Here is a 46347-nt window from a genome sequence, read left to right as displayed (position 1 = left end):
GGCCGTGGCGGCGGGTATAGCGATCGCGGGCGAAGGCGCCGCCGACGTAGTGCTCCCACAGGCCGGTCTCATGCCCGCCGAAGGGGCCCAGCCACACGGTGTAGCTGAGCACAACCAATCCGCCGGGCTTGGTCACGCGCAGCATTTCTTCTCCCATATCCCATGGATGCGGGATATGTTCGGCGACGTTCGAGGAGTAGGTGATGTCGAAGGTATCTGCAGCGAAGGGTAGCTGCGTGCCATCACCGCGCACGGCGCTCGCCAGGGCGATTCCCGCCGCGGACATTTCCCCGGCGTCCGGTTCCACGCCGAAATACTGTGCCCCGCGGCGGGCGAAGGCCTCTGCGAAATAGCCCGGACCGCCGCCGACGTCGAGAACGCGCGCGCCGGTGAGTTGGGTGCCGGCGTCGTGGCAAAGGGCGTCGATAAGCAGTGCAGTGTCTTCGGCTAGACCGCCGTAGAAAATCTCCGGCGCAGTCTGCTCAAAGCGGAAAGAGCGGAGCAGGCGCCACGAACGCGCGAGCGTGGCCAAGGCACGGGTTTGTTTCATAACCCACTAGGCTAGTAGTTCGACATGAAGATTCTTTTACTGTGCTGGCGTGATTCCACCCACCCGCAGGGCGGTGGCTCGGAACGCTATCTGGAGCGCGTCGGGGAGTATCTGGCGGCGCAAGGCCACGAGGTGGTCTTCCGCACCGCGCGGCACATGAATGCTGCAAAGCGTGAGCATCGCGAGGGCGTTTTATATTCTCGTGGCGGTGCCAAGTTCAGCGTGTATCCGCGCGCGTGGCTAGCCATTTTGGCCGGGCGCTTGGGGCTTGGCGACGCCAAGAACATCGATGTCATCGTCGATACCCAGAACGGCATTCCTTTCTTCGCCAAACTGGTTTCGAAGGCGCCAACTGTTTTGCTCACCCATCATTGTCATCGCGAACAATGGCCGGTTGCGGGCCCTCTCTTGGCACGTTTGGGGTGGTTCTTGGAGTCGAAGGTTGCGCCAAGGGTTTATCGGAGCAGCCCTTATGTGACGGTCTCGCAGGCTTCCAAGCAGGATTTGGAAGAGCTGGGAATTAAAGGCGCGCACATCATCGAAAATGGTGTCGACCTACTGCCAGAACATGTGCCGACCCTGCAACGCGAGACGGCCATCCATCTGGTGACGCTCTCGCGGTTGGTTCCGCACAAGCAGATTGAACATGCGATGGACACGGTGGCAAAGATGCCTGGCGCGGTCCTCGACGTCATCGGTTCCGGCTGGTGGGAAGCGCAGCTGCGTGAGTACGCCGAGCGCATTGGAGTGGCCTCGCGGGTTCGCTTCCGCGGGCAGGTTACCGAGGACTATAAGCACGCTTTGCTTGCGCTTGCCGACGTCCACCTCATGCCCTCGCGCAAAGAAGGCTGGGGGCTGGCAGTGATGGAGGCCGCGCAGCACGGTGTGCCGACGGTGGGCTATTCCTTCGGGCTGCGCGATAGCGTCATCCCGGGCCAGACTGGCGTGCTGGTCGATACCGAGGAAGAGTTTGTGCGGGCAGTCCGCGAGCTTGTTGCGGATGCGAGTTTACGCCGTCAGTTGGGCGAGAATGCCCGTGAGCTGGCAGCACATTACTCCTGGGAGAAGACGGGGCGCGCTTTTGAGAAGTTGCTAACGCAGACCGCTCGTGCGACGGCGGGTAGCTAGAAGGCCTGGACGGACCAGCAGCCAGAGCACTAAGCAGGCCAGCGGGCTGGCCACCCAGGCGGCGGTAAGAGCCCACGGAACCTTGGGCGCGGGGGCGGGCGGCTCGGCGACGATGCGGCCGTCAACAACCACCGCGCCCACGCCGAGTTGGGCGAGCTTATCTAAGTCCTGGTCCTGCCAAGCTTGCAGCGCTGCGCGGTAGGCGGGCTGGGCTTGGTCGACTACAACGCCGTCGACGCGCAGTTCGCCGGATTCCAGTTTGTTCACGGCCTTCGAATACGGGTCGACTGCGGTGGTGCCGTCGGACAAAGTGACGAGGGAGGGGCGTTGCGGGAAGAGTGCTAGCCGGCCGTCTAGCTCTTCGACGAGCTGGTGATCAATGCCGCTGGGGCGTGGCGTGAGGACAGCTAGCTCGCGTGGAGTGTCGGGAGCCTGAAGCAGGCAGGCGAGGAGCGCCAAGGCTGCGGGGAGGTTAGGCAGGGCGCCGATACCGGCGACGTAGAGGGGTAGGGCAAGTAGCGTTAGCTTGGAGGCGTCGCGAAGCAGGCCCGCGCCGGGGACCGTTTCAATCAGCCACGCCAGTGCGCCGGGGCAAGCCCAGGAAATAAGCGCGCTGCCGAGGCCTACGGCGGCGAGGAGGAGCAGGGGGCGTCGGCAAGCGGGGGCGAGGCGGCGGGCGCCGAGCAGCGCAACAGCTGCAACCACAAGGCCTGCGAGCGCAAAGCCGTGGTGGCGGGAGTCGGGAACGGCGTCGGCGCTCCAGATTCCGCCGAGACCAAGGAGAGCGCCGACGGTGCCCACGCCAGCTTCCGCGCGAGGCGCGAATGCAGCCACCTGCGCGGCAGCCGGACCGGGAACTGCGTTGTTGGTAATCGCCGGCACCAGCCACGGCAGGCACAGCGCCACGCCACCCGCGGCGAGCTTGAAACGGCCAGTAACAAGGGCGATTAGCACGCCGAATACGCCGCCGGTGGGAGTAAGGGAACTTGCCCACAGACTCAGCCACGCGGGAATCGCGCGCTTGTGCAGGCACGCCCATGCCAGAACTGGCGCGAGCCATCCCGCAATTGCAAGGGACCAGTGCCCCAGGAGCAGGCGCTCGACGATGAAAGGATTGGCCACCGCACAAGCCATCGCAGCGGCGGCGGAAAGCGAAGTGCGGGCCCACTTCGCGGCAACGTATGCGCTAGCACTTGCGGAAGCGGTGACGAGCACGCGTGCGAACCAATCGCCGCCCAGCAAAGCTAGCGCGCCGTCCTGGGGCGCATTACGGGCGGGCAGCGAGCCCAGCCCAAAGTTGGAGGCGGTAAAACCGGGGTTGTGGAGTAGAACCATATCGCGCCACACCATCTCGCCGGGCAGGAAAAACGGCCAGCACACTGCCACCACGAGCAGGGCGCCCCACAGCCCTAGGCCCCAGCGCGCGGACCTGCGGCGCGCGGACCTGCATCGCGCGGACCTGTGGCGCGCGGGTTTAGGCGCCGGCACGGTGGCGGCGCATGTACATAAAGGCGGCATAGGCCAGCAAGATAACGCCGATGACCTTGCCTAACCAGCCGACGATGCTGAGAATCTTCACGTTGTTGATGGTCGTGCGCACCGTGTCCAAACGTTCCTTCTTGGTGGCATCGGACCAGTTCAAGCTGGCCTGGAAGAGGGAGCGGTCGGCAGTGTCGTCCTCGGCAACCATCTTCTTCGCCTGGTCCTGGTCGGTGGCGAGGAAAATCTTTATGTCCTCATGAGCATCGACGATGGTGCCGGTGGTTGGTTCTACCCAGACGTCACGCGTGACCGTGTAGAAAGGCTCGAGGCTGACGTGCTCGGTGGGGTCCAGCCCGAAGCGGTGTAGCGACTCCTCGTCGAACATCGCCTGTGCCGGGCCGGAGCGCTGCAGCTTCTCTGGGCTCGTGCGCGTGGCTTTCTCATCGGGGGTTTGCTGCTGCAAGATGCCCAGCGAATAGGCCAAGGCAACCGGCTCAATTTCCTGGTGGAAGATGTAGGTCGGAATTGTCTCGCGCTTTTCGGTACCGGTGAAGTCGATGGGCGCTGTGGTCTGCGTCATCGGATCGAAATACGGGTAGCTGCGCTGTTCCGCCTTAGCCGGGAAGAAGTAGCTGATGCCATCGCGCGAAAAGTCGCGGCCAGCCGCAGAGATATTCAGCGGGGCGATATCAACCTGCTGTGAGCTATTGGGCCCTGCTACCGGATAAGCGGATTCGCGGTTGAGCAGCGAGTTTTCCTTGATCTCCGCGATTGCTTGGCCATCCGAGGTGACCTGGAGGAGGGAATCGGCGGAAGCCACGGCGTCGTCGGCAGTAGGCGAGGTGCGGGTGGTGCGTTTGAGCGAAACGTCTCGTTCCTCTGCATAGCAATAGAGTGGAGCATCCTTGGCATCGCAGTCAGGGTTGCCGTGGGTATCCGCTGGCTTCTTGTGTTGCACAGCGCGGCTGACGTTAAGAGCCGTGCCCTGGGTAGGGGCGGTGTCGATGGTGAAGTTTAGATCATCAGGCAGCGGCCGGGCCTGATTGTTGTACAACGGCGGCAGCACAGAACCGAGGAGCAAAAAGACGATTGCGGCGACGATCACCTTCGTCATCCGCGAGCTCCAGTTAATCAGCCGCTTCATTACAGTAGAGTTCCAATCAGTTTACGTGCGCCGTGCATCATGAGGAGGAAGGAAAAATTAGTGTGGCTTCCCATTCTTCCTTAAAGAGCCTACCCCGCCATATTTCTGAGTTGGATGGTATGCGAGGCTGCGCCGCTTTGGGAATTGTGGTCACGCATGTCTCCTTTCAAACGGGCACCGGTTGGGGGATTGCGGAGCGTTTCGATTACTTCGTTTCGGTGTTCTTTGCGCTGAGCGCTTTCCTGCTGTGGCGCCGGCGCGGCCTGCACAGCCCGCGGGATTATGCGTGGTCCCGCGTGGGACGCCTGGCGCCTGCGTATCTGGTGTGTGTGGTGCTGGTCTTCGCACTGCTTCCCGACGCCCATTCCGCCACCGCTACCCAGCTATTCAGCAACCTAACGGGCACGCAGATTTATGTAGTCGACGGTCTGGCGCCGGGACTTACGCAACTGTGGTCGCTGTGTGTGGAGTTCGCGTTTTATCTGGTGCTGCCGCTGCTGGCGGCGGTGATGCGCGGATGGTCGCGGCGGCGCAGGGCGTGGGCCATTGCCGTGGCGGCGGTACTGAGCTGGGGCTGGGGCTTTGTTCCCTTCGTGGCTGATTACGCCAAGGGGGACGTGAATTCGCAGATTTGGCCGCCGGCGTATGCCTCGTGGTTTGCAGTCGGGATGCTGCTAGCTGAAGCAGAAACTGTGCGCGGGCAGTTTCCAGGGTGGCTAAAACGTGCGCTGCGGATGCGGTGGGCGTGGTGGCTGGTGGCGTGTGGTTGCCTGTGGCTGGCTAGCCGCGAGTGGTTTGGCCCGCGGGGTTTGGCGCATCCGGAGCCAGGGGAGTTCGCGCGACGCATCATGGTGGGCGCGGTCTTTGCGGTGTGCGTGATGGCGCCTGTGGCTTTGGCCCCACGGGAGTCTTCGCTGCTGAGCAGCCAGTGGGGGCAGGCTTTGGGGCGTTGGTCCTACTCGCTGTTTTTGTGGCACGTTGCGGTGTTGTCGGTGGTCTTTCCCTTGCTGGGAGTGCCGTTGTTTTCGGGCAAGGTCGTGGACTTCTGCGTGGTCTTCGCGGTGACGGTGGCGGGCAGCCTGCTGGTCTCGGCCGTTAGCTACGCCGTGGTGGAAGAACCCGGAAGGCGGTTGGTTGGTCAGTTCGCGCGGCGGCTGGGCCACAGGACGCAGGCTAGCGAGGCAGCGCACAAGCAGGTCACGAGGACCGAATCGCCGGCATAGCTGCCGCTGGCCCACGGCGCGCGGGCAAGCATGGTCCCAGCCGCCGCCGTCAGGGCGGCGGCTAAAGGAGCAGCGCTTAGCGACGTCCATCTCAACACCACCCACGCAGCTACACCCGCGAGTACGGCGGGCAGGCCGAGCAGGCTGAGCGTACCCAGGCCGCATACTGCAGCGAGAATGTGGGCGCCGCGGCCATCGTCTGGCTGCCACGGCGCGGTGGGGCGGCGGCGAAGAGAAAGCAGGCAGCCGGCCACGGTCAGCAGGGCCAGCGCGCCGCCTAAGCCAAGCGCGGCCTTATAGGTACGCGCCGCGGCAAAGCTCATGCGGAAGCTACCGCTTCTGCCTGCGGGAATAACAAAAGCCTGGAGGGAAGCGTTGATCTCTCGCGGCGCGAGGTCGATGCTGCCGGCCTCCGAATCGAGGTGGCCCTGCAGGCCGGGGTTAAACGCATTGCCGGTGATAAGCAGCCGGTCCTGCCCCGTGGCTTCGATGGTGCCGGAGGTTCGTTTGCTGGCGGCGGCCGGTGACCAGCCCACCTCGCGCAGGCTGATCCATCCGCCGGTGCTGCGCACGCGGTGGGTGCCGGAGCGGAGGGTGAGGTGCGCACCGGGGTTATAACGCACACCGTCGATAAGCACGGGCTTGCGGGCGTCCAGCTCCAACCGCATGGTGCGGGGCACCGTGAAGTCACGGATGAGGATATGGGTGTCCTGGGCTAGCTGCTGGAAGAAGAACTGGTGGACGTCCGGGGAAGTCGCCGGAACGGTGACCACGCGCTCGATGGGGGAGCCCACGACCTGCGCGTTGGCGATGCCCACGCGCTCGGAAAGATCGATGCGGATGCTGCGGGTATCCCCACCTGGCACGCGCACTTCTCGGGAGCGGTAGGGCTTGAGCTTAACCTTGACCTTCGCGCTTCCCGAGCGCACGGTGACCTCGGTGTGGGCAGTGGCCATGAGCTTGACCACCGGCGCGGGCCACGCCGGCGTATTCGGGTCCTTGTTTAGCTCCAGCCAGCCGGTATCGCCTGGGGCGGGCCACCAGGCGGTGGAATTTTCGCCGTCAACAGCAGCGGTGCGCGAGCGCGCGGGATTGGCACCACCGAAGGCATCGGCGTCGGCAGCTGAGGAAGAAGCGCGGACTGTGCCGCCGTACGAAACCACCTTTGTCAGCGGCCCGGCGGAGGGGTAGTCGCGCAGGCGGTTATTCACCGTCGAGGGATCTCCCTCGGCCAAAGGCGCGGAGATGGGCCCGTCGAGGGTGCCGTAGTTGCGGTCGGTCAGCGTGGGCGTATCGGTGACGATGTCGGCGCCACGATCGACGAGCTCGTAGGCAGGAGCCGAACCGTCACCATGGGCATCCAGGAAGGCCAGGGACTCCCCGCCGCCGGCCACGCGGACGGGATTGGCGGAGGTCAGCGTGCTTACGGCATCGTCGGCATGCGGGAGGATGATGACCTCCACCTCGTCATCAGGGCCGAAAGAGTGGACCTGCCCGCCGTAGGAGGAAGCATCGCGCCAGGCCGCCAGCTGGGAGTCATCGCGGCCGTTCGCGCCCTCTGTAGAGACTAAGTCGTGGCGCAGCAGCACCGCACCGATGCCGAGGCGGCGCAGCGCGGCGCTACCGGTGGCGGGATCTTCGTGGAGGGCTGCCACCACGCCGTCGAGTCCGCGGATGGCCTCGGGCGGGACGAGGGGGATGGCGTCGCGGACGGCCCACGGGACGTCGAGAAGCGGCTGTGCCGGCTCATCGCGTGTCCAACCCCAGTCCTGGCGTGCGAAAGAAGCCTCGGGGAACAGCAGCGTGCGCGTGCCCTGGGCATGGGTGTTGAGGAAGTCCACGGCCTCGTGCCAGTATTCCGGGACCTTTTCGTAGGCGCCCTTGGGAAGTAGACGCCCAGTCCACGCGGGCGAGAAGGACGCGCAGGCAATGGCGGCCACCAGCACCGCCACCGCTTGGCGACGCCCCGGCCGCAACCACTCGTCCCGTACCCGCGGCAGGGGCAGGGCGGAGGTTGCCGCGGCGAAACCGAGCAGCAGTGGGATGCGCACGAGCGGATCGAACTTGTGGAGGTTTCTTAGCGCGGCAAGCGGGCCGTCGAGCGCGTTGAGATACCAGGCGGCGTGGGTGCCGAGGATAGCGATGCCCACGCAGGCCATGACCGGCCAGACTCGCGGCAGTCGTGCTAGGCCGTAGAGGCCAATTGCTGCCACCGTCATGGTGACCAGTACGAAGAAAGGCTGGGTGGCCAGTGCATATCCGGCCGCGCGCTCCGTGTCGACGAAGGGTGCCCAGCTGGTGGTGCCGCGGAGAATTTCCGGCAGGTTTAGCCAGCGGGTGGTGACATAGGAAGACTCGATGAACTCAGTAAATGGCGGGGCGTAGCGCCCCAGCACCAAAAGCGGCACTATCCACCACAGAGAAACCGCCGCGCAGCCGGCCAGCCACACTAGGCCGGGACGCCAGGCTCGGCGGTACAAAAGCACCACCGCTGCCGGAACACAGGCAGCGAGGGTAGCGGTGGCATTGACCGCGCCCATCGCTGCCACCGGCAAAACTGCTGCCGTGGCGCAGCGCCACGTTAGCTCCCGGCGCAAGAAGGGCAGGATGACCCACGGCGCCAGCATGACCGGCCAGGTCTCCGAGGAAATCGCGCCTATCGTAGTCAGCGCACGGGGAGAAAGAGCGTAAAGCAGGGCCGCAAGAAAAGGCCAGACAGGCGAAACCTCCCGCCTAAGGCCCTCCCGCCTAAGGTCTCTGAACTGCGGAGGAAGAGACGCATAAATCAGCCGGTGGAAGCCCCAAAAGCCCACGCCTAGGACGAGTAACCACCACAAGCGCTGAGCTACCCAATCCGGCAGCGGCGAGGTAAGAAGAAAAAACGGGCCCTGCGGGAAAAGATAACCATAAGCCTGGTTCTGTAACTGGCCGAGCGTAAAGACCTCGGTATAGGCGCTGGTCGCCCCGCGTAGAAAGCCCAGGGGGTTAGCGGTGAGATCGTGCTTGGTATCCGCCGCAACCAAGCCAAAGGGCTGGGTAAATACAAAAACAGCGAGAGCTAAAAGCCCGCCTATGCGCCAGCGGGACTGCGCATTCATTAGTTCCTAGAGCCGTACTCCGGGCCGCCCATTACGGCATCAGAAGCGGAAACTGCACCGTCCGACGGAACTGCATCAGCATTAGAAAACTGCGCGATGCCAATGATGGTGATGACGCCGAGGGCGATGCCCACGACGGTGCTGCCCACGGCGGGGCCGAGGGTGCGCTTGTTGAGGGAGTCCGTCTCGAGTGCCATAAACCCACATCCTAGCAGCTACCTGCTAGAAATTTAGCTATCTTCTTCCTCCGCGTCGTCGTCCAGCTCGGGCGGAACAATAAAGACCGGAAGGCCAGCGTTACGCACGATGTGCTCGGCCGTGGAGTTGGTCCACCAGCCGCGGAAGCCGCTGAGCGCGCGGGTGCCGGTGACGATGATATCGACGTCGAGTTCTTGCGCGGCGTCGACAATAGCGGAGGCAATCGTGGTCACCGACTCCACCAAGTGGGCGCGGCCGGAAAGGCCCAGGTTTTCTGCAACCTCGACTCCTTGCCTACAAATCCGCAGCGCTTCCTCATAGGCCGGATCATCTTCCACCGCTTCCGGCGCCACCGTGGACTGGTGCATGCCAGTACGGCTGACCGCACGCGCTGCCTGACGGGCCATCGGCTCCCACGCCGTCAAAATCTCGACGTGGCGCGGGCGCAGCAGGCGGGCTGCGTGCTCCATCGCGCGGGCTGCCCGAGTGGAGCCGTCGTAAGCAATCAACATCGTCTCACCGTTACTCATGGATGCCATACTAATCCCCTCCGCGGGCATATCGCTGGGAATCGTGCACACTGGAAGGCATGGAGCTTTCCCCGTCCCCGATGTTCTCGGCCCGCACTGCGGCTGCTGCTGTCCTCACGCTTGGGCTTGGTTTTGGCCTGGCTTCCTGCGATAGCGAGCAGCCGGAAAGCACGCAGGAACCCGCAGCGTCGAGCTCGGCGCCTGGTGCGGCGTCGGCAAGCGCGGCACCGAGTACAACCCCCAGCGAAGAAGCGCCTGTGCCCGTGGACCGCCGCCAGCTGGCCGCATCGGTGCTCATGCCGCCCGCGGTGAACTACGACGACGCGCTGGCCAAACTGCAGGCCGGCGCCGGCGGAATCTTCATCCCCAGCTGGGCAGACCCGGCGCTGCTCAGCGAGCCAGGACGCGACATTAACGCCCTGCGTGCGGCAGTGGGCCGCGATTTCCAAGTCTCCATTGATTTCGAAGGCGGGCGTGTACAGCGCTTTTCCGAAATCCTCGGCGAGCATCCTGCACCTGCGCAGATGGCCGCCGAGCATAGCCCAGAAGAAGTCGAGCAGATGGGTGCCGAGATCGGGCGCGTGCTGAAAGAACACGGCATCAACGTGGACTTCGCGCCGGTTCTCGACGTCGATGGTGGCGAACTCGAAGTAGTAGGCGACCGTTCCTTTTCCACCGACCCCAAGCAGGCCGGCGAGTACGGCGCGGCTTTTGCTCGCGGCCTGGAATCGGCGGGAGTAAAGGCTGTGTTCAAGCACTTCCCAGGTCACGGCCGCGCTTCCGGCGACACCCATCTCGGCGAGGCTGTGACTCCGCCGCTGGAGGAGCTTTACGGCCACGAGTTTGTGCCTTTCCAGGAGGCGATCCCGGCGGCTCCTGCGGCGGGACTCATGATGGGGCACCTCGTTGTGCCGGGGCTGGGCGACGGGCAAACCCCCGCCTCCATCAATCCCGCGGCATACCAGCTTGCGCGCGAGCAGCTGCACTATGGCGGGCCTATCTACACCGATGACATCGGCGGCATGGCCTCTATCGCAGACACCATGAACGTCCCGCAGGCGGTGGTGGCTGCGCTGGCTAGCGGCGCGGATATGCCACTGTGGTCCACGGATGCTGAATTCCCCGCGGCTGTCGATGCGGTGGCCGCAGCACTCGATGACGGCACGCTCACCGATGTGCAGCTGCAAGCCTCCGCCCAACGGCTTACGGGTGGAAAATTGCCCGAATAGTAAGAGCTGATCAGGACCTTACTAGGAAAGTTTCAGCTTGAACGATAGTCTTTAAGGCGTGAAAAAGGCAGTAGGAAAGCAAACTGGCAAAGGCTGGCACATCACACTCGGTGTGATTGTCGGCCTTCTCCTCATCGCAGGCATCGCCTATGGGTGGGATGTAGTTGCGAATCAGGGCAAGGTCCCGCGCGCGACGTCGGTTGGCGGCGTCAACATTTCCGGCATGGAGCGCACCGCAGCGGTGGAAAAGCTGGAGCGGGAGCTTGGCGACGTCGAGACTAAACCTGTCTCGGTCGCCTCTGGAGAGAAGTCATCCCAGTTGGTGCCGAATGAATCCGGCTTGATTTTGAACTATCAAAAGGCCGTGGACGGTATCCCTGATGCTTCCTATAATCCGTTTAGCCGCCTTTATAGCTTCGTGAAATCCACCAAGGAAATCCCGGTGGCCGTGGACGTTGATGCCGCGGCTTTGGACAGTACTTTGGAGCGGGTAAAGAAGGAACTTTCCTTCGAGCCGAAGGACGGCATGCTGGAGCTAAACAACGGCGGCCTGAAGGTAACCAAGCCGGTCCTTGGCCAGACCGTGGATGATGCGGATCTGCAGAAGTCGGTGAAGGATAACTGGCTGGACCCAGCCGGCGTTGAGGTGGCGCCTGTTGTTGTGGAGCCGGCGATTAACGACGACGCCATTGAGGCAATGCGCACCGGTGACGTCGCGAAGGCTTTGGATAACCCGCTGACCTTGAACGGTGAGAACAATGTCTCCGGCACGCTGCGCAAGAATGAGATCGCGCAGTTTGTTTCCATCGAGGCAAAGGATGGCAAGCTGGAACTGAAGGTGGATACCCCGAAGGCTCAGCAGTTGTTTGAAGAGCGCATGGATGGCTCGCAGGTACCAGGTCAGAACGCAAAGATTTCCTTCAGCGGCAGCAAGATGAACGTGACTCCTTCGGTCGATGGCTCGATTATCGACTGGGAGAAGACCATGAAGGACTTCGATAAGCGCGTTAAGGGCGACGAGCGCACCTGGGATGCGGACTACAAGCCGGATCCGGCGGAGTACACCACGGAAATGGCGGAGAAGGCCACCTTCAACGACACTGTTTCTGAGTTCTCAACCGGTGGATTCTCGGGCGCTTCGGGCGAGAATATCCGCCGTGTGGCGGAGCAAGTAAACGGCGCTGTTGTCAGCCCGGGCGAGACTTTCTCCCTCAACGGCTACACCGGCCCGCGCGGTACTGCGCAGGGCTATGTGGAATCCGGCATCATTATTGATGGCCACTCCGGTACTGCGGTCGGCGGCGGCATCTCGCAGTTCGCCACTACCTTGTACAACGCTGCTTACTTCGCCGGTATGGAAGACGTAGCACACACGCCCCACTCCTATTACATCTCCCGCTACCCGGCGGGCCGTGAGGCAACCGTCTACGAGGGTGCTATCGACCTGCAGTTTAAGAACACGACCAATACGCCAATCCGCATCGAGACCGGCTTCGGCGGCGGCAAGATTACGGTCCGTTTCAAGGGTACGAAGACTTACGACGTCGAGTCCGTCAACAACGGCCGTTGGGCCACCACCCAGCCAACCCGTATGTCGGTGGGTGAGGATTGCTCGCCGTCGTCTGGCGCGCCAGGATTTACCACCTCTGATACCCGCATCATCAAGGACCTCTCCGGCCGCGAGGTTTCGCGCGAAACCACCACCACGGTCTACGACCCGCAGCCGATCGTCTCGTGCTAATCACGAAGGGCGCCGCAAGCAAAAGCCTGCGGCGCCCTTAAAATTTGGAGCCGACGACGGGAATCGAACCCGCGCCGTAAGCTTGGGAAGCTCAAGTTCTACCATTAAACTACGTCGGCGCAATGCTATAGATGCATTGCCGAAAAGCATAGCACCGCGCATAGTTTCTAAAGCAAATGCCTTGGCAGATGTATCGGCAGAAACACAAGACGCGTAAACTCTAGGCCGTGCTTCTTTCAGATCGTGATATTCGTGCAGCCATTGACTCCGAGAACCTAGCCATCGAGCCATACGACGCCGAGATGGTCCAGCCCTCGTCTATCGACGTGCGCCTAGACAAGTTTTTCCGCGTCTTTAACAACTCGCGCTACACGCACATCGACCCAAAGGAAGAAATGCCGGACCTCACCAGTCTGGTAGAGGTCGAAGAAGGCGATGCCTTCGTGCTGCACCCAGGCGAGTTTGTATTGGGCGCGACCTTCGAGAAGTTCACCCTGCCAGCAGACCTGGCAGGCCGTCTGGAGGGCAAGTCCTCCCTGGGACGCCTGGGCCTTCTGACACACTCGACTGCGGGCTTTATCGACCCAGGCTTTTCCGGCCACATCACGCTGGAGCTTTCCAACACCGCTAACCTGCCGATTACCCTGTGGCCGGGCATGAAGGTGGGCCAGCTGGCGATTTTCAAGATGTCCTCGCCTGCGGAAAGCCCGTACGGTACGGGCGTGCTGGGTTCGAAGTATCAGGGCCAGCGTGGCCCGACGCCGTCGAAGTCTTACCTGAATTTCCGATAGTCTTCACGCTTCGTTTACATAACCGGCCTAACATTCGCGTTTATGCGTATGACGGTTATCGGCACTGGTTATCTCGGTGCAACCCACGCCGCCTGCATGGCTGAGCTCGGCCATGAGGTTATGGGCGTGGATGTGGATGAATCCAAGATTGAATCCCTTAAGTCCGGCAAGGTTCCCTTCTATGAACCCGGTTTGCCGGAGGTTCTGGAACGCAATATTGAGGCCGGCCGCCTTGCTTTCACCACCGACTATGCGCAGGCGGCGCAGTTTGCGAACGTCCACTTCCTAGGCGTTGGAACGCCACAGCGGCATGGCTCTTATGCCGCAGATATGACTTATGTAAAGGCCGTCATTCGAGACCTCGTGCCGCTTCTGGAAGGCGAGCACGTCATCTTTGGTAAGTCCACCGTTCCCGTGGGAACTGCGGCGGAGCTGCAGGAGATGGCGAATGAGTTGGCCCAGGAGGGCAGCCATGTGGAAATCGCGTGGAACCCAGAGTTTCTGCGCGAGGGCTATGCAGTAAAGGACACCATCGCTCCAGACCGCATCGTTTTGGGCGTGCGGGGCGGGCAGTCCCGCGGCGAGGCTGTAGCCCGTGAAGTCTATGCCAAGCCGTTGGCGCAGGATACGCCGTTTATTGTGACTGACCTGCAGACTGCCGAGCTGGTCAAGGTCTCTGCGAATGCGTTTCTGGCCACCAAGATTTCCTTCATCAACGCCGTGTCTGAGATCTGCGAGATTGCGGGCGCGGACGTCGTAAAGCTTGCCGATGCTATCGGTTACGACGAGCGCATCGGCCGTAAGTTCTTGGGCGCAGGTCTGGGCTTCGGCGGTGGCTGCCTGCCGAAGGATATTCGTGCATTCATGGCACGTGCCGGCGAGTTGGGTGCGGACCAAGCGCTGACCTTCCTGCGTGAGGTCGATGCCATCAATATGCGTCGCCGTGACCGCACCGTGGACATGGCTAAAGAGGCCTTCCAGGGTTCGCTGTTAGGCCACCGCGTGACAGTTCTGGGATGCGCTTTCAAACCGAACTCTGACGACGTTCGCGATTCGCCAGCGCTGTCCGTGGCGGGTTCTTTGTCCTTGGCTGGCGCTGCGGTTACCGTCTATGACCCAGAGGGCATGGAAAACGCCCGCAAGGTGTTTCCTACGTTGAACTACGCCGCTGACTGTGAGGAAGCTCTGCGCGAGAGCGAGCTGGTTATTCTCGCCACCGAATGGCAAGAATTCCGCCAGCTGGACCCCGCCGAAGTGGCGGAGCTGGTCACCAACAAACACATCATCGACGGCCGCAACGTCCTCGACGTTGAGGCGTGGAAGCAGGCCGGCTGGACCATCGAGGCGCTGGGCCGCAGCCTCTAGCGAACGGACAGGGCGCTATTAGTAGCGTCAGGTTCGGGACCCGCCTCACGCTGCGGGATGGTCAGCGCTGCGATGAGAGTGGTGATGGGCACTGCTAGGGTCAGTGCCATTGCACCCACGGCGGAGCGCAGGAGCTCGGTGGCTACGAGGTCGCTGGAAAGAATCTGGCCCGCCGGGCGCTGAGCTGCTGTAATCAGCATGAGCAGCGGCACTGACGCGCCGGTATATGTGAGGACGATGGTGTAGACCATGGAAGCGATATGGTCGCGGCCGACCTTCATGGCGGACTTGAACAGATCCGCAGGGCCTGCTTCGGGGTTGAGCTCATTGAGCTCGCGGACGGTGGAGGCCTGCGCGATGGAGATATCGTTGAGGCTGCCCAGCGCGCCGATGATGAATCCGCAGAGCAGGACACCCACGATGGAAACTCCGGGCATGTAGAGCAGGAGCTTGAGGTTGTCTTCGGAGCTAAGTCCCTGCAGGCTCGTTGAGTTGATAGTGGAGCTGGCCAGGAAAGCCGCCAGCAGCAGGGCGATGAGTGCACCGCCCAAAGCAGAGGCGGACTTCCAGTTGAACCCGTGCACGAGTGGTACAACGATGAAGATGATGGCGGCGCTGGTTACCAATGCCAAGCCCAAGGGGTTTGTGCCCTCGACGAGAGCGGGAAGCAAGTAGAAGAATACGATTGCGAGCGAAATTGCCAGGCCAATGAGCGAGCGCAATCCGTGCCATGCCGCGAAAGCAATGATGACGATAGCGGCGATGATGGCCCAGAGGACGAGGTTGCCGCTGCGTTGATAATCGGCGAAGGCATAGTCTACGTCCCCGTTGGGGCCGGTGGCCTCGGAGAGCAGGATCTTGTCACCCTCCTGCAAGTCTGGGTCACCCGCGACGCCAAAGTGCACCAGCTGGGTCATCTTGCCTGCGTTGTCCCCGGAGGTGATATCGATGAGGGAGCGGGTGCAATCGCCACCTGGCTCCGCCGGAATGAGTGGTGGCTTGTCGAAGGCCTTGCCGGTCTGATCCGACTGGCAGATGGCGTGGTCGACAGTCTTGACCGTGCCCTCGGCCTGCGGGTGGTTCAGAGCGTAAGTCTGCGAGAACTCTGCGCTCGTGTGATCTACCGGAGAAGTGGTAGGGCGCAGGAAAATAGCGCCGATGATGGTTACAAGGACGGCCAGCGCAAGCCCGATAAGCAGCGCGAGACGCCACGGGTTTTGGTTCGTCGCTAAATAAAGGCGGCCTCCACTAGGAAAGGAGACCACCGGCTTGGAAGCCGTCGTGTGTTTGCCCATGCAGCTTATTGTGAACGATTGTCAGTTCAAATGGCAACTGCGCACAAAAATTGCAAACAAATACGAGGCCTTTCACTTAGAAAGGCGGCTTGAGCTACTGGCGGTAGCTGGCCAGGAAGTTGCCGAGGCGCTCGATAGCGTTTTCCAGCTGGGAAGCCCACGGCAGGGTAACCACGCGGAAGTGGTCCGGGTTTGGCCAGTTAAAACCAGTGCCCTGGACCATCAGGATCTTCTCCGAGCGCAGGATATCCAGCATCAGCTTGGAATCGTCGTGAATCTCGTAGACATTCGGATCCAAGCGTGGGAAGCAGTACAAAGCACCCATCGGCTTGGTGACGGAAACGCCCGGGATCTCGTTGAGCTTCTCGTAGGCCACGTTGCGCTGCTTGAGCAGGCGACCGCCCTCGCCCGTGAGCCCGTAGATGGACTGTCGTCCGCCGAGAGCTACCTGGATTGCGTGCTGTGCCGGAACGTTCGGGCACAGGCGGGTGCCCGCCAGTAGGTCGAGACCCTCGATGAAGCCGCGTGCATGGCTCTTCGGGCCGGTCAGAACCATCCAACCAGCGCGGTAACCAGCCACGCGATAAGCCTTGGAAAGACCGTTGAAGGTAATCGTCAGCAGATCCGGAGCGAGGGACGCGATCGAGATGTGCTTCGCGCCGTCGTAAAGAATGCGATCGTAAATCTCATCCGCCAAAATTAGCAGGTTGTACTCACGCGCTACGTCTACAATGCGCTGCAGAACCTCGCGGGAGTAGACGGCGCCCGTTGGGTTATTCGGGTTGATGACCACGATGGCTTTAGTCTTTTCCGTGACCTTCGCACGGATATCCTCGATCGAAGGATTCCAGTCATCCTCCTCATCACACAGGTAGTGCACCGGCGTACCGCCCGCTAGGGAGGTGGCGGCAGTCCACAAAGGGTAATCGGGGGCTGGGATGAGTACCTCGTCGCCATCGTTAAGCAGCGCCTGCGTGGTCATGGTGATGAGCTCAGAAACACCATTGCCCAGGTAGACATCGTTGACGTCGAAGTGCGGGAAGTCCTCCAGCTCGTAGCGGGTGACAATCGCGCGGCGTGCCGGAATGATTCCCTTCGACGTGGAATAGCCCTGGGAAGTCGGCAGCGCTGCGATCATGTCGCGCATGATGACGTCCGGGGCATCGAAACCGAATACGGCAGGATTGCCGGTGTTCAGCTTGAGGATGCTGTGGCCGTCGAGCTCCATGCGCTCCGCCTCCGCAGAGACCTCACCACGGATGTCATACGCGACGCCCTGAAGCTTGGTGGATTGGTCAAAAATGCGGTTGTTCGGTGTAGTCATGGAAAGTATTCTGCCACTTACAGACTATAAATGGGTCAACCGGCAGGCTTATTTTTTATTCCATTGCTCAAGCTTGCGCTTGGCCAGATTCATGGCCTCGCTGGTCAGCTCACCTGCTTGGCGGCGCCTCTCCGCCCACTGCGCTTGCTCCAAAGCCTTCTGCTGGGCGCGCTCTTGGGCCGTTAGCTGCAAAAGCTCGCGGCGGTGCTGGCGCTCAATCTTGCGCGGGGAGGGCTGGTGCCAGGACTTTGGGCCGATTTTGGCGACGTAGAGCATAATCCATAGCGCTGGGATGAGGAACAGTGCGCCCACGCCGCTGAGGAGAGCAATCGTGCCGGCGGTTTCGGAAACGACGAAGCAGGTGGTGGCGGCGAAGGTTAAGGCCATCGAGCCAATCAGCGCGGTGGCCAGGCGCGGCTTTTTGCCGGCTTTGTATGCACGCTCGACCTCGCCGCGGGAATAGACCTTGATTTCGGTGGCAGAAACCGCCGGGATGTCTGTGAACAAGGGGACCAACTCGCGGCGGGTGGTGGCGCGCATGACGTCGTCAGAGCGCTGCTCGAATTCCTCCATGCTGAGCCTGCCCTCGCCGACGGCGCGGGCGAGATCGTTGATGGCGTCCGTCTTCTCTGCGTCGGAAAGCCGCATTGAAGAGGAAGGATCGAAGGGCGAGGAACCGTAGCTGTGAGTCACAAATTCTACTATAGGAAAACTATTTGCCTTTGTGGTCAGCTGTTAGTGATCAGCTTTCTTCTGCTTCGATTCCGGCTGAGGTTTAGGCTCTGCGGGTTCGTTTTCTTGCTTGCCTTTGACCAAGCTAGATAAGAGCGGGAAGAGCGCTACAGTCAGCGCGCCACCGGCAACAAAGATAGAGGCGGTTTCGGTATCGACGATTTTGGAGCTGACCGCGATGGTCATGACAGCGACGATGATCGGAAGACCCGTGGCGGCGTAAAGGGCGACCTGCAGGCGCTCGCGGGTGGTTTCGATATCGGAGCCGGTGTGGTGGATGTTCTCACGCAGGAATACCGGCAGGCCGCGGGTGACCAGAATCAGCGCGGGGATGCCGATGACCTTGAGAGGGCTATTGGCGATGACGTGCCAATCGATGGCCATGCCGGAGACCACAAAGAAGACGGGGATCAGCATGGAATAGCAGACCACATCGAGGCGGGTTTCGAGGCGCTTGTGGAACTCGTCCGGAATGATCCGGTTGAGGATGATGCCTGCGGCGAAGGCACCGAGGACGATGTCGAGCTCGAAGACCGAGGTCACGGCCATGAGGATGGCCAGGATCAGGATGATGAGGCGGAGGATGGTTTGGTTTGTGGAACCTGCGCCGGAAAGGAACGCCGTCTTGAGCCACGGCACTGCGACGATGAGCGCGCGCGGCATGACCGCAACGACGACCGCGATGATGATGAAGGCCAGCAGAATTAGCATCGTGGTCAAGGTGGAGCGGGTACCGAGCAGCAGAGCCATGGCGGTAATCGGTGCGACCTCGCCGATGGCGCCGTGGATGACGACGGAATTGCCCACCTTGGTGCCGAGGAGCTTGTCCTGCTTGAGCATTGGGGTGATGGTGCCCAAGGCCGTGGAGGTAAGCGCGATGGCCATGACGATGGCACTCGGAATGTCATCGAGCAGGAAATAAGCACCCACGAGACATGCCACCATGCAGATAAACCAGGTGGAAAAGCCGGTGACGGCTTGTTTAGATTTCAGCGTCGCAAGATCGATTTCGAATCCCGCGAGGAGGAACAAAGCGCCGACGCCCAGCTCTTTGAGCATGCCGATACCAGGGTCCTCGTGTGCGAGGTCTAATACAGACGGGCCCAGGATCATGCCGAACAAGATAAGCAGTGCCACGGCGGGCATCTTGTTTTTCAGCATGAAAGAAACCAGTGGCGCTAGGAGGGCGGCGGCCATGATCCAAGCGAAGGAGACGAGGGACGGGGTGTAGTCAGCTTCCCCAGATGCGAGCACCAATGTGTCGGCGGCGCTAGTCGCGACATTAAGCATGTCAACAGCGTACGCGTCGAATCTTCCATGTGCCTATTCGGCGAAGCATGCGCCTTTTCCACCTAGTCCTGTCTATCTGCTGATAGCCCCTTTACTCGGCTCCTTTTATCAAGCTCCCCTTGCTGCCAAATGCCTTGATTTTCGGTTGATTCGGCTTTTAGTTACTCGATAAACAACCATTTGCAACGGACCGGATGACCGGGACCATTTGGCCAAAACGACGAAAGGGCAGCCTGGGTATCCCAGACTGTCCTCGTGAATGGCCAACCAGCTTTACTCTGACGCTGGCGGCTTGGGCGCAGCTGGTGGCTGTGGCGCTGCGGGTGGCTTGGGCGCTGCGGGTGGCTGCGGCGCTGTTGGCGGCTTTGGCGCGGCCGGTGGTTCAGGCGTGGCTGCCGCAGGTGGCTTTGGCGCAGTCGGTGCTGCAGGTGCAGCGGGCGCCGGGGCACTAGGTGCCGCCGGCGCAGCTGGTGGTTGTGGTGCAGCAGCCGCTGGGGGAGTAGGAGCACTCGGGGCCGTCGGTGCTGGAGTTACAGGTGGTTGTGGTGCAGCCGGCGCGGCCGGTGGAGTTGGAGCTGGCGGAGTTTGAGCAGAGGGTGCGGCGGACGCCGAGGGAGCGGCTGGTGCGGCGGGCGCCGAGGGAGCGGCAGGTGCAGTAGGAGCAGCCGGGGTAGCCGGTGCGGGCGCAGCTGGCGCTGCAGGCACGGCCGGAGAAGGTGTAGAGGGGGCAGCTGGGGTTGCGGAAGCGGCCGAAGCAGACGCAGCTGGGGCGGAATCGGCAGATGCTGGGCGCGCCGCGGAAGGCGCAGGCGTCTGGGAAGGTGCCTTGCGGCGGATTGGCGTGCCGAGGAACGCCTTCGGCCGCGGCTCGGGGAGGGCGCCGTCGGCGTCGGCGACGGAAGCGCGGAGCATGAGGGCAACGTCGGTGACGGCAGGTGCAGCGGACGCTGCTGCAGAACCGGGGGCGTCGGCAAGCGCTTTAACGCCGCCGGTGAACATGACGTTGCAGAATGGACAACCCGTGGCAATCTCCTCCGCGCCGGTGGCGATGGCCTGCTCCGCACGGAACTCGTTGATGCGGGTGCCTAGCTTTTCCTCCATGAACATGCGTGCGCCGCCAGCGCCACAGCAGAAGGCCTCGTCGCGATTTCGGTCCATCTCACGGAGGGAAACGCCAGTGGCTTCCAGCAGCTCACGCGGCGGATCGAAGACCTTGTTGTGGCGGCCCAAGAAGCACGGATCGTGGTAGGTAATCGGCTTGCGGTTTTCCGGCGTACGCGGGATCGGCTTGAGCAGCCCCTCACGCACTAGGCGGTTAAGCAGCTGGGTGTGGTGGAAGACGTCGAAGTGCCCATCGAAATCTGGGTACTCGTTGCGCAGCGTGTTGAAGCAGTGCGGGCAGGTGGTGATGATCTTGCGCTGGCCTTCCGGAACGCCTTCGAAAGCGTTGTTTAGGGTCTCAACGTTTTGCTGCGCCATCATCTGGAACAGGAACTCGTTGCCAGCACGGCGCGCGGGATCGCCGGTGCAGGTCTCACCAGTAGAAAGCACGCCGAACTTCACGCCCGCCGTGTGCAGCAGGTCCACCACGGCGCGGGTGGTCTTGCGGCCCTGTTCGTCGTAGGCACCGGCGCAGCCGACCCAGAACAGGTACTCCATGTCGGCAAAGTCCGTGGCGTCCTCGCCGATGATAGGCACCTCGATGCCGTCGGCGCGTGCCTCATCGATCCAGGCGCGGCGCTCAGAGTTATTGCGGCCCCACGGGTTGCCCTTGGTCTCAATGTTTTTGAACAGTCCGGTCAGCTCAGAGGGGAAGTCGGATTCCGCCAAGACCTTGAAGCGGCGCAGGTCAGCGATGTGGTCGATGTGCTCGATGTCGGTCGGGCACTGGTCCACGCAGGCGCCGCAGTTGGTGCAGGACCAGAGGACGTCGTCGTCAATAGCGTTTGCCATTGCCAACACGTTGACGCCCTCGTGCGGGTTGTAGTTCTCGACGGCGGCATCGCGCATGTCCATCACGAACTTCTTCGGACTCAGCGGCTTCTCGGTGTTCCACGCCGGGCAAAGGTCCTGGCAGCGGCCGCACTCGGTGCACGAGGTGGTATCGAGCAGCATCTTCCAGCTGCCGGGGGCGATGTCTTCTTCGAGGTCCGGGGTCGGAAGGGAGCCGAGTGCCTTGTCGCCGCTGACGTTGCGCTGGAAGAAGATGTTGAAAAACGCCATGAAGCGGTGCCACATGACGCCCCAGGTGAAGTGGCGCGAAATCAGGAAGATGAAAATCAGGCCGGTAAGCAGCTTGAACAGCGCGAAGAAGGACACCAGCGCTGGCGAGGCGGGAAGCAGCTTGGCCAGGTGGATGGAAAGGAAATCCGCCCACGGGGAGCCGTGGCCAAACGCCGCGATTTTCGACGCCTTGACCAGCAGCATTCCAAGCCCCTCCAGGAAGACCACGGCCTCGACGATGCGGGCAGGGCCTGGCTGGGAGTTGTAGAAACGGGAGCCGCGCTCGGTGTGTCCATACTTGAGGCGAACGCCGATGAGGAAGCTAATGCCCACAACGGTGGCGATACCGAGGACCTCTTCGATGAAGTGATAGACCGACCAATGCGATAGCAGCGGCCAGCCTCGCGACGGCGCGAAGGTCTGGATATAGGCTTCAAACCAGACGAGGATGCCGAAGAGGAATCCCACCATGACTGCCCAGTGCGCCGCGTTGACGAAGGGGCGGCCCTTGAAGTGCGTGTGGCCGAATCCTCCCACCACGACCCGCCACAGGCGCTTGCCTAGGTGGTCGAAACGCTGCAGCAGAGTTGGCCCGCCGGAGCGAATGAAAGCGAACATGCCCCATGCGCGGTACGCAAAGTAGCCCCACACGGGGATCGAAACGAGGATGGCTAGCCAACCGAAGACGGCTGTCATTTCACGGACTCCTTATAAAGTTGCGCGCAGATATAAACAGCCTAAACGGTGGGCGCGCAAAGATGGGAGTCGGTATTCATCGCGGTTTCGAACCGAGCCCAGCCGGCAAACGCGAGGCACAGCTTTTCGACGCACTCGCCGAAAGGCTAGTCCTCTTCGGCGAACTGCGCCTGATTAAGCCGCCAGTAGGCGCCTTCGCGGGCAAGCAGCTCGGCGTGGGTGCCTTGCTCGACGATGCGGCCTTCCTCCATGACGAGGATGAGGTCCGCATCCCGGATGGTGGAAAGACGGTGGGCGATGACGAAGGAGGTGCGGTCGGCGCGCAGCGCATTCATCGCGTGCTGGACGAGCATCTCGGTGCGGGTATCCACAGAGGAGGTGGCCTCGTCGAGGATGAGCAACGCCGGCTGGGCCAGGAAGGCGCGTGCGATGGTGATAAGTTGGCGCTCGCCAGCAGAGATAGCGCCGGCGTCTTGGTCGATGAGTGTGTCGTAGCCATCGGGCAAAGCGCGCACGAAGCGGTCCACGTAGGTGGCCTTTGCTGCTTCGATGACCTCCTCGTCGGTGGCATCTAGGCGGCCGTAGCGGATGTTTTCCATGATGGTGCCCTCAAAGAGCACAGCGTCCTGGAGCACCATGCCCACCTGCGAGCGCAGTTCGGTGCGCGACATTTCGGCGGTGTCATTGCCATCGATAGTGATGGTGCCGGAATTCAGCTCGTAGAAGCGCATGATGAGGTTGACCAGCGTGGTCTTGCCCGCGCCGGTAGGCCCGACGATGGCGGCGGTCTGGCCCGGCTCAACGCGCAGGTTGAGATCCTCGATGAGCGGCTTGTCTTCCGAGTAGGAGAAGTCCACGCCGCGGAACTCCACCAAGCCCCGCGCGCGGCCTTCGAAGTGCGAGGTCGCGGTGTCCGGGCGCTGTTCCTCAGCGTCGAGGAATTCGAAGACGCGCTCGGCGGAAGCAACACCGGATTGGATTTGCTGCATCATGCCGCCCAGCTGGCCCAGCGGCTGGTTGAACTCGCGGGAGTACTGAATGAAGGCTTGTGCGCCACCCAAGGTGAGCTGGCCGTGGGCCACGCGCAGCGCGCCCATCACGGCGATGACCACGTAGGACAGATAAGAGATGAACTGCATGACCGGCATCATCATGCCGGAGAGGAACTGCGCTTGCGATGCAGATTTATAAAGCTCCTCATTGCGCTCATCGAATTCTTCGGTCATGGCGTCCATGCGGCCATAGACCAAGGCGAGGTCGTGCCCGGAGAAGGCCTCTTCCACCTGGCCGTTGAGTTGGCCGGTGGCACGCCACTGGGTGGCGAATTGCTTCTGCGAGCGCGCGCCGATGACACCAATGACGATGCCGGTCAGCGGCAGCGAAAGCAGGGCCACCAGTGCGAGCTGCCAAGACACGGAGAACATCATGACGGTAATGCCCACCACCATGAGCAGGTCGTAGAAGACCTGCGAGACCGCTTGCTGGAGCGCGGTCTGGATATTGTCGGCGTCGTTTGTCGTGCGCGAGAGCAGGTCGCCGCGGGAGTTGGTGTCGAAGTAGTTCAGCGGCAGCGCGTTGACCTTGGCCTGGATGCGTTGGCGCAGGTCATAGACCGCGCGCATCACCAATGAGTTGAGAATATGACCCTGCCACCACTGGAAGAGCGCGGAGACCAAGTACATCGCGATGACGATGGTGATGATGCGGCCCAATTGCGTGAAGTCGATGCCCAGGCCTGGGCGCAGGTCCATGGCGGAAGCCATGTCCGCGAAGGTGTCCTTGCCTTCCGCCCGCAGGCCCTCGATGACCTGCTCCTCGCTGGTGCCCGCCGGCAGCTGCTTGGAAAGCACGCCGGCGAAGATGACGTCGGTTGCCTTGCCCATCACCTTCGGTGCGTAGACCGCGAGGAATACGCAGACGATGTTCATCAATGCGATGATGATAAGCCGCGATTTGAAGGGCATGAGCAGCCCGAACAAGCGCTTCGCGGAAGGCCAGAATGCCTTAGCCTTGCGTGGGGCGTTGCCGGACCAATCGTCCCCGGCGGTCTTGGCTTCGAGTTCGTGGAGCTCTTCTTCGGTCATGCCGTGCGCATCTTGTGCAGTGCTTGCCATTACTGCTCACCTTCTACTGGTGTGGCTTGAGAATCGACGATTTCCTTATAAGTTTCAGAGCCTTCGACCAGCTCGGCGTGGGTGCCACGGGCAACGATGCGGCCGGCTTCCATGACCAGGATTTGGTCGGCGTCCATGATGGAGGACACGCGCTGGGCGACGACCATCATCGTGGCGTCGGCAAGCAGCGGGCTCTCGTGCAGGGCCTGACGTACGTTCGCGTCGGTGACCACGTCGAGGGCAGAGAAGGAGTCGTCGAAGAGCAGCACCTTCGGTCGCGCAACGAGCATGCGCGCGATGGATAGGCGCTGGCGCTGGCCGCCGGAGACGTTCGTTCCGCCTTGGGAAATGGGCATGTCCAGGCCCTTTTCGTCCCTTTCCACGAAGTTTGCTTGGGCGATGCGCAGCGCTTCCCACAGCTCCTCGTCGGTGGCTTCAGGGCGGCCGAGGCGCAGGTTAGAAGCCACGCTTCCGCTAAACAGGTAGGGCTTTTGCGGCACGAGGGACACGCGCTTGACGATGTCCTGGCGGTTCATGCGGGAGACATCCGCGCCGTCGAGAAGCACCTGGCCCTCGGTGGGCAGATACAAACGCGGAATCAGGTGCAGCAAGGTCGACTTGCCGGAGCCGGTGGAGCCGATGATGGCGGTGGTTTGGCCGGGGCGGGCGGTGAAGGAAATGTCGTGGAGGACCGGGGCGTCGGCGCCGGCGTAGGTGAATGTGACGTCACGGAACTCGACGACGCCGTCGTTGCGCTCCGGCGTCACGTTCTTCGCAGGCTCGGCGATGGAAGGCTCGTGCTCCAGTACCTCGGTGATGCGCTTAGCGCAGATAATGGCGCGGGGCAGCATCATGGCCATGAACGTGCCCATCATGACGGCGGCGAGGATTTGCAGCAGGTATTGCAAGAACGCGGTCAGCGCGCCGACTTCCACAAGGCCCTCATCCACGCGGTGGCCACCGAACCACAGCACGGCGCCGGTAGCGACGTTGAGGATGACAGTGATGATGGGGAACATCAGGACGAAAATCTGGCCGATCTTCAAGGAAAGCTGCGTGAGATCGTGGTTGGCCTTGGTGAAGCGCTCGGTCTCGTGGGCCTCGCGGACGAAGGCGCGCACGACACGAATGCCCACGATTTGTTCGCGGAGGGTGCCGTTTAGGGAATCGAGTTTGTCCTGCATGCTGCGGAAAAGCGGCATGAGCTTGGCGATGAGCGCGGAAATCACGCCGAGGAGAACCGCCACGGCGACCCAGACCAACCAGGACAATCCGGCATCCTCGCGCACCGCCATGACGATGCCGCCGATGGACATGATGGGTGCGGCCACCATGAAGTCCAACATCATCAGGTAAACCATCTGCACCTGCTGGACGTCGTTCGTGCCGCGCGTGATGAGGGTGGGCGTGCCGTAGTGGCCCATGTCCTCGGCGGAGAAACGAGCGACGCGGCGAAAGACCTCGCTGCGCAGGTCGCGGCCGACGCCCATGGCGGTGCGGGCTCCAAACCACACGGCGGCGACGGCGGTAATGACTTGGGCGAAAGCTACGGCGAGCATGATGCCGCCGGTGTGCCAGATATAGTCGATGTCCACCTTGACCACGCCGTTGTCGATGATGTCAGCGTTGAGCGAGGGCAGATACAAGGTGGCGGCGGTGGATAGTGCTTGGAGCACAATGACTGCAAGCACGAAGCCACCATAGGGTTTTGATCGAGAGACCAGAATGCGAACTAGCTCCACTAGACCGACCTTTACTTAAGAATTGAAATTAACTCGGTCGAGTCTAATGCGAATGTGAAGAATGTGACTAGCCGCGTGCAGGTGGTATCGGCTGAATCACGTTTGAGTGCTAAAAGCAGACTGGCGCAAGTTGCGCGCGGCGGGTGACGGTGGCCCAGTCTTCGGGTTGCTCGGTGGGCTGGCGCAGACGAGGTCCACACACATGCCGGCGCCGATGAGCCTTTCAGCTGTGGATAGCGCCGCCGGGCCATCGCCGACGATTGCGACACGCTGCATGGAAACCTCCTTGATTTATTGTTTATAGACCGTTTTGTCTAATAATCTAGTCCGACCTGTTCAGTTCTGGCAATTTTTATTCTTGCATTGCCCCAAGCTCATCGGACTATTCGCGTGTTCAGCGCGCAATGTCTCCTGCACGAATGCGCCGCCTTGCCTAAAGTGAGTCGGCATGACCCAATCGTTAAACCTGCTGGACGGCGACAAGCCCTACCGCGACCCCAGCATTAGCCCGGAAGGCACGCGCGATACCGCGCCGCTCAACCAAGATATTGCCGCGAAAAACGAGCGCCTTGTCGATGAATGGGCGGACAAGCTCTATGCAGAATCCGCCGAAAACATCATGGCGTGGGCTGCAGAGCACGCGCCGGGCCGGCTGGCAGTGACGATGTCGATGGAAAACACGGTGCTGGCGGAGCTCGCGCACCGCGCACAGCTGGACGCAGACCTGCTCTTTATCGACACTGGCTGGCACTTTCCGGAGACGTTGGCTGTGGCCAACGAGGTTGAGGAGCGCTATGCGGATCTCCCCCTTGTCCGCGTGAAACCGCTGCTGAGCCCGGAGGAACAGGACGAAATCTATGGTCCGAGGCTATATGCACGTGATACCAGCGCATATAACCGTATGCGCAAAGTGGAACCGCTGAACATGGCGATGGATCCATACGTTGGTTGGGTGACCGGTCTGCGCCGCGCGGATTCTGAACATCGCGCCACGGCCCCAGCGCTGAGCCTGGACCAGCACGGAAGGTTAAAGATTTCGCCGATGATTACCTGGGATTTGGAAGATACGGATCGCTATATTGCGGACAATGATCTGATTATCCATCCCTTGACGCTGAAAGGCTATCGCTCTATCGGCTGTGCGCCTTTGACCTTCCCGGTGGGTAAGGGCGAGGACGCTCGTTCCGGCAGGATTTTTGGAGACGGCAAGACAGAATGCGGGTTGCACGAATGACACAGAAAAACACACTTTCGCCCCACTTAAAGGACTTGGAAAATGAGTCCATCCACATCCTGCGCGAGGTAGCAGGCCAGTTCGATAAGGTCGGCCTGCTTTTCTCCGGCGGCAAGGATTCCGTGGTGGTCTTCGAATTGGCGCGCCGTGCTTTTGCGCCGGCGGTGGTGCCTTTCGAGCTTTTGCACGTTGATACCGGGCATAACTTCCCAGAGGTCATCGAATTCCGTGACCGCTTGGTTGCTGAGACCGGTGCGCGCCTGCACGTGGCTAAGGTGCAAGATTGGATTGACCGCGGCGAGCTGCAGGAACGCCCTGATGGTACACGCAATCCGCTGCAGTCGGTGCCGTTGGTTGAAACCATCGCGCAGCGCCAGTACGACGCCGTGCTGGGCGGCGCCCGCCGCGACGAGGAGCGGGCGCGTGCGAAGGAACGCATCTTCTCCATCCGCGATTCCTTTGGCGGCTGGGATCCGCGCCGCCAGCGCCCAGAGCTGTGGGATCTCTACAACGGCGGCAAGATGGCCGGTGAGAACGTGCGCGTTTTCCCAATCTCCAACTGGACCGAGTCTGATATCTGGGAGTACATCGGCGCGCGCGAGCTGCAGCTTCCTTCCATCTATTACTCCCACGAACGCGAGCTGTTCAATCGCAATGGCATGTGGCTGTGCCCGGGCGAGTGGGGTGGCCCGCGCGAGGGCGAGGAGCTTAAAAAGAAGACCGTGCGTTATCGCACCGTGGGCGATATGTCCTGCACTGGCGCCGTTGAATCCACGGCCTCGACCCCGGAGGAAATCCTGGCGGAGATTTCCGTTTCCACCCTGTCCGAGCGCGGCGCGACCCGCGCGGATGACAAACTTTCTGAATCCGCCATGGAAGACCGCAAGAAGGAAGGCTACTTCTGATGACTAATTCTTCACTCGTCGAACGCCTCACCACCCGCGAGACGCTGCGCCTGTGCACTGCGGGTTCTGTGGACGACGGTAAGTCCACCTTCGTTGGCCGCCTTCTTTATGACACCAAGTCTGTGCTGGCGGACCAGGTAGAATCCATGGAACGCTCCTCGGCGGATCGCGGTTTCGACGGCATGGATTTGAGCTTGCTTGTCGACGGCCTGCGTGCCGAGCGCGAGCAGGGCATCACGATCGATGTGGCCTACCGCTACTTTGCGACGGACAAGCGCACCTTCATCTTGGCGGATACCCCGGGCCATGTGCAGTACACACGCAACACGGTCACCGGCATGTCTACCTCCCAGGCAGTGGTGCTGCTTATCGACGCCCGACACGGCGTCGTCGAGCAGACGCGTCGCCACCTGAACGTGGCTGCGCTGCTGGGCGTGCGCCACGTGATTCTTGCAGTCAACAAGATTGACCTGGTGGATTATGATGAGGCGACGTTCCGCGCGATTGAGGCGGAGTTCGGTGAGATTGCACGTCGCCTGGGAATTACAGATTCCACGGTCATCCCGATTTCCGCGCTGAAGGGCGATAACGTCGTGGAGAAATCCGCGTCGATGCAGTGGTACACCGGCTCGACGGTGCTGGAAACCCTTGAGACCATCCCGGTGGCCGGTGGCCGCGCGGAGGAGCTGGATTTCCGTTTCCCCATTCAGCACGTGATTCGCGAGCATGCCTCTGACTACCGCGGCTACGCGGGACGCATCAAGGCGGGCACGGTTGCGGTCGGTGACGAGGTGACCGCGCCGCATGGTCGGACGACAACGGTCACTCACATCGACACCACCGACGGGGAACTTGGCCCCGAGGAGCGCGCGACCGCCGGTGATTCGGTGGTGCTGCGATTGGCCGATGAAATTGACCTAACTCGTGGCGACCTGCTGGCGGGTAGCGCCCGCCCGGCCGATGCCCGTGAGTTTGCTGCGACTGCGGTGGTGCTCACAGAAAAGGACATCACGCCGGGGCAGATGCTCAAGCTGCGCTATGGAACCTCGTTGGTCAAGGCCCGCGTGGCATCGGTAGACCGCATCCTGGACTTGGATGGCGTGGCTGACGATGAGGCGCCGGAGAAGGCGAGCCTCAACGATATCGCGTACATCACCGTGCAAACGCAGGCTGAGCTGCCTGTTGAGGACTACGCGGCGCGCGGTGCGGTGGGTAACTTCTTGCTCATCGACCAGGCCAATGGCAACACTCTGGCCGCGGGCTTCGTGGGCAAGCGCCTGCGCGGCTAGGGCTTCACTGGTGTAACGGTAGAATTCTTTAATGTGATTGATTACAGCGCCCGCATTCTGTTTGTTGCTGCCGTCGATAAAGAAGCAGCCGCTCTTCCGGAAGGCACGCCTTTACTCGTTACGGGGATTGGTACTCTGCCTGCGGCAATTTCGCTCACTGAGTACCTCACCGTCGCGCGTGAGGAGGGTACTTTGCCGGAGCGCGTGGTCAACATCGGCACGGTGGGCGCGCTGCGCGATGGGCTGGATGGGGTCTATGAGGTTGACCGCGTGGTCAAACACGACTTCCAGCTCAAAGTGTTAAGCGATATCTCCCGTTACCTGCTGCCTGCGGCTATTGAGCTTCCCACGAGCGGCAAGTTCCCGGTTCAGGGCCTGGCCACTGGTGACATGTTTGTTTCCGACACCGCTACTCGTGACCGCTTGGCTGTCGACTCTGGACTTTGTGACATGGAGGGCTACGCCATCGCCGCAGTGTGTCAGCGTTTTGGCGTACCAGTCACCCTGTTGAAGCAAGTATCTGACCCAGCTAACGAGTCCTCCGTTGGCGCCTGGGATGATGCGCTTCCGCGAGCAGCACATGAGCTAGCTGATGCTGTGCGGGAATTGGGCTTTCTACCGCGCTCCTAGCTCGGCGGAGTTGGGGCCGGTGCAATTTGGCCCGACCTTAGATGGCCCGACCCCAAATGGTGAGGAACAAATGGTGAGGTCACGCAACATGCGCCCCAGCAGGTAACTGTAGCCGCAGGAGTTGTGGGGCGACCTCACCATTTGGAGAGCGGGGCCGCGAAGAGGACTAAGCGGAAGCCTTCGGCGCAATCATGTTGTAGAGCTCGCGGACCTTGGCGCGTGGGGAATCCGGGTCGAGTTTCTCCACGGATCGGGCGGCGTCGAGCTCTGGGCTGCTGCCGGAAGCATCGATGTGGGCTTCGGAGTCTTCCTTCTGCTTCTGCAGGCGGGCCTTGCGCTTCGGCTTCGGGGCACCGGTGACAATCTCCGCCTCGTTCGGGTCAACTTCACCAGCGCGAATGGCGGTAACCAGCGCCTGGTAACGGAAGGTGACGCCAATGGTCGCCGCCACCGGCACCGCGAGGAATGCGCCGATAATGCCAGCCAGCGCAGAGCCCACCGTGACAGACAGAAGGATGACCGCAGCGTGCAGGCCCATAGCCTTGGACTGCAGGATCGGCTGTAGGACATTGCCCTCAATCTGCTGGACTGCAACGACCACGAGCAGGGCAAGCAGTGCGGTTGTCAGGCCGTGGGAAACCAGGGCCACGATAACGGCGAGGGCACCGGCGGTAATCGCACCGACCAGCGGAATGAAGCTCGCGAAGAAAGTCACGACACCGATGACGAATGCCAGCGGTACCTGCAGGACCATGAGGCCGAGGCCGATGAGAACGGCATCGACAAGCGCGACGGTGGCCTGGGCCTGGATGTAGCCCGAGAGCGTCTTCCAAATGCGGTTGCACAGCTCAGTCAAGTGCCAACCGGCCGGGAATCCGGTGTACTTGCGCATCCACGGTAGGAACTTCTCGCCTTCCTTAATAAAGAAGAAGGTCAGGAAGAGCATGATGACGATGGTCACCACGATGGAGCTGACCGTGGAGAAGCCGCTCATGACGCCGGTGGCGATGTGGGAGGCCTGGCCCTTAACCGCGTTGGTGACATCATCGATGAGTTGCTGAACCTTGGTCTCATCAATATCGACAGGGAGCTTCTCGCCGAGCTTGATGAGCTCATCGATGCCGCCTTGGGCCTGGTGGATTAAGTCCTGGCTCTGGTTTTTCACGGTCGGCGCCATTGCGGCGAAGATGCCGGTGACGATGGCGAAGAAGCCCAGCAGAGTCGTGGCTGCGGCCAGCGCGCCGGGGAAGCGCAGCTTCGTGCGCATCCATGCGGTCACAGGGTAGAGGACCGTGGCGACCAAGATGGCCAGGATGACTGGCAGGAGGCCGGTCCACAGGAATTTCAGCAGGTAACCAGCAATGGCCGCAGCTGCGACGATGAGGATAAAGCGGCCAGAGGCTTTTGCCAGCGTGCGGAAATCTTTTGCTAGGACCTCCGTCTTCAGGTCCTCGCGAATCGGCTTCGGCGCATCGGAGCCCACGCCCTCGGCGTCATTGCTGACGAGTGGCTGCGGTAGCCGGTGCTCGGCATTCTCGGCGCCCTGTGGGACTGCCACGGAGTCTTTTGCAGATGAGGCAGATGTATCTTTGGAATTCACTTGACCTATCTTGCCATATAAATACATCTGCCCGTCTCCTAAAAGTGCAGGAGACGGGCGATTGCCACGCAGCCACGGTTAGCGGCTGGTGGCGGCTGGTGGCGGCTGGGCGCTGGGCTAGCGCTCGATGCCGGCGACGGAGCGGATGATGCCGAAGCGGTGCATGGTCACCGATACGGCCTGCTCCAGGAGGTAAGGCAGCAGCTCACGACGGCCGTCGGCCAGAACTGGCTGGTCAAGAATGACGGAGTTGGACTCCACGGCTGCCTCGCGAGCGGTGTCCGCGACGGCGCCCAGCGTGCGTACACGAGCAGACTCGGCGCGGGAGAGCTCGGATGCGAAGGCGGCATCGGAAAGCTGGCGCACCTCGATGCCCAGGACCGCGAGCTGCTCTGCGACGGCCGGGGTAGCGGAGAACTCCACCTTGGTTCCGGTGACTGCGGCGGCGAGCACCTGGCGGATGACGTCGCGCAGTGCGAAGCCTTCGCCGATGCGCACGCGCAGCTTGTCCAGCAGCGGTACGTAGCGGAAGATGTTCGCCTCCGAAATCAGGCCGGTGCGGTCATGGTCGCGGCCGAATTCTTCCATCCAGGCCAGCTGGTCGAGCTCGGCGGCGCGCCAGAGCCATTCGACGTCGGCGTCGGAAAGCGCGGCGCGGCTTGCCAGGTTACGCAGCTCGTTGGCCACCGCCGTTGGGACGTCGACCTCGCGTGGGCGCAGCTCGCCGTCTGCCCAGGAGCCCATCTGCGGCACGTAGTTCGGGCCGCCTGCCTTGGCGCCTGGGCCCATGACGGACTTCTTCCAGCCTCCGAAGGACTGACGCTGGACAATGGCGCCGGTGATGCCGCGGTTGACGTAGGCGTTGCCGACCTCGACGTTGTCGATCCAGTACTGGATCTCATCGTCGTCGAGGGAGTGGATGCCGCCGGTCAGACCGTAGCCGGTGGAGTTCTGCCACTCGATGGCTTGCTCGAGGGTTTCGGCGTGCATGATGCCGAGCACTGGGCCGAAGCACTCGTTGAGGTGGAACCAGGAGCCCGGCTTCACACCATCGCGGATGCCTGGGGACCACAGGGTGCCTTCCTCGTTGAGCTTTTCCGGCTTGAGCAGCCAGCTCTCGCCTGGCTCCAGCTGGGTAAGGCCGCGCAGTAGCTTCTCGCTTGGTGTCTCGGCCAGGCCGTTCATGGTGGTGGTGATGTCATAGCCTGGGCCTACCTTGAGGGTGCGCACGGCGTCGAGAAGCTGGCCGCGCAGACGCTCGGAAGTGCCGGCAGCGCCGACGAAGATGACCAGGGAGGAAGCGGAGCACTTCTGACCAGAGTGGCCGAATGCGGAGAGATAAAGATCCGCAATAGCCAGGTCAGGGTCCGCAGCCGGGGTGATGATGAGCGCGTTTTTGCCGGAGGTCTCCGCCATGAGGTTCATCTCTGGACGCCAGGAGCGGAAGAGCTTGCCGGTATCGGATGCGCCGGTCAGGATGACAGCATCGACATCCGCGTGGGAGATGAGAGCCTTGCCTGCTTCGCCCTCATCGGTGAGCACGAGCTGGACGAGGTCGCGGTCGAGGCCGTGCTCCTCCAACGCGGCGTGTACGCACTCGACTGCCACCTTGGCACAGTGGACAACCTGTGGCGCCGGCTTGATGATGACGGCGGAACCCGCAGCTAGGGCGGAGAGCATGCCGCCTACCGGAATAGCGATAGGGAAGTTCCACGGTGGGGTGACCACGGTGACGCGGTTCGGGGTGAACTTAGAGCGTGCCTCATCGAGCAGGCGAGCAGAGTGTGCGTAGTAGACGGCGAAGTCGATGGCCTCAGAGATTTCTGGGTCGGTCTGCGTGATGGTCTTGTTGGCCTCGTAGGCTGCGACGTTGATGAGACGGGAGCGGGTAGCCGCCAGCTTGTCTGCCACGGTCTCGAGGACGGCAGCGCGCTCTGCGCCGGGCTTGGCGCCCCACGCGTCGGCAAGCGAAGAGGCGGTGGCAACTGCCGCGTTCACGGCCTCCGGATCGGTGACCTCGTCGATGCCGTGGTGGCCTGGGTCCTGGCTCAGCAGCTTATGCGCCCACTCGCGGTTGGCTTCCAGGGCTGGGTCGGTGTCCGGCTCGTTGGTGAAGCGGCCACCGCGTGGGGCCTGGCGGCCTTCACCCGCAGCCTCTTCTTCGATGCGGTTCTGGGTGCGCTCTGGGCCGGCGAAGGTCTCCCAGCGGTTTTCTACTGCCGCGCGGAAGTGAGCTTCCTGCTGCTCAATCGGGGTGCCGGCACGCTTGTTGCCACGGGAATCGCGCTCCGGTTCATCCGGCGCGAACAGCGCGTAGAGGAAGTTCTGGCTGGCGGAGTTCTCCTCCAAGCGGCGGACTAGGTAAGACACGGCAACGTCGAAGTCCTCCGCGTGGACGACCGGGGTGTAGAGGATCTGGCGGCCCTCGTAGACCTCGCGGACTGCAGCCTGTTGTGCCGGGGACATGCCCTGCAGCATCTCGGAGTCGAGCATGTGCAGCACGCCGCGGGCGTTGCCGAGCTCGTAGCCCAAAGCGGCGGTGAACAGGTTGTGGGTAGCAACGCCGATACGCACGGAGTCGGCGAACTCCGGGCGCACGATGTAATCCAGCAGGCGGTAGTAGTTCGCATCCACGTCTGCCTTGTCGGTGTAGGTAGCAACCGGCCAGCCATGGACCTCACCCTGGACGTGCTCCATGGACAGGTTCGCGCCCTTCACGATGCGGACCTTGACCTTGGCGCCGCCGGTTGCCACGCGCTCCTTGGCAAACTCCGCTACTTCCTGCAGGGCCTCGAAGGTATCTGGCAGGTAAGCCTGCAAGACGATGCCAGCTTCTAGGTTCTTGAATTCCGGCTCGGAGAGCAGCTCCTTGAACAGGCGGATGGTCAGGTGAAGGTCGTGGTACTCCTCCATATCCAGGTTGATGAATACGTTAGGAGAGCGCTTGACGGCCTCTTCATACAGTGGGCGCAAGCGCTCCTTCAGGCGCTCGACGGAACCATCGATGTCCCATGGGTTGAGCTGGGCCACCATGGAAGAAGCCTTGACGGAAACGTAGGTGACCTTTGGGTTCTTGATCAGGTCGAGCGTGCGCTTTGCACGGGAGCGGGCCTCGTCCTCGCCCAGAACTGCCTCGCCCAGCAGGTTGAGGTTGAGGTGCTCACCGGATTCGGCTGCCTTATCCAGCATCTTGTCCAAGGACTCGGACTCAGCGTCCAAAACGAGGTGGCCTACCATCTGGCGCATGCGCAGGCGTGCCAGCGGCATGACCAGGTTCGGCAAAATGGGGCCAAAGAAACCACCCATGCCAACCAGGGTGCCGTTGATAAGGCCTAGGAAGGCTGGGTCGAATCGCTGGGTGATCTTCTTCAGTGCGTTGGCTGCGACCTTATCGTCTTCCGGGCGCATGACTCGGTCGACGAAGTCCATGGTGAATGCGACGCCTTCAGAGTCGCGGAGCAGCTGGGCCAGCTGCTCGGTTCCCTTATCCTGTTCGCCTTCGCTGGCACGCAGCCAGGAATGGGCGCGGGTAACGGCCGCGTCGACGCAGGCCTCGACGTCGCCGGATTTAGGAAGGCGGGTGTGTGCAGAAGTTGTCATAAGCAGTGTGTACCTCAGGTGAATACTTGGCGCTTCCACGCGCTTTTAAATAGATGGGTGCCTTTTAAAGACAGGTGTGCAAAAGCTATCTGCGCGCGGAAAGCGTCCAGAGCCGGTTTGATTACTTAATTTCAAGAAGTTGAAAGTGCGGTCTCTAGCGCAGCGTCTGCGCGCAATGCACCGGTGGGCGGTCACCCTGGCGACGGGTACGAGAATGATTCGAATTCATCGCAACCGTCCTTTCCAAATGTTTCCGCACCAATTGCCCTTCCACTCCGCCAGCGCCTGCCAGCGCCTTTAAAATCCCCGCCGGTAACTGCGAAAATTTGCGCATTCGGGCAGGCGAGAACTTAAGAGGAAAGGGAGTGTGAAGGAGTCAGCTTAGTGAGCTGGATTAAATAAAGTGCGAACCTGTGATCGGTATCGCTAATCGAAAATTAGCGGTCGAAAGGCAGGTTGGTCAAGAGGAGGGGAGTAAGGGGGTAGAGAAATCTTTTCCACCTATAGTCCAAATAGATTTTGGGCCGTTCAACTGGGGGAATATAGAAAATTTCAAAAAAGTTGAGCGAAGTGGGAACAACTTTGGGTTAAGCGCGGTTGAAGAGGTTGAGTGGATCGCGCTCAGGTTCTTGTAGCAAACACCGAAACTTCTGTTAGAGTGGCGCAAGAGCCAACGAGAAGTTGAGCCACCTGAAATCAACTTAAAGCTGAAAACAGTCTTCTAAGACAAGCAAGGAGAAAATTCATGGGACGCGCAGTAGGCATTGACCTCGGTACCACCAACTCGGTTGTTTCCGTTCTGGAAGGTGGCGAGGCTACCGTCATCGCTAACTCTGAGGGTGCACGTACCACCCCATCCGTCGTTGCTTTTGCAAAGAACGGCGAAATCCTGGTCGGCCAGTCCGCCAAGAACCAGGCTGTCACCAACGTTGACCGCACCATCCGCTCCGTCAAGCGCCACATTGGTACTGACTGGACCATCGACATCGATGACAAGAAGTACACCCCGCAGGAGATCTCCGCTCGTACCTTGATGAAGCTCAAGCGCGACGCAGAGGCATACCTCGGCGAGGATGTCACCGACGCAGTTATTACTGTCCCGGCATACTTCGAGGACTCCCAGCGTCAGGCCACCAAGGAAGCCGGTCAGATTGCAGGCCTGAACGTCCTGCGTATCGTCAACGAGCCAACTGCGGCTGCATTGGCATACGGCCTGGAAAAGGGCGAGCAGGAGCAGACCATCCTGGTCTTCGACCTGGGCGGCGGCACCTTCGACGTTTCCCTGTTGGAAATCGGCGACGGCGTCGTTGAGGTTATGGCAACCGCTGGTGACAACCAGCTCGGTGGCGATGACTGGGATCAGCGCATCGTTGACTGGCTCGTTGAGAAGTTCAAGTCCGCTAACGGCATCGACCTGACCAAGGACAAGATGGCCCTGCAGCGTCTGCGCGAGGCCGCTGAGAAGGCAAAGATTGAGCTGTCTTCCTCCCAGTCCGCAAACATCAACCTGCCGTACATCACCGTTGACTCCGAGAAGAACCCGCTCTTCCTGGATGAGACCCTGTCCCGTACCGAGTTCCAGAAGATCACCCAGGATCTGCTGGACCGCACCAAGGCTCCGTTCAACCAGGTCATCAAGGATGCAGGTCTGTCCCTGTCCGAGGTTGACCACGTCGTTCTCGTCGGCGGTTCCACCCGTATGCCGGCTGTTTCCGAGCTGGTCAAGGAACTGACCGGCCGCGAGCCAAACAAGGGCGTTAACCCGGACGAGGTCGTTGCAGTCGGCGCTGCTCTGCAGGCAGGCGTTCTGCGCGGCGAGGTCAAGGACGTGCTGCTTCTCGACGTCACCCCACTGTCCCTCGGCATCGAGACCAAGGGCGGCGTGATGACCAAGCTCATCGAGCGCAACACCACCATTCCGACCAAGAAGTCCGAGACCTTCACCACCGCGGAAGATAACCAGCCTTCCGTTCAGATCCAGGTCTTCCAGGGCGAGCGCGAGATGGCTTCCGCCAACAAGCTGCTCGGCTCCTTCGAGCTCGGCGGCATCGCTCCGGCACCGCGTGGCGTCCCACAGATCGAGGTCACCTTCGACATCGATGCCAACGGCATCGTCTCCGTTTCTGCTAAGGACAAGGGCACCGGCAAGGAAAACACCATCAAGATTCAGGATGGTTCCGGCCTGTCCCAGGAAGAGATCGACCGCATGGTCAAGGACGCTGAGGCACACGCCGAAGAGGATAAGAAGCGCCGCGAGGAGCAGGAGCTGCGTAACCAGGCAGAGTCCACCTCCTACCAGACCCGCAAGTTCCTGGATGAGAACTCCGATAAGGTTTCCGAGGACGTTAAGACCCAGGTCACCGAGGCTGCCGACGCCGTCGATGAGGCTCTGAAGGGCGATGACATCGAGGCAATCAAGTCCGCAGTTGAGAAGCTGGGCACCGTCTCCCAGGAGATGGGCAAGCAGATCTACGAGGCACAGGCCGCTGAGGCCGGTGCTGAGGGCGCCGCAGCTGGTGCCGAGTCCGACCCAAACGTTGTTGACGCAGAGGTAGTCGACGAAGACGAGACCAAGGATGGCGACAAGTAATGACTCAGAACAGCGGAATGCCGCAAAACCCAGGCGACCCGGACAACACTGATCCAGAGGTAACCTCGGCGGACCGCGCTGAGGCAGCTGCCGCGGAAGCACAAGAGGCTCAGGCTGCACAGGACGCGCAGGCTGACTCCGCCGAAGAGGCAGAACTTGATCCAACTTTGGATGCGGATCTGGAAGCCGCGCTTGCCGACGTCTCCGCAGAAGACGCAGCCGACCAGGCTGAGGCAGCAGCCGACGCTGCCGCTGACCAAGGCAACTCCCTGGAGGCGCAGCTGGCTGAGCGCACCGAGGATCTGCAGCGTCTGAATGCGGAGTACACCAACTACCGCCGCCGCACCGAGCGCGAGCGCCAGGCTGTCATCGAGACTTCCAAGGCCAAGGTCCTGGCAGAATTCCTGCCTATCCTTGATGACCTAGAGCTCGCACGTCAGCACGGCGACCTCGAGGAGGGCCCACTGAAGGCTATTGCCGACAAACTCTCCGGCGTGCTGGAGAAGAACCAGCTGCAGCCATTCGGCGAAGAAGGCGACGCCTTCGACCCGGAAATTCACGAGGCTGTGCAGGATCTCTCCAGCGGTGGCGAGCAGGTAGTCGGCACCGTTCTACGCCGTGGCTACAAGGTAGGCGAGAAGCTGGTGCGCACCGCGATGGTAATCATCGCTGATGCACCGGACGCCTCCACGGAGGCCGGCGAGGGCAGTGCTGAATCTGCCGGTTCGGAATCTGCTTCCGAATAATGCGAGGTGGCGTCAGGGCTTAAACAAACAAATGCCTTGGCGCCATTTCACTGTTTAGTGAACTTAGAACAAATCTTATTTAGTTATATTTTGTCCTCAATAGCCGCCAAAGCTGGCGGTTTCAAGGAAGGAGGGGATGCCCAGTGAGCGCCAAACCCGAATGGGCAGACAAGGATTATTATGCGGATCTGGGGGTCTCCTCGTCCGCTACCCCAGAAGAAATCAAGCGCAGCTACCGCAAGCTAGCGCGCGAAAACCACCCCGATACCAACCCGGATAACCCCGCGGCAGCCGATAAGTTTAAGCGCGCTGCCGAAGCCTATGATGTGCTTTCCGACGCCACGATGCGTAAGGAATACGACCAGTTCAAGGCCATGCTGCGCAACGGCGGTGGGTTTGGACGGATGGGAGGCGCCGGGTTCCCCGGCGGGTTTCGATCTTCGCACATGGGTCAAGGATCTGCGGAAGAATTCGACCTCTCCGACCTCTTCGGAGGAAGAACGCCTGGAGGAGCGGCTCAAGGCGGCGGTTTTGGGGATATCTTCGGTAGCGTTTTCAACCGCGGCGGTAGTGCTGGCCACACAGCTCGGCCGTCGCGGGGGGCCGACGTCGAAACGGAAATAACCCTCGAATTCCGGGAGGCTGCCACCGGCACCACTATCCCGCTGCAGCTAACTGGCGACGCCCCCTGCACCACGTGCCATGGCTCCGGTTCCAAGTCAGGTAAGACGAGCTCCTGCAAGAACTGTAAAGGCACTGGCTTTACCTCTGAGAACCGCGGAACCTTCGGCTTCTCCGCGCCGTGCACTGAGTGTGGCGGCACCGGTCAGAAGATTGAGGATCCATGCGCGGACTGCAATGGTTCCGGCACCGTGCACCGCACGCGCTCTATCACCGTGCGTATCCCGGCTGGCGTCATCGACGGCCAGAAAGTGCGCTTGGCCGGTCAGGGCGAGGCAGGCCCTAACGGCACGCCGGCGGGAGATCTCTTCGTAGCGGTGAAGGTAAAGCCGGACAAGATTTTCACCCGTGAGGGCGACGATTTGCATGTTACGGTGCCGGTTTCCTTCGCGGAATTGGCGTTGGGTGACACCATTACTGTGCCAACCCTGGATTCGCCGGTTCGCGTGAAAGTGCCGGCGGGCACCCCCGATGGCCGTACGCTGCGCGTGCGCAATCGCGGCATCGAGAAGCGCGGCGGCAAGGCCGGCGACCTTCTGGTTACCGTCCAGGTCACCGTCCCGACCCACCTTGATGGCGCCGCCACGAGTGCGCTGCGCACCTACGCGCAGGCGGAGCGCGACTCCGGTTTCGACCCGCGCGCGGGCTGGGAAGGCAACGTCGCCCATGGAAGCGCCGCAGGTAGCGCATAAAAGGAAGGTGCAACGATGAGCAAGGAAAATCAGGCAGGGGCCAACGCGGTCTATGTCATCTCCGTTGCCGCTGAGCTGTCCGGAATGCACGCGCAGACCCTGCGCACCTACGATCGCATCGGCTTGGTCTCGCCCGCCCGTACTCAGGGCGGCGGGCGCCGCTACTCCGACCGTGACATCGAGTTGCTGCGCAAGATCCAAACTTTGTCGCACGACGAGGGCGTTAACCTCGCTGGAATCAAGTCCATCATTGAGCTGACCGAGGAGCGCGACCAGCTAGAGGCCGAGCGCGATGCATTGCTCGCTGAGGTTCAGCAGCTGCGCGAACGGGTTGGTGAACGCCAGCCGCGCGGCGAGCTCGTGCACGTGCCGCGCTCGACGTCAGTGGTCATGTGGACCCCACGCCGCAGCCGCCGGCGCGGCGAAGCCGGCCACGAAGGCTAGCTTTTAGCCTTCACAATCTTTCCGAGACTCCGCAGAAATGCGGGGTCTTTGAAGTATGAGATGTGGTCTCCTGGCAGGCGGTTTGCGCCTGGTAGTGGGGAAGCCCCAAAGTTGGGTGTGCTCGGGTCCGGGCCGTGAATGCCACCGCGCGGGCCGGTAACCACGCCGATGGGATCGTGCGCATTCGTCGCGGCCCAGCTGCGTGCCTGAATGTCATCGGCGCTTTCGGCGGTGGTGCCAGGGCTGCCCACGAAGACCACGTCTTCGGCCACGCCGGGCGCCTTCGCGGCTTTTCCTGCCACGACGGAACCATAGGAATAACCCACCACTATCCGCTGTGAGCGGGAAAAGCGTTTGCCCAATGAGCGCTGAAAGCGGCGTAGGTCCTGCGCGCCACGTGCCGCCGGGGAATCGTGGCCTGCCTGTGCGAGGCTGTCTGGTGCGCGGTAGCCAATCCAGGCCACCGCGGGACCGCCCGTTGCACGCGCTACTGCCCGCGCGCGATCGACGCTGCTTTGCCAGCCGGACGGATCCGAAGAATGCACCCCGGAGACCACCGTGGAAACGCTCGCCGCGGAAGTGCCCAGCTGGTCAGGATCGACCAGTGCTGCTACGCGACCGGGGCCGGCTTCAAGCAGCTGCACGTCCGGATTGCTCTCCGCTAGCGCGACGGCCTCTGGCGGGGCGGTGCTCATAAGCATCTGGTGGATGGCCTCGATGGGTAACTCCTCGTAATCCTCCAGATAGCCGCCGCCGGTGGGCAGCTCTGGCGTGCACAGCGCATCTATTTCTCGGGCGCATGCCCAATCCAGGCCGTCGCCCAAAGCATCGAGCGCATTCAGCATCGCGCCTATCTGGCTGCTCCACGGTTCTATCTCATCCATCCGTGCTAGCAGGCGGGTGGCCTCGGCGCGCAATTGTTCGACCCGAGCCAGGATGGGCGCATAGGCGCGAAGAGTCTCTGCCGCAGCCTCCATGCTCTGAGCGGGTAGTTCGAGTTGTTCCGTGGTGTTTGTCAGCTGGGCGCGCGCGGCGTCGGCAAAAGCGCCAATTATTTCTAGGCTCTGCCAACTATTGTGTAGGCCTTGTTTGAAAACGTGCAGGTTAGCAGCGCCAGACTGCATTACTTGGGAGGCTAAATAAAGGCTTAGCGCGCGTCTCACGGCAGCCCTCCGTCCAGCTTGTTGGCTAGGGAGGCATCGATTTTTCTGCTGTGCCTGATGAACTCATCGAGGTCCTGGAGCATGGCGTCGTGTTGCTTAGCGTTAGCGGCAAGCTGACCGTCCCAGTGTTTTGCCACGCGCGCTAGGGCGCTGGCCGTGCGCGGATACTCGGGCGGCGGCGGGGTAGTGAAGCGGTGCCTTTGGCCCATGTGGGAGCGGATGGTGTTGCGTGCGTTGTCAGCGATGTAGAAATCCATACCTCAAGCTTTGTGGGCCAAGTTCAGTAATTTCTAGACCCAATTTCTGATTAGGGCGAAATCTGTGGATAACTCATCGCGACTCGGCTAGTTTGGGGTGTCATGTTGGTAGCAGCAGTGCAAATTTTGACCGGCGGTAACCTCGAGGAGAACCTTGAGCTGGCCGTGGAGAAGATCCGTGAGGCCGCTGAGAATGGTGCGCAACTGATCGTGTTGCCTGAGGCCACGTCCCAGGCCTTCGGGGCTGGCCGCTTAGACGAGCAGGCCCAGGGCCTTGATGGTTCCTTCGTCACCACCATCCGTGCGGTAGCGCAGCAGCTGGGGGTCACCGTCGTGCTTGGCATGTTCAGCCCAGCGGACACCGTTGAGCGTGATGGCAAGACCATCAACCGCGTGAGCAACACCGCGCTCATCGCGGGCCCGGACGTTCTTGGCGGTTACGACAAAATCCACACTTATGACGCCTTCAATTACAAGGAATCCGATACCGTGCGTGCGGGTGAGGCGCTAGTCGCTTTCGACGTCGCGGGCATTACCGTTGGCGTGGCCACCTGTTATGACATCCGCTTCCCAGAGCAGTTCAAGGAGCTGGCTCGCCAGGGCGCGCAGGTAATCGTCGTTCCTACTAGCTGGGCTGACGGTCCCGGCAAGCTGGAGCAGTGGCGTCTGCTCACCGCGGCGCGTGCTCTAGACTCCACCTCTTATATCGTGGCTGCGGGCCAAGCCCGTCCAGGCGGCGCGGAGATGGCTGGCCAAGACTCTGGTCCCACCGGCATTGGCCATTCAGTAGTTGTAGCCCCCGATGGCACCCGCGTAGTCGAGGCCGGCTACGAGCCGGAGATCATCTACGCCGAGATCGACTCCGACCTCGTTGCCCTGACCCGCAAAGCGCTGCCGGTCCTCGAGGCTTAAGTTTGCGTCCACTCCGACTTCTTCCAGGCCGCCCACGCATCCCAGTCCTCCCAGCCGTCTAGGTCTGCGGCGGATGCGGCCCACTCGTGGCCGCGCTGCCAGGATTGGGCGTGGATATTGCCAGCTGGGATGCCGGCTGCTAGGAGGGATTCGCGTGCCACCTCGACTCGGTCGGCGGGGCCTACCAAGATGAAGCGCTTGTCCTTGGCTGCGTCCTTCTCGTGGCGTAGCACCACGGCGATGGGGTCTTGGGATTCACCGGCGGTTTCGGATGCGAAGCCCTCTGCCTGCGGCTGCGCGCCGAGCAGCCAGGGATCCTGCTCGCTGCGGGAAATGTTATGAAACGAAAGCTCAGGCAAGAGGGCCTGGAGATTAGCCTGGAAGTGGGTGTCGTAGTGTTCGCCAGGGGAAGAAGCCACGCTGTAGACGCTGAGGTTCTTCGGCACTTCGCCGGCAGCCAAGCAATCTAGGAGAGCGGCGCGGGCGCCCGCCCATCCCGTGCCGAAGCTTATGAGCGCGGTGGCCTTGCCGTCGTGCAAGTTCGGAAAGTTTCCGGCAGGGTTACCCAGGGTCCACCAATCGCCGGGCTTTGCCTTGGCCAGCATAGAGGAGGCGTCGCCAGCCAGCGCAATGTGGAAGAGCAGCTGGCCCGTAGTGTCCGCCGGATGCGCCGGGGTCAGCATGCGCCAGGTGCCGGGCAGCAGCTGCGAGGTGATGGGAAAATGCTGGCCCGCCTCGTATTCGATGGGCGCACCGGATTCCAGCCGCACCACCGCAGTATTGCGGTTGGGGTGTTCTACGGCGACTACCTGCGCGCTGTGGGCCGGGGCGATGCCGGCGATGTCGGCAGCATGCGCCGCCTGTGCCATCGTGGTGCACACAGTGTGGACGGCGCGCTTTGCCACCACTAGCTGGTGCTGAGTCAGTCCCAACGCGATAAACCCCTCGTTCAGGGAGGCCTCGAACTTGGGATAAATCTCTGTGGGGAAGCCGTGGCGGCGGTGCTCCTTGCCTAGCTCGCGGACGCGCTCGATGGTCTCTTCTGGGAGGAAGCCGGCATCGTCAGCCGCATCCAATATCCACGCCACTGCAGGCGCCAGTGCCGGGTGGGTATCACGCATGGATAGAGCGAAGATTTGGCGCGACTCCGCGACGGTGGCAAAGAAGTGCTGATGCACCGCATCGCGGTAATCGTCAGCGTGCCTGCGGATGTGTTCGCCCAATTCCTTCATGCTGGCCCATCCTACTTGCCCGCGGCCGCGGGCGATCTGGTTTAGGGAAGCCGCTTCGAGGTGGCTTCTCCGTATGATGAGCGCATGGAGGTCGCACTACCGCACGAAGTTCGTCGAGCGGGCCGTTCGTATCTGGACGCCGCCGATCGGCTGCTGCCTGGAGCGATCACGGGTGTCGTGGTGGGCGGTTCTGTTGCGCTGGGTGCGTATCGCCCGAAGGCCAGCGACATCGACCTGATCGCCACGCTTGATGACGCCTGGCGGGAGCGCTCCGACCTGATCCCACGCCTGCGCGCTCTGCACCTCTCCCAGCTCCCGCGGCTGCTCGGGCGAGCTGTTCGAGGAATGGGCATCAGCGCGTGCTGCAACACCTCGTTCGTGTGGGACTCGGAGATCACGCGCCCTGTGACACAGATCGAGCCGATCGCTTCCCACGTGGGCGAGATCTTCAACCCCAGGGGCGCGTTCGATGTGAATCCCGTGATCTGGCACGAGCTCGAGCACGGCGGCATCGCGCTACGGGGAGGGGACGTCTCGACCTGGGGCCTAGACCCGCAGCCCGACGAGCTCCGGCCATGGACCCTGAACAACCTGCTGGGGTACTGGAAGCCGCTGATGCTGCGCACCGAGAGAGGGCGTGGAGCCCTCGGAGCCGGGAGGGTTCAATGGCGGCTCCTCGGACCTGCGCGGATGCACGCGACGCTCACGACGGGTGAGGTCATCAGCAAGCAGGAGGCCGGAGCGCGTGCTCTCGGATTGTTCCCTCATCACGCACCGATCCTCGGCGTAGCACTTGCTCATCTCAGCGGAGAGAATGCTCCAAGCGCTCCACCGAAAAGCGAATGGCGACGGCTGACTGCCGTCTGCATGCGCGAGATCATCTCCAGGTCGGAGCAGCTTCCGCGCTGAACTTGACGCCACCTTCGGCCTGCTTTTGGCGCTAACTCGCGACGGGTTGGTGGAGCTGGGGATTGAGCCGGAAGGCCAGGTGGCCTACGACTGGAACCTCGCACGATTGTGCGGTTTCCCTTTTCTATGCGGTGCCTAAGTGCTCAGCGAAGCGATTAAACGGCAAGGAAAACTTGAGTCTGCTACGCTCAGGCAGGGAAGAAAAGAAAATTTGAAGTTGAGTGGAACAAACTCAACTTTGGATGCGTTGTTGTAAATATCAGGCAATAAACCTTCAAATAAACAACTTCCAAGGAGGAAGCAATGAGTGCTTTCAACCCCACCACCAAGACCCAAGAGGCCTTACAGCAGGCGCTGCAGACCGCCTCTTCCAACGGCAATCCGGACATTCGCCCGGCGCACCTACTAGCGGCCATCCTTAGCCAAGAAGACGGCATCGCCGCACCGGTCCTCAAGGCCACCGGCGTCGATTCGGAAACCGTCCTCAAGGAGGCGCGCGCACTTGTGGATTCCTATCCCAAGGCTGAGGGCTCTGGGATGGCGAACCCGAGCTTTAACCGCGACGGTCTCAACGTCTTGACCCGCGCGCAGGAGCTTGCGGGCGAATTGGGCGATGAGTACGTCTCCACCGAGGTTCTTCTCGCTGCTATCGCCGGCTCTAAGACTGACGCCGCCGAGCTGCTTACCGGCCGCGGCGCTACCTTTGATGCGCTGAAGGGCGCTTTCCCTTCGGTGCGCGGGGCCGCGAAGGTCACCTCTGAGAATCCAGAGGAGCAGTTCCAGGCGCTGGAGAAGTACGCCACCGACCTAACCGCCCGCGCGCGGGAGGGCAAGATCGACCCGGTTATCGGCCGCGACCAGGAAATCCGCCGCGTCGTGCAGGTGCTGTCCCGCCGCACGAAGAACAACCCAGTCCTTATCGGTGAGCCGGGCGTGGGCAAGACCGCCATCGTGGAGGGCCTGGCTCGCCGCATCGTGGCAGGCGATGTCCCAGAGTCCCTCAAGGGCAAGACCCTGCTGAGCCTCGACTTGGGTTCCATGGTCGCTGGCGCGAAGTACCGGGGCGAGTTCGAGGAGCGCTTGAAGGCAGTGCTGGATGAGATCAAGGCCTCGGAAGGCCAGATCATCACCTTCATCGACGAGCTGCACACCATCGTCGGCGCGGGCGCCACGGGCGAGGGTTCCATGGACGCCGGCAACATGATTAAGCCGATGCTGGCCCGCGGTGAGCTGCGCCTGGTGGGCGCTACCACCTTGGACGAGTACCGCAAGTACATCGAGAAGGACGCCGCTTTGGAGCGCCGCTTCCAGCAGGTCTATGCGGCTGAGCCCTCTGTTGAAGACACTGTTGGCATCCTGCGTGGCCTGAAGGAGCGCTACGAGGTCCACCACGGTGTGCGCATCATGGACTCCGCGCTGGTTTCTGCAGCTGAGCTGTCTAATCGCTACATCACCAATCGCTTCTTGCCAGACAAGGCAATCGACTTGGTTGACGAGGCCGGTTCCCGCTTGCGCATGGAAATTGACTCCTCCCCGCAGGAGATTGACGAGCTGGAGCGCGTCGTGCG

The 46347-nt window shown here is 61.8% G+C and carries 36 protein-coding genes and 1 tRNA gene (1 of these 37 cut by a window edge); 17 read left to right on the top strand and 20 right to left on the bottom strand.

Annotated elements, in window-relative coordinates; all coding sequences use genetic code 11:
• A partial coding sequence (locus HMPREF2888_RS07265; RefSeq protein WP_070518587.1) for a class I SAM-dependent methyltransferase occupies positions 1 to 550 on the bottom strand: 550 nt, incomplete at its 3' end.
• Between the two features lie 24 nt (positions 551 to 574).
• On the opposite strand from HMPREF2888_RS07265, the gene HMPREF2888_RS07260 reads away from it, so the two are divergent.
• Positions 575 to 1678 carry a glycosyltransferase family 4 protein gene (locus HMPREF2888_RS07260; RefSeq protein ID WP_061924992.1) on the top strand — a complete coding sequence of 368 codons (1104 nt, stop codon included), beginning with the start codon at positions 575 to 577 and terminating at the stop codon, positions 1676 to 1678.
• Here HMPREF2888_RS07260 and HMPREF2888_RS07255 read toward each other — a convergent pair.
• Together HMPREF2888_RS07255 and HMPREF2888_RS07250 are read right to left on the bottom strand one after the other, a co-directional pair.
• Positions 1643 to 3013, bottom strand: coding sequence for an MmpA family trehalose lipid delivery protein (locus tag HMPREF2888_RS07255; RefSeq protein ID WP_083296625.1), 1371 nt, complete (start codon positions 3011 to 3013; stop codon positions 1643 to 1645). The genes HMPREF2888_RS07260 and HMPREF2888_RS07255 overlap by 36 nt on opposite strands.
• Positions 3014 to 3152: 139 nt before the next feature.
• On the bottom strand, positions 3153 to 4304 hold the full coding sequence (locus tag HMPREF2888_RS07250; protein WP_070518586.1) for a PorA family protein: 1152 nt from the start codon (positions 4302 to 4304) through the stop codon (positions 3153 to 3155).
• A gap of 119 nt (positions 4305 to 4423) precedes the next feature.
• Here HMPREF2888_RS07250 and HMPREF2888_RS07245 point away from each other — a divergent pair, with 119 nt between their 5' ends.
• The gene (locus HMPREF2888_RS07245; RefSeq protein ID WP_070518585.1) at positions 4424 to 5527 is read left to right on the top strand and encodes an acyltransferase family protein; all 1104 of its coding nucleotides are present in this window, start codon (positions 4424 to 4426) and stop codon (positions 5525 to 5527) included.
• Here HMPREF2888_RS07245 and HMPREF2888_RS07240 read toward each other — a convergent pair.
• From HMPREF2888_RS07240 to HMPREF2888_RS07230, 3 genes are read right to left on the bottom strand one after another with little or no spacing between them, the layout of a single operon-like run.
• A complete protein-coding gene (locus tag HMPREF2888_RS07240) occupies positions 5443 to 8625 on the bottom strand; it encodes an alpha-(1->3)-arabinofuranosyltransferase domain-containing protein (protein WP_070518584.1) in 3183 nt (1060 codons plus the stop codon). The genes HMPREF2888_RS07245 and HMPREF2888_RS07240 overlap by 85 nt on opposite strands.
• Positions 8625 to 8822 (bottom strand): DUF2613 domain-containing protein, encoded by a 198-nt coding sequence (locus HMPREF2888_RS07235; RefSeq protein WP_061924980.1) that lies wholly within the window; start codon positions 8820 to 8822, stop codon positions 8625 to 8627. Before HMPREF2888_RS07235 ends, HMPREF2888_RS07240 begins: the two co-directional genes overlap by 1 nt.
• Positions 8823 to 8855: 33 nt before the next feature.
• The gene (locus tag HMPREF2888_RS07230) at positions 8856 to 9353 is read right to left on the bottom strand and encodes a universal stress protein (protein ID WP_061925158.1); all 498 of its coding nucleotides are present in this window, start codon (positions 9351 to 9353) and stop codon (positions 8856 to 8858) included.
• 59 nt (positions 9354 to 9412) lie between these two features.
• Here HMPREF2888_RS07230 and HMPREF2888_RS07225 point away from each other — a divergent pair, with 59 nt between their 5' ends.
• A complete protein-coding gene (locus tag HMPREF2888_RS07225; RefSeq protein ID WP_246815047.1) occupies positions 9413 to 10582 on the top strand; it encodes a glycoside hydrolase family 3 N-terminal domain-containing protein in 1170 nt (389 codons plus the stop codon).
• A 58-nt stretch (positions 10583 to 10640) separates the two neighbouring features.
• A complete protein-coding gene (locus HMPREF2888_RS07220) occupies positions 10641 to 12323 on the top strand; it encodes a VanW family protein (protein ID WP_201040768.1) in 1683 nt (560 codons plus the stop codon).
• A gap of 45 nt (positions 12324 to 12368) precedes the next feature.
• Here the strand turns inward: HMPREF2888_RS07220 and HMPREF2888_RS07215 are convergent.
• Positions 12369 to 12442, bottom strand: a tRNA-Gly gene (locus HMPREF2888_RS07215).
• A gap of 108 nt (positions 12443 to 12550) precedes the next feature.
• Here HMPREF2888_RS07215 and dcd point away from each other — a divergent pair.
• Together dcd and HMPREF2888_RS07205 are read left to right on the top strand one after the other, a co-directional pair.
• On the top strand, positions 12551 to 13114 hold the full coding sequence (gene dcd, locus HMPREF2888_RS07210; RefSeq protein WP_061924975.1) for a dCTP deaminase: 564 nt from the start codon (positions 12551 to 12553) through the stop codon (positions 13112 to 13114).
• Positions 13115 to 13156: 42 nt separating this feature from the next.
• On the top strand, positions 13157 to 14479 hold the full coding sequence (locus HMPREF2888_RS07205) for a UDP-glucose dehydrogenase family protein (protein WP_070518583.1): 1323 nt from the start codon (positions 13157 to 13159) through the stop codon (positions 14477 to 14479).
• On the opposite strand, the gene HMPREF2888_RS07200 is transcribed toward HMPREF2888_RS07205, so the two are convergent.
• The 8 genes from HMPREF2888_RS07200 to HMPREF2888_RS12870 form a co-directional block, all read right to left on the bottom strand.
• A complete protein-coding gene (locus HMPREF2888_RS07200) occupies positions 14476 to 15774 on the bottom strand; it encodes a YibE/F family protein (protein ID WP_082785832.1) in 1299 nt (432 codons plus the stop codon). The two genes, HMPREF2888_RS07205 and HMPREF2888_RS07200, sit on opposite strands and share 4 nt — an antisense overlap.
• Before the next feature lie 94 nt (positions 15775 to 15868).
• Positions 15869 to 17098 (bottom strand): pyridoxal phosphate-dependent aminotransferase, encoded by a 1230-nt coding sequence (locus tag HMPREF2888_RS07195; protein WP_061924969.1) that lies wholly within the window; start codon positions 17096 to 17098, stop codon positions 15869 to 15871.
• Positions 17099 to 17146: 48 nt separating this feature from the next.
• Positions 17147 to 17791 carry a DUF1707 SHOCT-like domain-containing protein gene (locus HMPREF2888_RS07190; RefSeq protein WP_339018849.1) on the bottom strand — a complete coding sequence of 215 codons (645 nt, stop codon included), beginning with the start codon at positions 17789 to 17791 and terminating at the stop codon, positions 17147 to 17149.
• Between the two features lie 42 nt (positions 17792 to 17833).
• On the bottom strand, positions 17834 to 19120 hold the full coding sequence (locus HMPREF2888_RS07185; RefSeq protein ID WP_061924966.1) for a cation:proton antiporter: 1287 nt from the start codon (positions 19118 to 19120) through the stop codon (positions 17834 to 17836).
• 273 nt (positions 19121 to 19393) lie between these two features.
• A complete protein-coding gene (locus HMPREF2888_RS07180; protein ID WP_070518582.1) occupies positions 19394 to 22039 on the bottom strand; it encodes a (Fe-S)-binding protein in 2646 nt (881 codons plus the stop codon).
• A 146-nt stretch (positions 22040 to 22185) separates the two neighbouring features.
• Complete coding sequence (locus HMPREF2888_RS07175; protein WP_070455366.1) at positions 22186 to 24153, bottom strand: ABC transporter ATP-binding protein; 1968 nt, start codon at positions 24151 to 24153, stop codon at positions 22186 to 22188.
• Positions 24153 to 25895, bottom strand: a complete 1743-nt coding sequence (locus HMPREF2888_RS07170) for an ABC transporter ATP-binding protein (protein ID WP_070518581.1) — start codon at positions 25893 to 25895, stop codon at positions 24153 to 24155. The genes HMPREF2888_RS07175 and HMPREF2888_RS07170 overlap by 1 nt, the downstream gene beginning before the upstream one ends.
• 96 nt (positions 25896 to 25991) lie before the next feature.
• Positions 25992 to 26171, bottom strand: coding sequence for a hypothetical protein (locus HMPREF2888_RS12870; protein ID WP_062036937.1), 180 nt, complete (start codon positions 26169 to 26171; stop codon positions 25992 to 25994).
• A 172-nt stretch (positions 26172 to 26343) separates the two neighbouring features.
• Here HMPREF2888_RS12870 and HMPREF2888_RS07160 point away from each other — a divergent pair, with 172 nt between their 5' ends.
• From HMPREF2888_RS07160 to HMPREF2888_RS07145, 4 genes are read left to right on the top strand one after another with little or no spacing between them, the layout of a single operon-like run.
• Positions 26344 to 27129 carry a phosphoadenylyl-sulfate reductase gene (locus HMPREF2888_RS07160; RefSeq protein WP_062036940.1) on the top strand — a complete coding sequence of 262 codons (786 nt, stop codon included), beginning with the start codon at positions 26344 to 26346 and terminating at the stop codon, positions 27127 to 27129.
• Positions 27126 to 28034, top strand: a complete 909-nt coding sequence (gene cysD, locus HMPREF2888_RS07155) for a sulfate adenylyltransferase subunit CysD (protein WP_062036943.1) — start codon at positions 27126 to 27128, stop codon at positions 28032 to 28034. The genes HMPREF2888_RS07160 and cysD overlap by 4 nt, the downstream gene beginning before the upstream one ends.
• Positions 28034 to 29323, top strand: coding sequence for a sulfate adenylyltransferase subunit 1 (locus tag HMPREF2888_RS07150; RefSeq protein ID WP_070518580.1), 1290 nt, complete (start codon positions 28034 to 28036; stop codon positions 29321 to 29323). The genes cysD and HMPREF2888_RS07150 overlap by 1 nt, the downstream gene beginning before the upstream one ends.
• A gap of 33 nt (positions 29324 to 29356) precedes the next feature.
• Complete coding sequence (locus HMPREF2888_RS07145) at positions 29357 to 29953, top strand: nucleosidase (protein ID WP_070518579.1); 597 nt, start codon at positions 29357 to 29359, stop codon at positions 29951 to 29953.
• A 166-nt stretch (positions 29954 to 30119) separates the two neighbouring features.
• Here the strand turns inward: HMPREF2888_RS07145 and HMPREF2888_RS07140 are convergent, their stop codons facing one another.
• Both HMPREF2888_RS07140 and HMPREF2888_RS07135 read right to left on the bottom strand, forming a co-directional pair.
• Entirely contained in the window at positions 30120 to 31553 is a 1434-nt protein-coding gene (locus HMPREF2888_RS07140) for an AI-2E family transporter (RefSeq protein WP_235591085.1), read from the bottom strand.
• Positions 31554 to 31670: 117 nt separating this feature from the next.
• Positions 31671 to 35153 carry a proline dehydrogenase family protein gene (locus HMPREF2888_RS07135; RefSeq protein ID WP_070518578.1) on the bottom strand — a complete coding sequence of 1161 codons (3483 nt, stop codon included), beginning with the start codon at positions 35151 to 35153 and terminating at the stop codon, positions 31671 to 31673.
• Between the two features lie 745 nt (positions 35154 to 35898).
• On the opposite strand from HMPREF2888_RS07135, the gene dnaK reads away from it, so the two are divergent.
• From dnaK to HMPREF2888_RS07110, 4 genes are all read left to right on the top strand, one after another.
• A complete protein-coding gene (gene dnaK / locus HMPREF2888_RS07125; RefSeq protein WP_062036964.1) occupies positions 35899 to 37743 on the top strand; it encodes a molecular chaperone DnaK in 1845 nt (614 codons plus the stop codon).
• Complete coding sequence (gene grpE / locus HMPREF2888_RS07120) at positions 37743 to 38489, top strand: nucleotide exchange factor GrpE (protein WP_061924934.1); 747 nt, start codon at positions 37743 to 37745, stop codon at positions 38487 to 38489. The genes dnaK and grpE overlap by 1 nt, the downstream gene beginning before the upstream one ends.
• 143 nt (positions 38490 to 38632) lie before the next feature.
• Positions 38633 to 39862, top strand: coding sequence for a molecular chaperone DnaJ (gene dnaJ, locus HMPREF2888_RS07115; protein WP_061924930.1), 1230 nt, complete (start codon positions 38633 to 38635; stop codon positions 39860 to 39862).
• A gap of 15 nt (positions 39863 to 39877) precedes the next feature.
• Positions 39878 to 40306: a heat shock protein transcriptional repressor HspR gene (locus HMPREF2888_RS07110; protein WP_061924927.1), complete on the top strand. Its 429-nt coding sequence runs from the start codon at positions 39878 to 39880 to the stop codon at positions 40304 to 40306.
• Here the strand turns inward: HMPREF2888_RS07110 and HMPREF2888_RS07105 are convergent.
• Positions 40303 to 41430, bottom strand: a complete 1128-nt coding sequence (locus HMPREF2888_RS07105) for an alpha/beta hydrolase (protein WP_070518577.1) — start codon at positions 41428 to 41430, stop codon at positions 40303 to 40305. The genes HMPREF2888_RS07110 and HMPREF2888_RS07105 overlap by 4 nt on opposite strands.
• A gap of 35 nt (positions 41431 to 41465) precedes the next feature.
• Positions 41466 to 41726: a hypothetical protein gene (locus HMPREF2888_RS07100; RefSeq protein ID WP_062036975.1), complete on the bottom strand. Its 261-nt coding sequence runs from the start codon at positions 41724 to 41726 to the stop codon at positions 41466 to 41468.
• A 102-nt stretch (positions 41727 to 41828) separates the two neighbouring features.
• Here HMPREF2888_RS07100 and HMPREF2888_RS07095 point away from each other — a divergent pair, with 102 nt between their 5' ends.
• Positions 41829 to 42638 carry a carbon-nitrogen hydrolase family protein gene (locus HMPREF2888_RS07095; RefSeq protein ID WP_062036978.1) on the top strand — a complete coding sequence of 270 codons (810 nt, stop codon included), beginning with the start codon at positions 41829 to 41831 and terminating at the stop codon, positions 42636 to 42638.
• Here HMPREF2888_RS07095 and HMPREF2888_RS07090 read toward each other — a convergent pair.
• Positions 42635 to 43870, bottom strand: a complete 1236-nt coding sequence (locus HMPREF2888_RS07090; protein ID WP_061924916.1) for an FAD-binding oxidoreductase — start codon at positions 43868 to 43870, stop codon at positions 42635 to 42637. The genes HMPREF2888_RS07095 and HMPREF2888_RS07090 overlap by 4 nt on opposite strands.
• A gap of 84 nt (positions 43871 to 43954) precedes the next feature.
• Here HMPREF2888_RS07090 and HMPREF2888_RS07085 point away from each other — a divergent pair, with 84 nt between their 5' ends.
• Both HMPREF2888_RS07085 and clpB read left to right on the top strand, forming a co-directional pair.
• Positions 43955 to 44779 (top strand): aminoglycoside adenylyltransferase domain-containing protein, encoded by an 825-nt coding sequence (locus HMPREF2888_RS07085; protein ID WP_061925143.1) that lies wholly within the window; start codon positions 43955 to 43957, stop codon positions 44777 to 44779.
• A 303-nt stretch (positions 44780 to 45082) separates the two neighbouring features.
• A protein-coding gene (gene clpB, locus HMPREF2888_RS07080) for an ATP-dependent chaperone ClpB (RefSeq protein WP_070518576.1) crosses the window boundary here: on the top strand, positions 45083 to 46347 show its beginning. 1297 nt of this gene lie beyond the right edge of the window; only the first 1265 of its 2562 coding nucleotides appear in the window; it begins with the start codon at positions 45083 to 45085; the stop codon falls past the right edge of the window.

The sequence above is a fragment of the Corynebacterium sp. HMSC077D03 genome (assembly GCF_001808545.1).
Lineage (GTDB): Bacteria > Actinomycetota > Actinomycetes > Mycobacteriales > Mycobacteriaceae > Corynebacterium > Corynebacterium simulans.
The sequence above is the reverse complement of the archived record's forward strand: the minus strand, read 5'-3'. Positions and strand labels throughout refer to the sequence as shown.

Excerpts from the sequence above, each read along its gene's own strand:
- HMPREF2888_RS07110 (WP_061924927.1), top strand. The coding sequence starts at position 39,878 with ATGAGCAAGGAAAATCAGGCAGGGGCCAACGCGGTCTATGTCATCTCC.
- HMPREF2888_RS12870 (WP_062036937.1), bottom strand. The coding sequence starts at position 26,171 with ATGCAGCGTGTCGCAATCGTCGGCGATGGCCCGGCGGCGCTATCCACA.
- cysD (WP_062036943.1), top strand. The coding sequence starts at position 27,126 with ATGACACAGAAAAACACACTTTCGCCCCACTTAAAGGACTTGGAAAAT.
- HMPREF2888_RS07185 (WP_061924966.1), bottom strand. The coding sequence starts at position 19,120 with ATGCTTAATGTCGCGACTAGCGCCGCCGACACATTGGTGCTCGCATCT.
- HMPREF2888_RS07250 (WP_070518586.1), bottom strand. The coding sequence starts at position 4,304 with ATGAAGCGGCTGATTAACTGGAGCTCGCGGATGACGAAGGTGATCGTC.
- HMPREF2888_RS07100 (WP_062036975.1), bottom strand. The coding sequence starts at position 41,726 with ATGGATTTCTACATCGCTGACAACGCACGCAACACCATCCGCTCCCAC.
- HMPREF2888_RS07090 (WP_061924916.1), bottom strand. The coding sequence starts at position 43,870 with ATGAAGGAATTGGGCGAACACATCCGCAGGCACGCTGACGATTACCGC.
- HMPREF2888_RS07230 (WP_061925158.1), bottom strand. The coding sequence starts at position 9,353 with ATGAGTAACGGTGAGACGATGTTGATTGCTTACGACGGCTCCACTCGG.
- HMPREF2888_RS07255 (WP_083296625.1), bottom strand. The coding sequence starts at position 3,013 with ATGGTTCTACTCCACAACCCCGGTTTTACCGCCTCCAACTTTGGGCTG.
- grpE (WP_061924934.1), top strand. The coding sequence starts at position 37,743 with ATGACTCAGAACAGCGGAATGCCGCAAAACCCAGGCGACCCGGACAAC.
- HMPREF2888_RS07135 (WP_070518578.1), bottom strand. The coding sequence starts at position 35,153 with ATGACAACTTCTGCACACACCCGCCTTCCTAAATCCGGCGACGTCGAG.
- HMPREF2888_RS07150 (WP_070518580.1), top strand. The coding sequence starts at position 28,034 with ATGACTAATTCTTCACTCGTCGAACGCCTCACCACCCGCGAGACGCTG.
- HMPREF2888_RS07225 (WP_246815047.1), top strand. The coding sequence starts at position 9,413 with ATGGAGCTTTCCCCGTCCCCGATGTTCTCGGCCCGCACTGCGGCTGCT.
- HMPREF2888_RS07245 (WP_070518585.1), top strand. The coding sequence starts at position 4,424 with ATGCGAGGCTGCGCCGCTTTGGGAATTGTGGTCACGCATGTCTCCTTT.
- dnaK (WP_062036964.1), top strand. The coding sequence starts at position 35,899 with ATGGGACGCGCAGTAGGCATTGACCTCGGTACCACCAACTCGGTTGTT.
- HMPREF2888_RS07195 (WP_061924969.1), bottom strand. The coding sequence starts at position 17,098 with ATGACTACACCGAACAACCGCATTTTTGACCAATCCACCAAGCTTCAG.
- HMPREF2888_RS07095 (WP_062036978.1), top strand. The coding sequence starts at position 41,829 with ATGTTGGTAGCAGCAGTGCAAATTTTGACCGGCGGTAACCTCGAGGAG.
- HMPREF2888_RS07105 (WP_070518577.1), bottom strand. The coding sequence starts at position 41,430 with ATGCAGTCTGGCGCTGCTAACCTGCACGTTTTCAAACAAGGCCTACAC.
- HMPREF2888_RS07260 (WP_061924992.1), top strand. The coding sequence starts at position 575 with ATGAAGATTCTTTTACTGTGCTGGCGTGATTCCACCCACCCGCAGGGC.
- HMPREF2888_RS07160 (WP_062036940.1), top strand. The coding sequence starts at position 26,344 with ATGACCCAATCGTTAAACCTGCTGGACGGCGACAAGCCCTACCGCGAC.
- HMPREF2888_RS07200 (WP_082785832.1), bottom strand. The coding sequence starts at position 15,774 with ATGGGCAAACACACGACGGCTTCCAAGCCGGTGGTCTCCTTTCCTAGT.
- HMPREF2888_RS07180 (WP_070518582.1), bottom strand. The coding sequence starts at position 22,039 with ATGACAGCCGTCTTCGGTTGGCTAGCCATCCTCGTTTCGATCCCCGTG.
- HMPREF2888_RS07175 (WP_070455366.1), bottom strand. The coding sequence starts at position 24,153 with ATGGCAAGCACTGCACAAGATGCGCACGGCATGACCGAAGAAGAGCTC.
- HMPREF2888_RS07240 (WP_070518584.1), bottom strand. The coding sequence starts at position 8,625 with ATGAATGCGCAGTCCCGCTGGCGCATAGGCGGGCTTTTAGCTCTCGCT.
- HMPREF2888_RS07235 (WP_061924980.1), bottom strand. The coding sequence starts at position 8,822 with ATGGCACTCGAGACGGACTCCCTCAACAAGCGCACCCTCGGCCCCGCC.
- HMPREF2888_RS07085 (WP_061925143.1), top strand. The coding sequence starts at position 43,955 with ATGGAGGTCGCACTACCGCACGAAGTTCGTCGAGCGGGCCGTTCGTAT.
- HMPREF2888_RS07205 (WP_070518583.1), top strand. The coding sequence starts at position 13,157 with ATGCGTATGACGGTTATCGGCACTGGTTATCTCGGTGCAACCCACGCC.